This window comes from Paenibacillus sp. FSL H7-0326 (assembly GCF_001955535.1).
Classification (GTDB): Bacteria; Bacillota; Bacilli; order Paenibacillales; family Paenibacillaceae; genus Paenibacillus; species Paenibacillus shunpengii.
The window spans coordinates 1-57,671 of record NZ_MPVN01000008.1; the positions used below are offsets into that span (position 1 = coordinate 1).

Consider the following 57,671-nt stretch of genomic DNA (forward strand, 5'->3'; position numbering starts at 1 on the left):
TTTTTATGTTATCGGTACAAGTTCGTGTCCCGAGTCAAGGACAAGAACATGTACCGATTGCCGGAATGGACAAGAACATGTACCTATTACCGATTAGATAGATATCTAATAAATATCTAATAAATATTACAGCTTTCTCATTAAGCTAACGGGCAGGTTAGTGGAAACGTGTATAAGATTGTAAAAACAGAGAGCGTTAGTAGTTCGCTCGGAAGGGAAATGATCGGTGGAATTGGGCAGGGACGTAAAAAACTTTTCTATGAATTTGCTTCATTGAGAATAACGGAAACAAGTTATATTAAGAGCCGGTCACTTTTCCGCGAGAATGCGGCCAAGCTGCTCGGAAAATTCTAAAGGACAGACAGAGAGTGGCCGTATGGTTCTCACTGCATATTATAAGAAAAAGGGTGGTGAAAAATGAAAAAGGTGTGGATCGATGCAGGTCATGGTGGTAGGGATCCAGGGGCTGTTGGAAACGGGATTCAGGAAAAGGACATCGCGCTTACGGTGTCACTTGGTATCAAACAAAGGCTTGAAGCAGGATATCAGCATGTTCAGGTTTTGCTTTCCAGATCGACAGACATCTTTCTGGAGCTGCGAGATCGTACAACAATGGCGAATCGAGCAGGTGCCGACATTTTAATATCCATCCACTGTAACGCTGGCGGTGGCCAGGGGGGATTTGAGTCTTTCAGGCATACCAATGCCTCCCAGGCTAGTGTTAGGCTTCAAAATACTTTACACAAAGCGATTATGAATAAATTCGGTGGAATTGATCGGGGCCAAAAGATAGCGAATTTTCACATGGTACGCGAATCAAACATGCCAGCGGTGCTGACGGAGAACCTATTTGTAGACGTGGTTGCTGATGCAAATCGGTTAAAGCAAAAAAGTGTAATTGATGCCATTATCGACGGTCACGTTCAGGGGATTGCGAATCATTTGGGACTGACTGCGAAGGAGGTTAGACCAGTGACACCAGAAAGAGATATTAACGTTCCAAGCCCGTGGGCGGAATCATCATGGAGAGAAGCACGGGCGAATGGATACTTTGATGGTACACGTCCAGGCGCGCCGATTACGAGGGAAGAAACCGCCATCGTTATTAACCGATTGCGACGAAATTTCTTGGCCTTGTTTGCTGGCGTTAACGGCAATATTCGTGAGATAGAAGAACGGCTTCAAAAGATAGAAGCGGATCAGGAATAATGATAAAGCCCCTCCGGATCGGTAGGGGCTTTTCTTACGAATGGCCAAACGAGATTAATCCCAGGAATGTTGTCGAGGGACAAGAACATATTCCCATTGTAGTCGCCGGAATGGACAAGAACATAGTCCTATTGCCGATTAGTGGTATATCTAATCGTTATTTGCTGTTAGTTCATTAAGCTAACGGGCAGGTTAGTTTAATTATGTTGGTGTATAATTATGTTTAGAATTTTGAAGGACGGAGGTGGAAATTATTAAAATCCATATCATTGGAGGAGCAGGAAGTGGTAAGTCCTACATAGCAGAGTTGTTGTGTCAAAGACTCAATATCCCACATTATGATTTAGATGATAAATTTTAGGACAATGAAGCGGGAGTTTATGGGGTGAAAGCTTCGGAGAAACAACGAGATCAGAAACTTGAAGAATATGTAAGCCAAGAGGCATGGATTATAGAAGGTGTATACAGAGCATGGATAGAACCAAGTCTTTCTGCTGCTGATAAGATTGTTGTCTTGAAGCCTCCTTTGTCTCTCCAAGAAACGAGAATATGGAAACGTTATGAAGACCGTGCTTCAGGAACTGACAAGAGTGGAAAGCGAGAGACTTTAGAGGATATCAGAAACCTATTAGAGTGGAATACGAAATATAATCTTGAAAAACTCCCTCACTTCATAAAGAACTGTGAGTATAAGGATAAGTTTATTACTGTAACTAATAATCTGGATATTATTTAGCTATTTCGTGACTAAGCTATGGAAGCACATTTAATATAAACGAGAAATGGGTAATTCATAGGATGCTGCCACCCTATGAATTATTGTTGTATATTATTTTTTAAGTTCTGGAATCGGTGGAATTTGATCCAACTTCACAATGTTAGCTGGATCAATCTTAAATCTTTTATCATATTTTGCAGGATCAGTTATATTGTCAGGCTCCGTATTTCTCCATGAAAGTGTACATGTACCACAAATGTATATCTCCCAGGCATTATCTAGAGGAGCCTTTTTTAATAGACTAACTGTTTCAGATTCGCATCTTGGGCATTTCATGTCATTTCCTCCTAAGTAAGTATAAATCTAAAGTATGCTATGATTTGTAATATTTAGCTGCGCTGCTGTTTCGCAATTTCTCGAAGTAGTTCTGTCCATTCATCAGTTTTCACTGGAGTGGCTAACAGTTCCGTATCTCGTGCGAAATCTGGGGCAACAGGAGTGGTCGCATCGATAACTAGCTTCGTATGCATTCCAGCTGGTTCAGAGGAAGGGTCTAAAGGCATTCCTGGAGCAAATGGAATTTTAAATACGTCTTTATCGGGACGAACACGAGTTGTCAATGCCCACATCACTTGTTCTAGGTTAAACGGATCAACGAATTCATCTACGACAATTACAATTTTCGAGTACGGCATACCATGTGGTGTAGATAACAATCTCATTGCTACGGCTTTACCATATCCACCGAAACGTGATTTTGTAGAGACAATAACGCCAATTCCGTGAGTATACATGGCATTTACGGCTTGAACTTCCGGGAAATCACGTTTTAATTGCTTGTATATCGGTAAGCTTGTATTTAAAGCTACTAGATAATCCACTTCCGTCCAAGGCATACCCAAATACAAGTTCTCAAAAATAGGATTTTGACGGTGGGTTATTTTAGTGATTTTGACAACGGGTTGTTGACGAGAGCCTGAATAACTACCTGGGAATTCACCAAATGGTCCTTCAATTTCTCTCTCACGTGGAAGCACATACCCTTCTAACACGATTTCACTGCGTGCAGGAATGTCTAATCCACCTAACTCGCTTTTCGTAAGTTCTATCGGTTCGCCTTTTAAAGCACCGGCAAAATCATATTCTGATTGAGCATATTCAATTGGTGTACTTGCCATTAGATTTAAAACAGGGTCATTTCCAAGGCAAATAGCAATAGGCAGCGGCTCATTATTTTCCTCAGCATGTCTTAGGTGAACGGCCATGTCATGGAATGGAAGAGGCTGTATGCCAAGTTTGTCCTTACCTTTTACTTGAACGCGGTATGTGCCTGCGTTCTGTTCTTCATAACTATCCGGTTTATTAGGGTCCTTACTAACGATGAGTGCTTTTGACAGGTAAAAGCCAGCATCGAATTCGTTAATGCGGTATAAAGGCAACACTTCAAATAGATCAATATCATCTTCAATAATCACTTCTTTGACCGGAGCGTCTTTTCGATCAACCCAGACTGGCTTGATTGGGTATCGATCCCATGTTTTTTCCAGTTCAAAAAACTGTTCTTTAACAGGAGTATCTTTTGGCAGATTAAGCATTAAAGCGTGGTTTTGCCAAGAACCGTGCACATTAAGTACTACTGGAGTTTTATAACCTTTAACGTTCTCAACAATAACTGCCGGTGCACTTTCCAAACTAGTTGCAGAGCGGCCAATTGCGCTCAAGTCAGGTTCAGGCATCACCGGTTCTTTAATTCGGATAAGCTGATTTTCCGATTCTAGCAAACTAAGAAATTCCCTTAAATCTTTGTACGCCATAGAGCGTTCCTCCTAATACTGAATTTTCTTGATGCAAGAACAACTATACAACTGATTTTTATATATTGAAAATATCTATTAAATATTTATTACATACTTTTAAAATATTAAATTTTGATTTTGTAAATAGCAGATCAATATAAAAGCCGCTACTTCTATTGGAAAGCGGCCTAAAAATAACCATTTTCTAATTATTTCAAACTATTGTTTTTTGGTTAATCCATTCCAACGTTTGGCTGCTGGTAGATGAATACCGAATTGATCCAAGGTACGATATACAATGTGATCAACAATATCTTCAAGGGTTTCTGGATGATTATAGAAGGCAGGCATAGGAGGAAAAATGATGACGCCCATTTGAGATAAATAAAGCATGTTTTCCAGATGAATGTTATTTAAAGGAGTTTCTCGAGTCATAAGAAGCAGTTTTTTACGTTCTTTAAGAATGACATCGGCAGATCGAGTCACAAGATTATCTGCTAACCCCATGCGAATGGAGGCGAGTGATTTCATGCTGCATGGGGCTATAATCATGCCGTCGACTTGAAATGAACCACTTGAAATTTTTGCGCCCAAATCCTTGTTTGAATATACATAATCGGCTAAAGCTTCTACATCCTTCAACGTATAAGATGTTTCTGTCTGAAGGGTAGCCCCAGCCCAAGTGGAGATGACGAGGTGAGTTTCTATTCCAGCTTGCTTCAACACTTGCAGTAAGCGTATTCCATAAATGGATCCAGTTGCACCGGTCATGCCTACGATAATTTTCAAAATGATCTACTCCTTAAAGGGTCATATTTCTAATACTTCTTCTAGTAAGGGATTATACGCCCACATTTTTAATATTGAAAATATCTATAAAATATTTATATAATACTTTTATCGTATAAGGGAGGGGACATATGGATATCCGACAACTTCGCTATCTAATTGCAATTGCAGAAGAAGGAAGTATAACAAAAGCTGCTCAGGCCCTGCACATGGCACAACCTCCATTAAGCAAGCAACTACAGTTGATGGAGGAAGAGCTAGGCGTCACTTTATTTGAGCGCAACAAGAAGAGAAAAGTAACATTAACGCCCCAAGGTGAGTTGTTTCTCAAGAAAGCTAAAAATGTCGTACAAACAATGGAAGAAGCAGTTGTTGAAGTTAAAGAGTATGGGGAAGAAGTTAGCGGAACACTATCAATAGGTTTAACTATCTATGATGCAGCATTGATGATGTCTATATTGAAGCAATTCCGTAATGAATACCCTCAAGTCAGATTCAGTATCTGGGAAGGAAATGCTACATTTTTGATCGATTGTTTGGATAATCGCCAAATTGATATAGCGATAGCGTATGGTCATTTTGCAAAGGAACAATATCAAACAAGATACATTGATAGAAACGAATGTGTTTTTATTGTTCCAAAAGATTTTAAATTTAAAGCTGATACTGTAGATGTTGCGCTTATTTCCACCATACCATTGATTCTTTTTGGTCCAGTAGAAGGGAACAGCTTATATCAACAAATCATTCAAGAATTTAAGCAATTAAAGTTGCAACCCAATATACTATGCGAATGCCATGATTCCTCAATGCTACTAAGTTTAGTTAAGTCCGGATTTGGGGCTACGATCTTGCCACTATCCATGGTCCAAACTCAGTTGACAGGGGATTTTGACATTATTAAGATTGAAAACAATCCTTGGGCTACTGAACCTAGCTTAATTTGGAGGACAAACGGCTATTTGTCTGCTGCAGCTAGAAGATTTATAGACTACTTTGAAGAAACAATTCTACAATGACAATTCAAGGACAAGAACTTAGTTCGATGTCGAGGGACAAGAACATATTCCCATTGAGATCGCTAATTTTAGCGGCTTTTTTGTTTTATCGGTACAAGTTCTTGTCCCAAGCCAAGGACAAGAACATAGTCCGATTACCTATTAAATAAATATCTAACTGAATTTACAGCTATTTCATTAAGCTAACGGGCAGGTTAACGGAATAAATAGTAATTGCAGAAAAAAGGCAAAAAAGTCTTTCTGACGAATTTATACGTAGACCAGCTAGATTAAATATAGAGAAGGAGACGGAAAGAAGTATGGATAAATTAATATCGCTATTAAAGAATCAGCACGTTGATTATGAAGTCGTTGAACATAATATTCCGATTAACACAGCACAGCAAGGTGCTAATTATTTTGGTATTGATATTGGCCAAACTGCCCCGACACTAATATTCAAAACAGATAAAGGCTACTATGCTCTGATCATTTCTGGTGATTACGGACGAATCGATCTTATTGCTTTGCAGGAGAAATTTCAACTTCAAGAGATCAAATTTGCGAAGCCTAATGAAGTAGAACAAGTAACTGGAAGTAAGATTGGAAGTGTATCGTTAATAAACCCGGATATCCCAACATTCATGGATAGAGAGTTATTTCGATTTAATTATGTTTATGGAGGTACAGGGGTTCCACAAACGACATTGAAGATCAATCCGAAGGATATTGAGAAATTAAATCATATCGCTGGATACATAAGATAGGGCAAACTTCTTAACTCTTTCGTTGCGCTAAAACCAGCTAATAGCTTGTCAAGATTACCAGTAAAGTGAACTTAAGTCATGTGATATAGTAAAAATAAGCATGACAATTAACCCTCCAATTCCTTTTTGGAAGGTTATACCTATATGAAATAGTTAGACAGTGCGGAAAGATTTTTTACTTTTCAGGATGACATAAAGCCATATCTGAAAAAGAACTAGAACATGCTCTCCATCTCATTAACAACTGACCAAGAAAATGTTTAGGATGGAAGACGGCTGACGAATCTTTTGAGAATGAAGTGTCGCACTTGGATTGACAACATCTATAAAAAGCATTTATTAATGGCAATGAGTGATATTAAAGGAAGATATGGAGGCGTGCTTGAGATGGAGGCGGTGAAATCCAGTTGCAATTTTTATTTTCCTGCTGAAAAATAATGGTTACAAACTTTACTTCCGCGTTGATTATAAAAAAATGTATTCTCTCCCGAATATCAAGCTTGTGGTCTAACTGACATGCCTAAGCCATTGACGGTCGACATATCTCCACTTATGAATATTAGAAACCATTGTTTTTGTGGGACCGATTTAAGGAATAAAAAGAAACCTTAGCGATATAACCGTCGGCTAAGGTTTTGGCAGCTAATTACCTCTTACTCTTTCTGATGTTCGAGAAGTTCGATGAGCAGCTTCAGCTTGGAGAACGTATCCATATAAGCATAGATGTATTGTCCAGCGGCATCTTCCCCTTTTTGCAGAACAGGCATGTGCTCACGCTCCATCAGGAGGATCTTCTCTTGCATTCCTTCAACGAAAAAGGCGATATGATGAAAGCCTTCGCCATGACGGTCCAAGGATTCACGCCAAGTGGACGGATGATCGTCCGGCTCGATGAGCTCCAACTGAATCGATCCCATATCCAAGAACGCAAGCTTGGCACGTCCCTCGGTCGGCTTCCCTCTGAACTCCGTAAGTGTAATTCCAAACTCATCTGACCAGAACCAACCGCGATTATCGATGCCGAAGAAATCGGCATACGCTTGACTCGCTGATTCAATATCATTGACGAGCAACGCTATTTGCGCAACGGCAGTTGTGCCTAACATGCTTTTAGTCATGCTAAATGTCTCCTTCGTTACCGTCAGAACCTTTCGTTAATCACGATTTGATCCGCTGAAAAACGGTTCGTAGCGTACGCAGGTTGTTCCGCATATCCCATTGCCACCATAACGACAGGAATATAGCGTTCTGGGATATTTAGTTCTTCTCTAAGTGCATCCGCGCTGAAGCCACCCATAGGGCATGTGTCAATCCCGTGAGCTTTTGCTGCCAGCATGAGCTGCATCGCTGCAAAAGAAGCATTTCGTATGGCATCGTGTACGCCGGCGGTTGCGGCATTCTCGTAATAATTGTTGATATCATTCACCATATTGTTCACGACGTCTTCCGTCATAGCCCCCGACTGAACCATTTCGTCATATACAGCTTTCGCGTTTTTATTCGCCTCCGTGTCACCCAAGACAATAATGACGGCTGAAGCGTCTGCCACTTGCTGTTGATTGTAGGCTGCGGGCAAGATGCGGTTCTTGTTTTCCTGATTCTGAATCACGACAAATTTCCAGTGCTGAAGATTCCATGCCGATGGTGCTGAACCCGCGGCTTCTATGATGGTTTTTAAGGTAGCTGGTGGAATCTTCACACCCGGTTGATACTTTCTTACGCTCCCGCGTTCTTTCATCACTTGAATAACACTCTGCTCCACAGCGTTTACCATAACCGTTACACCTCATCATTTTATTATATTTAAATAGTTTTAATCCGACGAAACATCCCGTTAAGCTGGTTTCCGACAGTATTCCAAACCTAACCGGTAAGCTTGCTGCAGCAAACCTTGACGATACTCTGCATTCTCATTCAAGGTATCGTACAGGATTTCGACTCTGGAGTCCGGAATGCCCGAATAGCTGGCGATCCCTACATTCAGATGCTGGCTGAGCATCTTGTCGTACTGTCTTTTCTCAAAATGTTCCGGCGGAGCTCCTGCAAGACCTAGCCATAAAACTTGCCGATGATGCAACTGATTCGCTCCGTATGCAAAACCATTATTCCAAACCCGATCGATATACCCCTTGAGCATGGCCGGCATGCTGTACCACCAGATCGGAAAGAAATACGCGAGCGCATCATGCTTCCTCATTCGTTCCATTTCCGCTTCCACTTCGGGCGAATAGATTTTGCGGCTGTCCGACCAATCTGGTTCGTCGGCTTCCCCTAATACCGGATTAAACCCGTGCCGATGCAGATCCAGCACCTCCGATTCATGCCCGGCGTCCTTCAATCCTTGGACGAAGCGCTCCGCGACAGCAAAAGTCAAAGAATTTGTTCTCGGGTGGCATACAACCGATAAGATCCTCATCGTGAAATGAACCTCCTTTCTTAGGATGTGTGCAGAGAAGCTAACCCGTAACAAGCTAGTTATACTCATTACTTTACTTATGGTAAGTTATAATTTTACAAAGGTCAAGTTAAAATTACCAAATAATCAATTCAACTTGACTAATTGTTCATTTAAACCTTATGATCATGGAGATTATGACTCACACATTTATAAAAATACTGGAGGTATTGAGCGTATGGGGGAGATTCGTAATGCCGAACGTACGCGGAACAATATATTCGCTGCGGCACGTAAAGAATTTTTCGAAAAAGGATATACAGGAGCTCGTTTGGAGGCCATAGCAGCGGGCGCCGGCGTGAAAAAGCAATTGCTTTATCACTACTTCAAAGGTAAAGAAGACCTGTTCGAGGCCATGTTAGAGCAAATTCCGGATAAAGAGCCGGAGTGGGCTTCCATGAATCCTACCGATCCTGTTCATATTGCGGAACACCGGTTTAAAGTCAATGCCCAGCTTAGGATGGATTTTTTAAGATTTACCACCTGGGAAGCTCTCGAGAAACAGCCCGAACAGCCTAACCGAAAGAAAAAGAGAGAGGCCGCGCTTCATGCCTATGTGGACGATATGAAAGCCAAGAAGGCGGCCGGTCTGGTTCCCGAAGATCTGGATCCGGTTATGCTGACGCTAGCTCTTATTTCTTTATCCAACTATCCTCTGATCTTAGGCGATGTTACTAAAATGGTTACCGGGACCGAATCTACCGACCCGCAATTTCAAGAGAATTGGGCGAGCTTCCTTACGCAGCTCAGCGCGCGAATTTTTAGGGAATAGATCCGTTTTTAACGTCTCACTGACACAAATGAATGTGAACAAGCCTGATGACGACCGCTGTTCAGAATATGAGAAAGATGGCCCTACACTTGGCCAAGCAGGCTATTTGAGGGCGATCTTTACGATTTGGTCTACCAATTCAATCATTCTCCATCACTTGCAGGAGTGTCTAACTAAAAATTCTCACAAGAAGCTTTTTTCTCTTCAGTCTGGGACACAACCTCAAGGTTGTGTCTTTTATATGCTTAGCGAGTCCAGAGGCACGCATCCCAAGGTGGTGAAAGTCCGGTCGCGGGAGGGGCATGGTGTTCGTTCAGAATGAAAGGGGTATTTCATGAATATTACGAAGTATATTGAAGAAATTCTAGTTGATAGATTTGCTCAATTTGGATTTAAATATGAGAAATCGGATTTTAATTGGTCGAGAGGATATATATTCAGTTAGCTACTGTTTCGGGGAGATTACAAGACATCATCTCGGGGGAGAATGGGATGTTCATTCAGAAGATGGACCTTTTATAAAGAATATCGCAGGCTCAAAAGAAATGACTCTCAAACCATATAATCTGGTCATGAAGACAATGGTGGCTCCTAATGAGTTAAGTTTATTGTATTTTTTTGAAATTTTTAAAAATGCAGCTAATGAAATGAATTAAATCAATATAATTGGAGAAATATCTATCTGAACAATTAGAGCAAGCGTCATGTTTATCTTTATATCCCTATTACCTTTACAGTCACAGTAGTATAAACTATCATGAAATGGTGGGGGTGCTGAGATGAGCAACAATAAAATTACCTCCGACCTGCTGCGCGGACATACCGATACGATGATATTACGCTTATTATCCGAGGCTGATCGTTACGGATACGAAATCGTCAAATTAATTGCAGAACGTTCAGGCGGAGAATATGAACTAAAGGAAGCGACGATGTACTCCAGTGTTAGGCGGCTTGAGGCAGATGGCGATATTGAATGGTACTGGGGTGATGAATCGCAAGGTGGAAGACGGAAATATTTCAGAATCACCGATAAGGGCAGAGAAACGTATCATCGTAATATAGAAAACTGGGAATATGCGAAGCGAGTTCTTAAGGACTTATTATGAGGAGCTGATCGATCCTATGGATGAGAAGTTGGTCAATTATTTAAATGCCGTGTTCGCACCGTATGATGGGGTCAAGAGCGTGGAGGAACTGAAGACTGATCTGCTCCATGATCTGAATGACCGGTATCGGGAACTCCAAGAGCAGGGCAAGGACGAGCAAACGGCCTTCGAGATGACGATCGATAGTATCGGTGACATCGAACAAACGGTACAGGAGGTAGCAAGCCTGTCACGTACCCTGGAGAGGCAGGTGCTCACAAACTTCAGTGCGAGTAATTTATCCAAGAGCGACTTTGCTGACGTTAAGGTACATAAAGGAAAATTTGCGTCGAGTGCACTGCAGGGATCTGACTTCTCCAACGCGGATTTGACGGGAAGCACGTTCTCGAGCAGCGATGTACGGGATGCTAATTTTGATGGAGCGAACCTGACGGACTGCAACTTTTCATCACTTGATCTATCCAATGCGAGCTTTAATCAATCCGTTCTGGTACGGACCAATTTCAGCGCTTCCAGCTTGAATGGTGTAAGGTTTGTCGGGGCGAGATTGACGGACGTTAAGCTGAGCACAACGGATCTTAGAGAGACGACATTTGAGAATTGCATCTTCGTAGGGGTGAATTTTAAGTATTCAGACCTCACCGGACTTTGCTTTGACGGACAGAGCTTTACCGGGGTTCGATTCGAGAAGTGTGCTTTAGCGGGTGCTTCATTTAAAGAAGCGATCTTGCGAGATGTTTCCTTCCAGCCCGGATTTACGTTGACTAAAAAATATTACCGTATGATGAAGACGATATGCTTCGACAACGCGGTGATGGACAAATTGACTTATGCGGCACTCAAAGGTATGGAAGCGGACCTATCCAAAGTCATTGTAAGATAAGCTTCGGAAAAATGAAGCGGGCAAACAGCCGAATTAAGCAATAGTCGATCAGCTGTACAAAATAAATCAACAAGCCGACCTACTTCATCGTAGGCCGGCCCTTTTTAATTCCGTTCGAGCGACAAAGAGCCCTGATTAGATAAGATGCTCATTCTTGCCACTTACATTGTGCTGGTATCTATAACGAATCTGTACTTCACATCAGAAGCGAGGACCCGCTTGTATGCTTCATCAATCTGATCAGCCGATATGACCTCAATCTTCGGAGCAATATTATGCTCTGCACAGAAATCGAGCATTTCCTGTGTTTCACGGATGCCGCCAATCATGGAGCCTGCGAAGGAACGGCGATGCCCAATGAGAGACATGACATTAAGGGACAGCGGCTCTCCAGGCGCACCGACGTTCACCAATGTTCCGTCAAGGGTGAGCAGTGAGAAATAAGCATCCATATTCAAGCTAGCGCTTACCGTATTAATAATTAAATCAAAGGTTCCCGCCAGTTTCTTGAATGTCTCCGGATCACTTGTTGCATAGTAGCTGTCTGCGCCAAGCTGCAAACCATCGTCCTTCTTCTTCAGAGATTGGGACAGAACGGTGACTTCAGCACCCATCGCATGTGCAATTTGAACCGCCATATGACCAAGACCACCCATGCCAACCACAGCGACTTTCTTGCCAGGAGCGGCTTCCCAGCGGCGAAGCGGCGAATAAGTGGTAATCCCAGCACAGAGTAGTGGAGCCGCTGCGTCAAGCTCAATGTTGTCCGGAATCCGGACGACAAATCCTTCCGTAACGACAATATGGGTAGAATATCCTCCTTGTGTAGGTTCACCATACTTGTCCACACCCGCGTAGGTAGGAATATTTCCCTTAAGGCAGTATTGCTCTTCTCCTTTACGACAGTTCACACACTCCCCGCAGGAGTCAACCATACAGCCAACGCCTACCCGGTCCCCAACTTTATATTTGGTCACTTCGGAGCCTACATCGGCTACGATGCCTGCAATTTCATGTCCAGGTACAAGAGGGTAGTTCACTTCTCCCCATTCACCGTGTGCAGTATGGATATCAGAATGGCAAATGCCCGCGTATTTAATTTCAATCAGGATATCATGGGTATCGAGATCCCGTCTTTTTATCTCAGCTGCTCGGAAGGATTGGTCTGGACCATCTACAGCCCGTGCTTTAGCCGTTATCATTAATTGTAACCTCCTAAAGTTTAATTTTTATTTTCAAGAGACAAGCGGTATCCAAGGAGAAGGGTAGCTTGCTTGTTTAATGATATCTTTAATTCATTCGCTGCCTTAGAAACCTCTCTTGCATGTCCATGTTAAATGTTATAGTTAACTCTAAGTCAAGCCACAAAGATCAATTGTTCATCTAATTCGTTCCTAAGTCGCAGGATTTGCTTTGACAGTATCTCTGTTCCTTGATAGAATTTTATATACTTAGAGTTAACTCGAAGTCTATGTTTAAGAGAATGGGAGAGTAGAGGATTCGCATGAAGACATATACGATTAGTGAAGTTGCCAAAGAATTGAACCTTACCCCCTACACGTTACGTTATTACGACAAGGAGGGGCTTTTGCCTTTTGTAGAACGTACAGCCGGTGGAAAAAGATTGTTTAAGGAATCAGACATGGAATCATTAAAAATTATTGAATGTCTCAAATCTACCGGGATGCCGATTAAAGAAATTAAAAGCTTTATTGATTGGTGCTTGGATGGAGATGCCACATTACAGCAGAGACACGATATGTTCATCGAACGGAAAGCCACGGTAGAAGCACAGATGGAAGAATTGAAGAGGACAATGGAAGTGATTGAACATAAATGCATGTATTACAAGACCGCACTCGCTGCCGGGACAGAAGACATTCATAAGAACAAGAAAATGGTGATTACACAGTAACCCAAGAAACCACCTGAGATGAATTGTGCCCTCAATGTCAGCATTGTCTAACTTTGGGGGACACTTCGATCCAGGTGGTTTTCGTCTTTAAACTCGGAAATAGACAGGAACTAGCGGGGGATGCATAGAAATAAAGCAAGAAACAAGATAACTCCAATAGTGTTCTAGTTCAATGGAATGGATGTGTTCGGATGCAGAAGCGAATCCTGCTGGTAGAGGATGACGTGGAAATCAATCAATTAATCGCAAGTGCGCTTGAGCAGGAGAACTATAAAGTAGACACCGCCTTCGATGGAGAAGAGGCGCTGGCACTTTTTCATTCTACTGAACCGGATTTGCTCCTGCTTGATTTAATGCTGCCTAAGCTGAATGGAATGGAGCTGCTTCGAGCGGTAAGAGAGACCAGTACCATCCCTGTGCTGATCATCTCGGCCAAAGGAAGTGATCTGGACAAGGCGCTGGGTCTCGGATTCGGTGCAGATGATTACATCAGCAAGCCATTTTCGATGATCGAATTAACCGCCAGAGTCAATGCCGCAATTCGCAGATCAACGCAGTATCTTCCAACAGACATGAGTTCCCTTCCATCCATGCTCCATTACAAGGAGCTCTCTCTCGATCTTCATTCTTTTACTGTACAGCTGCAGAATAGCACCGTCCAGCTGACCTCCAAGGAATTTCAAATATTGAAGCTGCTGATGAAGAATCAGAGCCGAGTGTTTACGAAGGAGCAGATGTACAATCTGATCTGGGAAGACGAGTATTATGGCAATGAGAATGTCATTAACGTTCATATTAGAAGACTTCGCGAGAAGATTGAAGAGAATCCTTCCGAGCCTAAGTATATTCGTACCATATGGGGCATCGGTTATAAGCTGGGGGAGTAACCATGGTGAACTTCCTGTATGTCATTATTATCCTATTAATTGTTGTCATCGTGATTCAATATATGTCCCGAAGGAGATCGAAGGCAGCTGTGACCGACATCAGCACAAAAATGGATGAAATTATCCGGCTGGAGACGGCGGAAAAGGTACTGCTTCCTACCGGAGAACAGGAGCTGCAGCAGCTGCTGGTCCAGGTCAATCGTCTGCTCGATCATAACCAGAAGTTAAGCGCAGATTATATCAAGGCCAAAGACAGCTTACGCAAGCTGATTGCCAATATGTCCCATGATCTGAAGACACCGCTCACCGTGATATTGGGATATGTAGAGAAATTAAGATATGCGGATCACCTAACAGACGAAGACAGGCACGTCCTGATGGGACGGCTTCATGATAAGGTGTGGAGTCTGACAGGGCTTCTTAATCAATTTTTCGATCTGGTTAAGCTGGAATCCGACGATTACGTGGTTCCTCTGAGCAAAATTTCACTCAATGAAATATGTAAGAAGAACATTCTGGATTTTTACGAGCTGCTCTTGGAGAAGAAGCTTCAAGTTGAGGTAGCCATCCCGGAACGTCCATTATATATTTTGGGCAATGAGGATGCTTTGAACCGGGTCATCAGCAATTTAATCTCGAATTCAATCCGGTATGGAAGTGATGGAGGGGTCTTTGGCTTAACACTGCAAGAGCAGGATGGCATAGTGATCCTGGAGGTGTGGGATAAGGGCAAGGGAATCGACGAGCACGATCAGGCCAAGGTGTTTGAACGGCTGTATACGCTCGATGATGCTAGAAATCCACAGTTTCAAGGAAGCGGGCTCGGACTTAGTATATCCAAACGTTTGACCGAAGCGATGAAGGGGACCATTCATTTGAACAGTAGGCCGTATGAGAGAACAAGCTTTACTTGCCATTTTAAACAAATTGCATATTGATCTGGATCAAAGGAGAGGTGTTCAACGAGGAGCAGCTCTTTTTTATTGAGTACGAGAGAGATCATTTTACTCCATTGAACGACTCCTTTTTATGAAAATTAAGAAACAAGTAAGAAATGGGAAAGAAAAAAGCAAATGTGACTGATTATGATAGAAGTAAGAAGAGGGACGCAGAAATAGAGGAGGAAAGAGAAGATGGATGATGTGGTGATGACGGAACAGTTAACGAAGAAATCTCGTGACCGGCTGCTTGTATCAGGTGTGAACCTTCACATCCGAAGAGGTGAGATATACGGCTTTCTCGGACAAAACGGAGCAGGTAAAACAACGATCATGAAGATGCTGACCGGCATTATGCGACCTACCTCAGGTGAGATTATGTTATTTGGCAAAAAACTGACTTCGTCAGAGAAATCTGGACTGAAGCGGGTAGGAAGCATTATCGAGTACCCGATCTTCTTCGAGCACTTGACGGCGATGGACAATTTGCAGCTTCACTGTGAATACTTGGGCTTTTACGACAAAAAAGCAATACTGCAGGCGATCGATATGGTGCATCTAAATGGGCAGGAAGGAAAAATGGTCAGTGAATATTCGCTGGGGATGAAGCAGCGCCTGGGCATTGCAAGAGCAATGATCACCAAGCCGGAGCTCATTATTCTCGATGAGCCTACGAACGGACTTGACCCCATTGGGATTAAGGATATGAGGGATTTGATCCGCATGCTGAATAAGGAATATGGAATATCCTTTCTCCTGTCCAGTCATATTCTAGGGGAGATTGAACAGGTAGCAGATCGGATTGGCGTTATTAAAGGCGGCAGATTAGTTAACGAGGTGAATCTTGAAGACATTCGAAAGATGCAAACCAATTATATTGAAATTACGACGAAGGATGTGGACACGGCTGCCTTTTTGCTGGAGCATAAGCTCCAAATTAACAACATGAAGATAATGAATGATCGTCAGATACGGATCTATGATCAGCAGATCGCCCAAAGTGAGATTTCCAAAATGCTGATTCTGCATGACGTGGACATTGAGGCGATTCAGAAGCATCGTCATTCCCTGGAAGACTACTTTTATGGGCAAATTCATGGAGGTGGCAAAGTTGGTTAAGCTCATGGCACTGGAATGGAAGAAGCTGAAGCGCAAGATGGTGATCAGTGAGGTAGTCATCTATACGTTAGTGATCATGTTTATGCCGATGATATTTATAAGAACGCTGCCTGAATTTGGGCAGAGCTATGAAACCGTAATTACACTCATGATGTCGATTCAAATGGGGTTTATTCTGTTCGGAGCTTCACTCATTAATCAGGTAGTCATTGAGGAATACAAATATAAGACGATGTCTCTATCCTTTGGTTACCCCATAAGCCGGAGAAAGCTAATGCTGGCTAAGGTTCTGTTTATCGCGGCTTTCGTGTTTGTCTGCACGTTCGTGTCCTGTATCTTGTCTGGAGCAGCGACCTTCCTGCTCAATCAGAGCTTCCACTTTATTGACGGACAGCTCAGCTTATCGGATATTGCAGCCTATTTCAGTCGAAGTCTGATCCAATCGATTATTATCACCTTGGCTAGTCTCATTCCATTTTTTATCTTCGGTGTTTGGCTGAGAGCCACCATTCCCGCGGTTCTATGCGCCATATTTCTGATGCAATTTCAAAATTTCGGATTCCTGCTGGATATGGATCTTCATACAGATCTAGTGAACATCGTGTTATGTCTGCTCGGCTTGGGAAGTGTATATTTGGCGATTGCAACCGTAGATACCCGTATAGGGGAGATCTAACCGGCATTATAGATCAATAGCGATGATCTTCCAAATTGAAGATGATCGCTATTTTTCATCACAGGTAACATAATATGGATTTTTCAATCCAATAGGAGAACACCGTTTCTGGGCTATGCTGCTCATAACTCTTCATCCGCAAGTAGAGCTCCGCTCCATCGGACACATCATGCCATAAATCCGTAAAGACATAATCATATGCACCGGAGGACAGCTCGCGCTCCGCATACTCGAATGCATCCGCTTGAATGATGTGAATCTTATGTCCTTGAGCAAACTGAGGCAGAATATGCTTCTTGAACAGTCTAATGACATGCTCATTCGCTTCGACGATGGTGACGCTGCTCACGTTATCTTTTATGGATACCATATAAGCGTAATAGCCGAGACCAAGACCGAAGGTCAGCACATGGCCAAAGGCCGCTTCAACCGGCTCCTTCATCGTTTCGATCTCATTCGGCGTAATGGTCATCCAGATCCGGTCATTTTCGAGAACGGCAGGGAACCTGAATTCCTCATCGAAAAAGCCGATCTGCGGCAGCTGCCTTCCCTCCTCCGTACGAATGATGTCATTGCATACAAAGCCTTCATAAGGCTTGTATCGCTCATATTTTAACCGGCTGTTCCCGATCTGGACGTTAGGGATCTCAATATTCTTATAGTAGGGATTATTGTCGTATTCGCTCACATCCAGCTTATGCGTCATGCGCGTAAAATACTGGTCAAACAGCTCTTTATGATAAGCATGCTCGTTAATATCAAGTCCGAACGCTCCTGCCAAAATCACGTTAAAGGCATATACTTCAGTAACACCATACGCCGTAATTTCCTGAATCTCCTCTGTAGTGATAAGATCCGGTGCTTGATTCAGATAATGGCTGAGCAAGGCAAAGACGGTTCGGTTATCCTCTTCAATTTGAGCCCTCGTTTCTTTATCTCGTTTCATATGCGCTCCTCTTCAAATGGAATTCATTAATTTATTTATCGAATGAGTATTTCGTCTTCTAAGTCATTCATCTACAGAATAGTTAAAGCGGTGAATCAACGATTTGGTTACGGTACTCTACAGGGGATAGGCCGAAATGGGCGCGGAATACCCGGTGAAAATAAGAATAGCTGGCAAAGCCGCATATTTCGGCAATATGCTCCAGCGTCATCTCGTTGCTGTATTTAATTTGTTCCACGGCTGCCTTCAGCCGGATCTCAATAGCGTATTGAATCATGGTTTTTCCATAATGCGCTTTGAATAAACGAACGGCACTCGATAGACTGAGACCCGCGTAGCTTGCTGCTTCCTCCAGCTTGAAGGTGGTTGTCGCATGCTCCTCGATGAATCGCCTTAGCTTTAGCGTAGAGGTTCCTTTGAGTCCAGTCTGTACATTCTCAGAGATCGCTCTGTCGATGTATAGGCATAAGCCGCGAAGCAGGACATCCTCCAGCTCCGTGTTCTCCTCTAATGAACCCCGTCGTCTTTCTAGGAGCAGATTGCGCCATAGTCCGATAAGCTTCTCATCCAGGCCAACCTGGCTGACCGCAGGACGGGATCTTCTTCTGTGCCACCAGTCATCAATCCAGGGTCCCTGGCAGAACAGATAATAGTCTCCGCTGGATAAACGACCTTCGTTTGCCGGCTCTTCTACGACAAGATGATAGTCATCTCCCGGCTTCAGCAGCAGAAGGTCACCAGTGGTGAGCGTGTGCTCTTGACCCAGTGAATACACTTTGCAGCTTCCTTCCGTTTGCAGCCGAAAGAGATAGTGGGGCAATCCGCTTTTTGTATTTTGAATGAATGGCTTGTAATGGTAGGAATAATCACATAGGAGCAGGGTCGTATCCACTGGAATTCTATGCCTCCTGTCAAAATAATGAGCAAATAGTTCATGTTATGATCATATTGGATATGTTCATTTTAGCCCAATTCGACTTACAATGTAACTAGTTCGATTCAAACGGATGACGGTGACCCGGATTTACGAAAGGGTTTTAGTAAACATCCTTGGTTGGATGCGAACCATTCTAAAACTTAGCGATTTAGTGCATATGCAGATGTTTAAGTTAGTTATCCTACTACAGAAAGAGGTAATAGATCATGAGAAAGATCAATATCGGGCTACAGCTGTACACACTTCGTGATGAAACCGCAGCAGATTTCAAAGGAACACTTAAGAAAGTAGCTGACCTTGGATACGAAGGTGTTGAATTTGCCGGTTATGGTGACATTCCTGCAGAAGAAATGAAAGCGCTTTTGGACGATCTCGGTCTTAAGGGCTTCAGCAGTCATGTGTCCCTTCATGCGATGCGTGCTGACCTGCAGAAGGAGATTGATTATCTCAAAACCATCGGTGCTGAGTATATGATATGCCCATTCCTCATGCCGGAGGACCGCCCGGAAACGGCGGAAGGCTGGACAGCATTGTTCACTGAGCTTGAGCAGATTGGTAAAGAGGCTCGTAAGCAAGGCTTGATCTTCGGATATCATAATCATGATTTCGAATTCCATGGCACGGTTGGAGACAGCAATGCCTTTGATGCCATGTTCGCCGAGACTTCCCCTGAGGCGGTTCAAGTTGAGATGGACGTATGCTGGGTACAATTCGCAGGTCAAGATCCAATCGAGTACATTGGTAAATATACAGACCGCCTGCCATTGCTGCATCTGAAGGATTTCTCCAAGGACGAGCAGGGTCAAATGAAGACTCTTGAGCTGGGACAAGGCTCTGTTAATCTGCCAGCTGTTATTGAAGCAGCGGATCAAGCAGGAGTAGAGTGGTTGATTGTAGAACAGGATGTATGTCAGAACCCACCGCTTCAGAGCATTGAGAACAGCTACAATTGGGTAAAAGAGAACTATCTTAGTAAATTGAGCTAATTGCTCAATTCTGTCTTTTCAATCAACTACTAAACTTACTAAATTCACTAAAGGAGATCCAACATGACAAAAATCAAAGTTGCCGTATTCGGCTGTGGTGCTATTGCTGAGCGTAGACATATTCCAGAGTATGCGGCGAATGAACAAGTAGAGCTCGTTGCATTTGCAGATCCGATTATTGAGCGTGCAGAGAAAATGGCAGAGACTTACGGCGGTAAAGGCTATGCGAGCTATGAAGAGCTGCTTGCAAATGAAGAAGTGGATGCGGTAAGCGTCTGCACACCGAACTATCTGCATGCTTCTATGGCGATTGCAGCAGCTAATGCTGGCAAACATGTGCTTGTCGAGAAACCGATGGCTTGCACAGCTGAAGAAGGCGAGCAAATGATTGAAGCGGCGAAGAAGAATGGTGTGTTCCTGATGGTAGGACACAACCAGCGTCTCATGCCGCCTCACGTGAAGGCCAAGGAACTGCTTGAGTCCGGTAAGCTTGGTAAAGTCCTTACTTTCCGTACTTCTTTTGGTCATCCAGGTCCGGAAGCATGGAGTGTAGACGGTGCTGGCAGCTGGTTCTTCCGTAAGGAAGAAGCAATTATGGGCGCGATGGGCGACCTGGGCGTACACAAATCAGACTTTATTCGTTACCTGTTGAACGATGAGGTATCCGAAGTTGCCGGCTTTATCAGCACATTGCATAAGGAAGGCACGGAAGTGGACGACAACGCTACCTGTATCCTGCGTATGAAGAGCGGAGCGGTTGGCACATTGGTAGCCAGCTGGACCCAGTACAAGGGCGGGGACAACAGTACCGTATTGTGGTGCGAGAACGGCGTGATGAAGATCGGAACAGTTAACGGTGATGAGGTTATTGTTGAACTGACCAATGGGACGGTTGAGACGTACAAAGTTGGTGCCATGGCTACGAATGAAAAACAAGTACCAAGTGGTGTTATCGATGCCTTTGTTGAATCCATCGTTACCAATACGCCGCCTTCTATCTCTGGAGAAGAAGGACTGAAATCTCTGAATGTTATTCTGGCAGCGTTTGAATCGCAGAAGACAGGTCAGATTATCAAGCTGTAACTGAATTAATGTAGTAATCTAAGACTCCTGCAGTTAAACCTGCAGGAGTTTTTTGTTGTCCCATCTTAGCTAGGTAACTTCACCATAAAGGCGGCAAGAGCTTTTTCACAACAGATCTTCGTGCTATAGACTCAGTCCAGTCCACTGCCAATACGTAAAGTAAAACAGCATCATGATCAGAATATAGATCGGCATGAGGAACAGACTGATTCTCAAGAGCTGACGAGCATCGTAGGAAGCTTCATTTTCCTCGTAAAATAAGAGGAGTGCCTTCGAGCTTACAGGAAAGGTAACGCAGTAGTTCAGACCAACGAGACTTAGAAAAACCGTCGCTGCCGGATTCAGCCCCATACTCTCACTAAATAGCAGCAGGCTGGGAATGAAGACGATCGCACGTGTCGTATGAGATGTAATGTACAAGTGACTTGTGACAGTGATCAGGAGGATCATAAGAACGATGAGCCACTCTGGAGCTTCTGCAAACAGATGGAGAGAGTTCATCATCCGGTGCTCAAGCCAGGTAATAACTCCGGTATCCATTAGGACCTGTCCGAGTGCAGTGGCGCAAGCAACAAACAATATCAAGCTTAAGGAGACGGATTTCATTCCTTCCTTCCAGCCTATAACTCCGTATTTTGGCATCATAACGAACAGTGCGCCAGCCATCGTAACAAAGGTGATATCGAAGCCGTGAATGCTCTCCGTTATCCAGCCGATGATTAAGAGGGGAATGAGGATCAGCATCTTTTTTTCTTTATCATTTAAAGGCAGTACCGTCTTGTCATAATCCTCTTGAGTCTGCTGACTTGGATTCTCTTCTTGAATGATATGCTTCGGCCACAGAACCCACTCAATAATACACACCGTACAGGCTGTAATGACAAGGGTAAATGGAACTCCCCAGACAAACCACTGAGTGTAGGATATCGACTGACCTGTGGTGCTCTCCAGCAAACCGATTCCAATGAGATGAGAGCCTGCTCCAATCAGCGTAGCGGAGGTGCTCATTAATATAACAACAGGTGCCAGGATAGTGAGTACTTTTTGTTCAATCTTAGAAAAGGGGCCTCCCAGCTGCTGAAGAATCGGCAGGGATAGCGCTGCTCTTCCTGACGTCGAAGGTATGAAGAACGCAGTGGCTGCAAGGAGGGAGCTTAATCCGTACAGAACAGCGGACTTATTTCTGGATCGTTTCAATAAAACGTTAGTCCATCTTGCCGTAATACCTGAGTCCTTCGCTGCTGCGCCAATAATAAAGGAGCCGACCATGAGCCACACGACTTCTTCTGCAAGTGAATGGTACAGTAGTTCGGGTTCAGCTGCATTTAATAAAATGATAAACATGGTATGAGACAGGGCGATAAATCCAGCAGGTATCTTGGTCGTGATCCATAGGATCATGGCAGACAAGAAGGTGAATAGAGCAGCCTTTCCTTCGTAACCCAGGTCGTTCATATACAGGAGGAGAATCAGCATAATCAGGTGTGTAATACAGACGACAAATGACTTAGGTGATGCTTGGATCAAGGCGATCGTGCTCGTGAGCTTACGCTCTATAATAGAAATCATCACCTGCCTCGTTCACGATATTTTTTGTGGGCAATCCCTAAGCCAATCGTAACCTGTCTTAGTACACATTCTGTGCTGTCCTCGATCCATTTTGGTGCTTTTCTCATGGCCTCTTCCATCGATACAGGTCTTGGAATAATGCTGCTGTAGGCGTCTATTCCCGCCTGATAATTAAGGGCTGCTCCCTTGCCGATCGTCCCAGTGAGGGCGATGACGGGAATGTTATTCTTCTTGGCGATTCGGGCTACTTCTGAAGGGATCTTACCATTTGGCGTTTGGAAATCAAGACTGCCTTCTGCCGTCAGCACGACATCTGCATGTGCAATTTTTTCTTCGATCTGGATATAGTCCTTGATAATACTGAATCGGGGGTGAAGTCGTGCACCCGTAAATGCAAGCAGTCCTGCCCCTAATCCTCCTGAGGCGCCTCCACCGGGAATTTGACGAACATCCGTCTCTACAGCTTCTTGAATGAGACAAGCATAATGCTCAAGAGCAGCGGATAGGATATCGATCTGTTCAGGAGTCGCGCCTTTCTGAGGTCCGAACACCCGGGCAACGCCCTGATCTCCGCACAGGATATTATTCCAATTACAGGCGACATCGATTGATACGTCATGAATTCTAGCATCCAGGGCAGAGGTGGATATCGAGCTTACCTTTAACAAGTCTTCTCCGCCATGAACATGGATCACTTCACCCGCTTTATCCAAGAACTGTACACCGAGTGCCTCGGCCATACCCGCTCCTCCATCTGAGGTACCCGAGTCTCCGCAGCCTATGAGGATATGGTCCACGTTCAGATCGAGTGCGCCACGGATTAGCTCACCTACACCATACGTCGTCGTCTTCAAGGGATTGCGCTGTGTACGTGGAACCAGCCGTAACCCGCAGACTGCAGCCATCTCTATGACAGCTGTCCGTTTACCGTTTTGCTCATATACCCCAAAATAGCTGTCGATCCGCTCACCTACAGGACCGGTTACATTTTGCGTTATTAGTTCCCCTCCTTTCAGATTGACAATTGTTTTTGCAAAACCTTCACCTCCATCAATCATAGGGATTACGTCCATTTGAATCGAAGGGTCGAATCGCTTAACTCCGCGCTTCATGGCGCTCGCGACCTCTTCGGCATCAAGACACTCCTTAAAGCCCGACGGTACAATGACAATTTTCATTTGTAATTCCTCCAATGAAGAACATTTTTGTACTTCAGGATTTATGTAAAATCCTTGTTAAATAATGTACATTTCGTAAATGAGAGAACCATGAGAGGAGCATTAGAAATGAGATAGAAAAGGGAAGTAAGATGAGAAGAGGGTCATTACAACTGCTGATTACCATCATTTTATTTTGCCGAAGATCGGGTTAGAGTTTGGTATACTAAGTATTTGGGAACAAAAAAAAGAACCGAAGAAAATCTCTTCGGTCCTCTGTACATGAAGATTAACGGGAGGTATACCCTGCATCCGCGTGAATGGTTGTACCCGTAATATAGGAAGCAGCATCAGATGCCAGCCATAGACTCGCCTGAGCAATTTCACCTGGTTGTCCAAAACGGTTAAGCAAGCTCAGCTGAGGCGCATATTCTTCTTCAGTGAACCCGAATTGTTCTAATGCACCGCGAAGCATAGGAGTATCGATTGCACCGGGGGCTACCGAGTTTACACGGATATTTTGAGCGCCATATTCCAGTGCAGCGACTTTGGTCATGCCGACAACTCCGTGCTTGGCTGCAACGTAAGCAATGTTGTTCGGTTGAGGACGGTAACCGCTTACGGATGAAATGTTGATGATGGAACCGCCATTCCCTTGTTTGACAAGCTGCTGCAGTTCATACTTCATGCATAGAGCAGCGCCTTTAAGGTCGACGGCCATTAACCGATCCCAATAAGCTTCATCAAATTCAGCCGCCGGCTTGTCGTCAGGTGTTAGTGCTGCGTTGTTGACTGCAACATCTAGCTTGCCATAAGTATCAACTGTAAACTTGACCATGGCTTGTACTTGCTCCGAATTGGAAACGTCAACTTTGACGAAGGCTGCTTCGCCGCCGTCTGCTATGATGGACTCGGCTACTGCACGTCCTTTTTCTTCGTTAAAATCTGCAATGACGACCTTTGCTTTGGCTTCAGCAAATAGTCTGGCCGTGGCTTCGCCCATGCCCATAGCGGCGCCTGTGACGATGGCTACTTTACCTTCTAATACAGGGAATGTCATATATATGCCTCCTAGTAATCGCTTTATCTTCTCTTCGTCTTCACTATATATGGAGAAATTGTGACTATCAATGAACAGTCATTCCTAGTGTGTTTGTTACTGTACAAATCCATACCATTTGTATAGTGTGATTTTCAAATCATGTATTTATAAGAACCGAGGTGCCATACCATGACGGGAATAGATAAGCGTGTCCAGCGCTCGAAGGATGCGATCAAACAAACTTGTCTGGACCTATTGTTCCACAAACCGTTTGACCAGATTACAATTTCTGAAATTGTGCGTATTGCAAATTATAATCGAGGAACCTTTTACGCTAATTTCGAAACGAAGGAAGATCTGCTTGAGGAAATCATTCAGGATGTCCTTGATGAGATGGTTCATCAGATAAGGCACCCTTACAAATCCGATATAAAAGTGAATCTCAATGAAATGCAAACCGAGGATATTACCTTGTTCTCGTACTTCAAAAACAATGCAAAGCTATATAAAATGCTGCTGAGTGACCATATCCGGGTGGATTTTCGTTATCGTATGGCGAAGGCCATCGAGGAGCTGTTTATTATGGAGTATAGTTATGAGCTGGAAGAAGGTGCTCACGTGGATCTGAAGTGGTTATACATTTTCCGGGCACACGGTATAGCTGGTTTAATTATTCGCTGGATCGAAGAGGGGTTCAAGGAATCTCCGGAGTATATGTCTGAGCAGATTGTGGAGCTGATGCTTGTATCGACCAAGACCTTTTATGTAAAAAAGTAAATGAATGTTATCTGACATCGTGCAGATGGGAGAAGGCATAAAAAAGACATCGAGCTTTGCATGATCATTGCAAAGTCTATCGATGTCTTTCTGCTTGGTAGAGAAGCGGTTCTACAATTTATTATTCCGGTTTCTCGGTATTCGTGGTGTAGTACAGGCGGAAGATGATGTCTTGATTATGATTACCGAAGCCGGAGCCAAACAGTGTCACACCGCCAATATGCTCAGCATCTTCTTTGACAGCAATGCGGAAGGACCAATAGCTGTTGCGAATGCCAATATCATCAATCGTGACATCCGACAACTTGATGCCATCCATGAATGTGCCTTCTTTTTTAATAATGAGATGCTTCAGTAAACCGTACTGATTGACACTCTCAAACCACCAAGGCGGGTTCAACTTGCCTTTGCCCCCGAAATCTCCAGGGCTTGTCCACATCCCTACCTCAACACCATTTACAATGAACGTAATATCCGATGGCCAGTGATTATTGGTAAGCGGAGCTTCAGAAGAAATCTCCATTGAGATTTCCAGTTCTTCCGGAACCTCATCACCCATCAGATAGTTTGGAATTTTATACTCGACATAACCTTGTCCGAACCACAATATTTTGGCATTGAGACGATCCGGATCGAGAAAATAGCGTGGATCATCAAAGATTCCGATGACGGAGTCCCGGGTGCAAATTCCACAGGTAGGCTGGATCTGTACATCAGTAAAGTGACCAATGGATACTTCGGTTTTGCGAATCTCTCTTGGAATGACATCCTTGATCGGGAATGCGATTTCAAGATTGTCCATGCTGAGGGAGCATACCTTCTGGGCAGCGCCGCCTTTACCAGGAGCCATCGTTGATTCAATGATTCCGGCCTTCTCCAATTTCTTTACATGCATAGTCATGATGGCACTGCTAAGCCCTAGCGCTTCTGCCAATTCCTTAATGTTCATTGATTTCTGTGACAGGAGATGAACGATTTGAATTCGTACATTACTAGAGATCGCCTCAAATATATGCAAATTCTGTTCAGCTAATTCAATTCTCAATGTTATTCCTCCGAACGGCGATGATTTATTAATGTATATGTAAATCATACATGTAGAACTTTATAATATATGATTCTCCGCACGTTCACAAGGTATTATTCAACTAATGGAGAGAAGATAACCTGCTGTCAATGCGATGAAAGTAAGGATTACTTGCGCTAAAGCAGCTGTTTGTCCAGCAGTTAAATGGAATAAAAAGAATGAGACTGCTGAATGCACGGAGATATACAAACTGTTTTCTAAGTAGAAATCAAGAAAAGATTAAGTTATATGTAAATGAATAATGAAAATGTAATTGACAGAAGGAAAAATTCATTCTAATATTTAGGTGAATTAATGAATGTATTTATGAATTAATAAACAATTGTGTAAATCAATTCGATGAGACAGGAGATTGACATCCATGGGAAATGAAATTCAATTTGTTAACCCTATTATACCTCAACGGGCTGATCCTTGGGTATACAAACATTCAGATGGCTATTATTATTTTACAGGCTCCGTTCCCGAATATGACAGAATCGAAGTTCGCAGAGCGAAGACGATTCAGGAGCTGGGAGAGGCCGAGCCGGTTGTAGTATGGCGCAAATATGATGAGGGCATGATGAGCGCAAATATATGGGCTCCCGAAATTCACTTCATAGATAATAAGTGGTATATCTACTTTGCTGCAGCCAGAACAACAGAGACAGTAGAAGGTCTGTTCGATCATCGGATGTTTGTCTTGGAGAACGCTTCAGAGAATCCTTTAGAAGGCGAATGGACAGAGAAGGGCCAGATCAAGACCAAGTGGGAATCCTTTGCACTGGATGCTACGTCTTTTGAGCACAAAGGTAAGCGCTATCTCGTGTGGGCTCAGAAGGACCCTGATATTGTCGGCAACTCCAATCTTTATATTGCTCAGATGGAGAATCCATGGACTCTTAAAGGAGAACAGGTTATGATTGCCGAGCCGACTCATGATTGGGAGAAGATCGGATTCCTAGTAAATGAAGGAGCTGCGGTGATACATAGAAATGGCAGAATTATCATCTCCTTCTCAGCGAGTGCTACAGACCATAATTATGCTATGGGATTGATCTATGCAGATGAAGACAGCGATCTTCTGTCTCCAGACAGCTGGACTAAGCTGCCTGATCCTGTGTTTGTTACGAATGAAGAGACAGGACAATACGGACCGGGGCATAACAGCTTCACTGTTTCTCCGGATGGGTCTCAGGATATCATTATTTATCATGCAAGAAACTATAAAGAGGTTGAAGGGGATCCTTTGTACGATCCGAACCGTCATGCACGCGCCCAAGTATTCGGCTGGAACGAAGACGGGCTTCCGGACTTTGGTGTTCCTGTTCCCGATGGTGGAGTAGTAAGCCGCTAAACCAGCGGCTTACAAATAAATTTGCGCGGTTTGGATAAAAGTGGTTGACAATGAAAGCGCTATGAATTATGATATGTTTACAAAAACATTAATGATTAATGTAAATATTATTAATGTTTTTCATGCCTGTACGGGAGCACTCCTAGGCAAGCTCCTCCACAGCAGATCAGCAAGTCTGAAAGTTAAAGTAAAAGGCAGCCCATGATTTAAATCTTTGAATACGGTTTCATGAAAACATTGATTTTGAAAAGCACTGGGGGGTTCTTAAATGAATCGTAAAAAAGGTCTTTTGACAATTGTTTCTATGCTCCTGTTGGTTATCGTACTTGCTGGCTGCAGCAGTGACGATAAGAACACCATTACTTTTTGGACACCGCTGACTGGTGAAGACGGGGCTTATATGGATCAGCTCGTGAAAGAATATAATGCGACTGAGCCAGAAATGAAAGTGAAGCATGTAATTACCTCTGACATGTATACGAAATTATCCACAGTAATTAACTCCGGTAAAGGGATTCCAGATTTGGCGATTATCCATGCTGACCGCGTACCTGGATATGTGAAGCAGAATGTACTTGAGCCGATGACAGGCATCCTGTCCGCGCAGCCTGAAATTAACGAAAGCAACTACCTGCCTCAAGCATGGTCAACAGGTACGATCGATGGAACACAATACACAGTACCTCTGGATATCCACGCTAACGTAATGTACTACAATAAGGATTTGCTTGCGAAGTACGGTGCAGAATCCTTCCTTGATGATAACAATGTAACAGTAGAAGAAATCCTGTCTCTTCAAGGGAAAATGGAAGAAGGAGATTATGTCGTCAATGATGCACTTCTGGGATGGGCTATGCTTGGACAACTGCAGAACTTAGGCGGCGATGTACAACAAGATGGTCAGCCAGCAATAAATACACCTGAGATGAAGCAAGCGTATGAATCCGTTAAGCAAATTGCAGATGCAGGTCTGATGACTCCATTTGGTGAAGATGGTTACCTAATGTTCCAGTCCGGCAACGTTCTCTTCTCCACAGATGGAACATGGAGCTCGACTGCTCACGCAGGTGTGGAAGGCTTGAACTTCGGTGTAACGAACGTATACTCTGTAAGCCCTGATAAATTTACAAATCGTTCTTCTTCCCACTTGTTCGCGATGCTGACTAACGAAGCTAGAACAGATGAGAAGGAAGCAGGAATCGGCAGCTTCCTGGAGTTCATTCGCCAGAACTCCATTGAGTGGGCCAAAGCAGGACAGATCGTAGCAAGTAAGCAAGTATTTGAAAGTCCTGAATACCAAGATTATATGCAATCCTTCTTTACAACAGATGAGAAGCAAATTGAATCTCTGTACATCTACACCTATGAATATTATCCGTATGTAGCTGAAGTCGTTGATAAGTATTCTAATGATATCATTCGAGGCGCTGCAGATATGGATGAAACCCTACAGACGATGCAAAAAGAAGTTGAAGATAAAATTGCTCAAGGCAGCACCGGGGCTCAGTAATACAGAATCAAAAGAAGAATATATAGATGAACTGAAGATGACTCAGGGTTCAACATTCATCTTTAGTACATCGATTTAGTACAAAGTAATGTGCCATTTATGGCACATTACTTTTCCAAAAGGAGAATTGAAAGGCTATGAAGAAGAGATCCTTTGCCCCTGTTTTCTTTGTTGGGCCCCATCTTATACTATTTCTAATATTTATTCTGATACCGACGATCTACGGTATTTATGCTTCATTTACTCAGTGGAATTTAATCAATGACCCGGTTTGGGTTGGTCTTGATAACTATAAAACGATTCTTTTTGATAGTGAATCTACATTTAATTATCAGTTTTATAATGGTTTGAAGAATACACTGCTGTTTGTTCTTTTAAGTGTTCCAATCTTGATCGTAATCCCTCTGATGATTGCTGTGGCACTGGAGCATAAAAAAGTGAAATTGAAGGGAACTATTCAATCGATCATTTATATTCCAGGCCTCATTTCTATTTCTGCAGCTGCGCTGATCTGGTCTCTAATATTCAATAAGCAGTTAGGGGTTACAGGTAATGTATTCGGATCGGAGACGGTCTGGGCCACAACTCAGCCATACGCTTGGATTATTATCATCGTCATTACGGTTTGGGGCGGAGTTGGAGGTAACATGATTATCTACCGTGCCTCTATTAATGGTGTTTCCAAGGATTTGTACGAAGCTGCTGAGATGGACGGGGCAGGTTCTATTCGTAGATTTTTCAGCATAACGTTGCCGTCTATTCGTTTCCCGCTCATTTATACCTTTGTTATGACAACTGCCGGCTCCTTTAACGTATTTGGTCAGCCGCTCATGATGACTGACGGCGGACCGCAGCAGAGCACACACGTACTTATGATGTACATCAGACAACTCGCATTCGGTTCAGGTGAATCCTTGGCTGGTATGGCATCTGCTATGGCAGTGCTGCTGGGTCTCGTTATTTTGGTTATTTCGGCATTGCAATATTATGTAATGAACCGAAATGCGAACTAGGAAGTGGATACGGAAGGGGCAGATGGTTCAAAATGAAAAAGAAAATCAATATTTCGAAATATATATCGTACCTATTTCTTATAGCGATTTGTGTCATTTGGGCGATTCCTGTTCTATTTGGGATTACGACATCGTTTCGTTCCCAGACGGAAGTGGTTTCGACCGGCTTCAGATTGCTGCCGGTTGACTGGGACTTCAATAACTATGTGACCATATTGGAGAATACGTCTACTGCTCCGATCTTGCGCTGGTTAATGAACTCTTTATTTATTGCGATTTCGCACACAGCACTCGTTATTGTCATTATCTCGATCACAGGTTATGGCTATACACGCATGAACTTTAAGGGAAGGGACGCCTTGTTCTTTACCTTGCTCGGGATTTCGTTCTTCCCAGCGGTCGTAAACCTGATTCCTTCTTACAAGATCATTGAAACGCTTGGCTGGGTAAATACCGCATGGGCCATGATTATTCCCGGTCTTGCGGGGATGGGAAATATATTCCTGGTAAGACAATTTATGAAGGGTATTCCAAATGACCTGGATGAATCCGCACGCGTGGATGGAGCAGGTGATTTTAGAATCTACTTCTCCGTCATTCTGCCATTAGTTAAACCGGTATTGGTCGTTTGCGGCTTGTTCTCATTCATTGGTTCCTGGAATGACTTCCTATGGCCAGTTATCGTATATACGGATGTTGAGAAAATGCCGATTACTGCGGGCTTGCTCTTGCTTCAAGATATTTATGGTAACTATCGCTTGATTGGACAACTCATGGGATCTGCAATGCTTGCGATCATTCCTACACTCATCTTGTTTATCTTTGCACAGAAATACTTTATGCAGTCCATTAACCTGAACTCAGGTATTAAAGGTTGATCGAGAAGACTGCTGTATAGGACACTGTTCAAGTCCGATTCAAAGTCCAAGCGAAAAGAAGCTTTCTCCATAACGGAGAAGGCTTCTTTTCGCTTGATCTATTATTATCCCAGATAGATATCTCTTGGAGCACATTCTTTTATCGTCTTCTGGTTAACCCGGAGCTCCTCGATGTAGGAGTCAATAATATGCCCTAATTTCTTTACAATTTCTTTCTTGGTTTGATGTATGTAATCCTCAGAACAGAACGCCGAGCAGACGATGGTTCCATTCGCATAAGATTTAGTATCCATGGTGATCGTATTTAGTTTCTCCTTATATAATCTTTTGACAGGTCCGTTCTCTTCCCGGATTTCGTAATAACGGTTTGTCTCAATAAGCAGCTTCCAGGGAATCACAAGCAGTTTGAATTGATCTTTTTTTAACTCAGCAGATATTTTATAGATTTGAATAGGTGTGCTCATCGTGGATTAAAACCTCCTTATATCGAAACAAGACCCTTTTTATTTCATTTGCATATTAAGATCTATTAATATGGAAATTATATCATCTTGAAGGATCATATCCCAATGTAATATATGGTAATCTACGGTTTTCTATATGAGCTGTTGAAACGTCGAAAGCAGCCCAATCCGAAAACTAAGAGCTGCTCTCTTATTCATCAAATAGAGGGAATCAGTGAAGTGAAGGTGCCAGCACAATAGCCTCATACGGCTTAAGAACACCACTCTTGAGATCAATCATTTCATTAGGTTCTTTGTAATTCCCTATAAGTAGGCGGGGATCCGCGAGTCGTTCTATATCATTCGAATCAAGGGAGTAAGCTGCTTCTTCCTCTGAGAAGTTAAGCAGAACGAGCCAAGTCTGATCCTCAAATAAACGCAGATACGCAAAAACTTGAGGATGATCGGTTAGAATTGCCTTATACTCTCCGTAGGTGAGTGCAGCATGGTTTTTACGAATATTAATAAGCTGTCGATAATAATTTAATACGGAATAGGGATCTGAGTCCTGTTCCTTGACATTAACCTCCTTGTAATTCGGGTTTACTGGAAGCCAAGGCTCTCCCGTAGTAAATCCAGCATGAATGCTCTCGTCCCACTGCATAGGGGTCCGTGCGTGATCTCTTGCTTTTCTTCGAATTCGCTGCATAATCTTCTCTTCATCTTCTCCTCGTTCATTGACCATGACATCGTAATAGGCAATTGCCTGCTGTTCTTTGATATCATCAATCGAATGAAGCTTAGGATTGTTAGTCATCCCGAGCTCATCACCTTGCAGCATAAAAGGGGTTCCTTTTAACGTATGCAGCATGGTACCGATCAATTTGGCGGATTGAATCCTGTATTTACCGGGATGACCAAAGGAATTAACCAGCCGGGGCTGATCGTGATTGCTGAAGTAAAGACCAAACCATCCGCCTGGGTCGCCCACGTTATTTTGCCATTTCTGCATGACCTCCCGCAGCTCATCAAGCGTCCATTCCTTTTGTTGAAATTCATCCTCCGGAAGATTACCGAGCGTAGTGGCTTCAGGAGAGATCACCATGGACAATTCTCTGCGATCCGGGTGTGTGTAGTCGAGTACATCCTGCTCACTGATATAGGACATTTCACCTGCAGTGAAGATATCGTAATGAGAGAACACTTTTTCATGCATTTCCTGCAAATAATCGTGAATATTTGGTCCATTCTTAATGAAGGGCTCACCGTTCGATTGCAGTCTGGTCAGATCCGAATCAGGGAAAGTCTGATCCTTCGAGATCGCATTCACTGCATCGATACGAAATCCGTCAATGCCTTTATCCAGCCAGAACCGCATCATCTTATACATGCTTTCGCGCAGATCAGGATTGTCCCAATTCAGATCCGGCTGAGTCGAGTTATAGAGGTGCATGTAATATTCCTCATTCTCCTCATCAAAGGTCCAGGCAGACTTGCCAAGATAAGAGGTCCAGTTGTTAGGAGGGCCGCCGTCTGCTCCGGCAGGTCTCCAAATGTAGTAATTCCGGTAACGACTATGCTTGTCAGAGCGTGATTCTCTGAACCAGGGATGCTGATCGGAAGTATGGTTTAAGACCAGATCCATGAGAAGTCCCATCTCTCTGTTGTGAACCTCCTCCAGCAGCAGATCAAAATCACTCATCGTTCCGTATTCAGGCTGGATCGCATAATAGTCGGTAATGTCATAGCCATGATCAATGTCCGGCGATTTGTAAATGGGATTCAGCCAAAGGGCGGTTACTCCTAAACTCTGCAAATAATCCAGCTTGGAAATAATTCCAGGCAGATCTCCGATCCCATCCCCGTTACTATCTTTAAAGCTGCGCGGATAAATTTCATATATGATGTTTTGCTTCCAGGCTTTTTTGTACTTGATATGCATGAAATACCCCTTTCCAATTCAATTGAGTATTGCATAGAGTTAATACCCGAAAATGAACAGGGAAAATCGTCAATGGTACGCCGGCAGATTTGTAAGCAATGGCTGGTCTTTTGGATGGATGTCTAGAGTGAGCGTCATCTTCCAATTAAAGAATGATTATGAGGGTTTGGGGTTAAAATACAATCGATCCTATACAATCCATCACAGCAGGGAGTTTTTTAAATTGTGGGAAACCCTATTGTCCTATTTCCCAGACGGGGGAATATGGATTCAGGCGGCTGTCGTATTCGTCCTTCCCGTTGTAATGATGAAGGCTGCTGCTGACCTTAACCGTAAAGTGAAAGCAACGAACCGGAGCAAGAAGGCGAACAACTCCTCCGGGCAAGTAAGCAGCTCTCCCGAACAAGACAACAGTTCTGGTCAGGGCAAAGAAGCTGATCAGACGCAGGAATCCAGTCAGCAGCTTACAGGGGACTACAATTCGGATATTCAGCTTATACAAAAGAGCATCGGTAACAATGCTGACGTGCATATCAGGGAATTTGTCATTAAGGGCTTGAACAATCGTGCTGCCATTATCTATGTAGACGGTCTGACGGATCCTGATCTGATCAACACTCATGTCCTTTCCCCGCTGATGAGGGATGGGATACCCCAAACGGAAGCAGAGAGACTTCATTCGAGTGAGGATTTGGAAAAATATTTGCAGCAAAAGCAGCTTCCGGTCATAGGAATGATGGAATCCAAACAGCTCGGTGTAACCATAGAAAAGATGCTGTCAGGTTATGCGGGATTGCTTGTTGACGGAGCCTGCGGCGTAATGATTGTGGGTTCACCCAAAGGCAAGCAGCGAAGCGCTGAGGAGCCTTTGTCAGAGGCACTGCTTCGAGGTCCGAGAGTCGGCTTTACAGAGAAATTGAATGAGAATACAGCACTCTTGCGGCTGCATGGCCGAAACAGCAGTCTCCAAATTACCCAGCTCGAAGTAGGAAATCGTGTGAAGAAGGATATAGTCATCGCTTATATGAACGATATTGCTGATTCCCAGCTGGTAGAAGAAGTTCAGAAACGAATCGAACAAATCAGCATTGATGACCCGCTCGAATCGGGGTATATTGAGCAGCTGATTGAAGACAACTGGCTCAGCCCCTTTCAACAGACCCAAAATACGGAAAGGCCGGACAGAGTCATTGGTGCCCTATTGGAGGGACGTGTCGCTATTCTTCTGGATGGAACTCCATTTGCCTTAATCGTTCCAGTATCCTTCAGTATGCTGCTGCAGTCGCCGGAGGATTATTATGAACGCTGGGTTTGGGGAACTTTTATCAGGCTCGTTCGCTATTTGGCTGCTCTTATCGCTTTGCTTGGACCTGCGATGTATATCTCTTTTATATCGTTTCATCCGGGGCTTATTCCTACCAAGCTGGCACTCACCATTATTAATACCAGGGCTGGTGTTCCCTTTCCTTCGATCATTGAAGCGCTGATCATGGAGGTCGCTATTGAGATTCTAAGAGAAGCAGGAATACGACTGCCCAAACCGGTCGGACCCGCGATGGGTATCGTAGGCGGTCTTATTATCGGGGAAGCAGCCGTTCAGGCCGGCATTGTCAGTCCGTTTCTGGTCATTGTCGTAGCAGTAACAGCGATATCCTCCTTCTCTATTCCGATGTATAGCGCCGGCATTATCATCCGAGTGCTCCGGTTTGGAGCCATGTTCAGCGCAGCTTTGTTTGGACTATTTGGGGTGATCATGTTCTTTTTGCTGCTGTGCAGTCATCTTGTAAAACTCAAGAGCTTTGGTGTTCCATATACCGCCCCGGTAATCTCCTACAAGCCATCTGACTGGAAGGACTTTATCGTTCGAGCTCCCATGTTCATGATGAGCAAGAGGCCCAGCACGACGAGGGGCAAGGACCGGGATCGCATGAAATCATAAACTTTGGCAAATAGAAAAGAGTGATGGCCTACAATGAGCAGCAATCTGAATAAGGCACAAGATCAAATAACAACGACCCAGGCATCGGTTATTGTAATCAACTACATGCTTGGGGCCGGCATCCTGACGATGCCAAGGACGATGGCCAAGGCGGTCGGAACACCGGATGTCTGGATTTCAGTTCTCTTGTCAAGCGTAATCACCTTTGCTGCAGGCATCATTATAGCGCGTTTATGCATGAGATTTCCCGGGAAGACCGTGTTTCAGTTCACGCGCGAGATCACGGGGAAATGGATTGCCTATATCATCTGTTTTTGCATTATCAGCTACTTTATCACTATTTCTGCCTTTGAAATTCGGGTGATGGCGGAGGTAACACGTCTATATCTGCTGGAAGCAACCCCTGTATGGGCCTATGTAATGATATTTATGTGGGTAGGATTCTACCTGGTGATTGGCGGTATTAATCCGATTGCTCGGCTGTATGAGATCATCCTGCCCATTACACTGGTCATATTTGTCGTCATCATCCTGCTTAGTGTCCACTTGTTCGATATCAACAACCTAAGACCTGTACTTGGAATGGGAATCATGCCGGTCATTAAGGGGATCAAGCCCTCATTGCTTTCATTTACCGGATTTGAAGCCATGTTAGTCGTCGCGGCCTATATGAAGCATCCAAATAAGGGAGTAAAAGCAGTCGTTTATGGCATATCAGTACCGCTGGTCGTATACTTGATTACCGTCATTATGGTCATTGGCGGCTTGTCGCTGGATGGCACTTTAACCAAAACCTGGCCCACGCTTGATCTGCTGCGCAGTTTTGAAACCGAAGGTCTTATCTTTGAGAGGTTCGAATCACTACTGCTCGTTATTTGGATCATGCAGATTTTCTCTACGTTTACCATTACACATTATGCTGCCTCCCTTGGCGGTGCCCAGCTGTTTAAAGGTCGTAAAATTACACCTTTTCTACTGCTGCTTTTGCCCGTCAACTATATCATCGCGATGCTGCCGAAGGACATTAATGAAACGTTCATCCTTGGTGATATTCTGGGCAATTTCTCACTGGTGCTGTTCTGCGGACTTCCGTTAATGCTTCTCATCATAAGTCTCATACGAAAGAAAGGAGGGAAGCGAAGTGAACAACCTGCGTAAAACATTCAAGCTGATGGCCATATTTATCCTGACCGTCTGCTTGTCGGGCTGCTGGAGCAGCCGGGAGATCGAGGATTTGAGAGTATACGTTGGGGTCGGACTGGATGTGGCGGATGAAACGAAATTTGAAGAAGAGGTCAACAAGCGCGGAGGACATTATCCTAAGAAGAATGTGATAACAGCTACGGTGCAAATTGTGCCGGGAACGAAATCTCAGACATCTCAGGGACAGAGCGGCCAGGCAGGTGAATCCTACCTTAACGAAAGACTCACGGGAGATTCCCTGCTGCAAATATTCAGGCAATTCTCGCTAAGAAGAGATCGCCCTCTCATCGGCCATCATTTGAAAGTTATCGTCATCTCTAGTGAATTGGCAACGAAATATAGCTTGGAGCAGCTGCTAGATTTTATATTGCGTGATAATGATATCCGGCCCAGTGCCCTAGTCTTGATCAGCCAGCAGAAAGCCATCGATGTGCTGAGTGCCAGTCAGCCAGGTGAAGTTCCAGCCTTTAATTTGAGAGGCCTGGTCCGCAATCGGCAGCGTACGAACCGGATTCTGCCTGCTGTTTCACTTGGGAAGCTGGAAGGATTAATGCAGTCCAGACAAAGCTTTGTATTGCAGAATGTCATCATGGCAGAGAATGAATTGAAATTTGTCGGCGGTGCGCTTTTTGAAGGGGATACGAATAAATATATTGGCAGACTGAATCAAGTAGATATTGAAGCCATTTCCTGGATAGAAGGGAGCCCGGGCGGGTTGCTGAAGACTTATTCGAACAAAGGCGATACGATCGTATATGAGATTGCTTCAATTAGCAGCAAGATTACGCCTAAGCTGGAAGGAGACGAGCTCTCTATTCATCTTGATGTGAGATCAAAGGGAAGATTGATTGAGGATTGGAGTTATCCCGAGGAGCCCACTGATTCAGAATACATTGCAGAGCAGGAAAAGAAATTCAATGAAACTGTAAAAAATGAAATCAAAGTACTGCTGGACAAGCTGCAGCATACATATCATGCCGATGTAGTCGGTTTTGGTAAGGAAGTCCGTATTAAATACCCGGGATATTACAACAAGGTAAAGGAACGATGGGATGAAGTCTTTAGCGAAATTCCTGTCACTTACGATGTGGATTTGGAGATTGTGGATTACGGATCGACACTGGAATGACGAGAAGGAGTGAAGAGGATGAATCTGCTGAAGAAGCTGGTACGAAGGGTCATTTTAGGGAAGGGGTCTCAACACCAACAGCAAACAGGTGCTTCAGATAATACACAAGGGGATAGTTCATCTTATACTCATCAAAAGCTGGAGAGGGAGCTGTTCACGAACGAACAACAGCTTCGCCAGTCCTTCTCCCAATGCTCTGATGTAGTGTTTCGGAAGATTCCTCTTCCGAATATGAGTGAGATCCTAATTGTATTTATTGATGGATTGGTTGATACGAAGATGATCGATGAGAGTGTCTTAAATCCAATCATCCTTGGCGGCTCGAAGGAAGGGGGGGAGGCATCGAACCCGGAACAGCTGATCCTCACCCAGCGAATTCCTGCGTCAAATATGAAGAAGGCAGTCAGCTTTACGGAAGTGGAGAAAGGACTGCTGAGCGGGAATGCCGCCATTTTGGTGGACAAGGTACCTTCAGCACTCATGATTGATATGAAGGGAGGAGCAAGCCGAAGCATTGAAGAGCCGACCTCGGAAGGGGGCATTCGGGGCCCGAGAGAAGGGTTTACGGAAATGCTGAGACAAAATACGGCCATGGTACGGCGCAAGATAAAGAGCCCTAAGCTCAAAATGGAGTCCTTGGTCATCGGTGAATATACACAGACGGATATCGTGATCTCCTACATAGAAGGCATTGCGGAGGAGGCCGTGCTGCAGGAAGTCAGAAGCAGGCTAAAGGATATCCAGATCGACGCCATTCTTGAATCAGGTTATGTAGAGGAGTTTATTCAGGATGCGCCATATTCGCCTTTCTCTACGGTTCAGAATACAGAGAGACCGGACACCGTGGCGGCAAGTCTTCTGGAAGGAAGAGTCGCTATCTTTATAGATGGCACACCGTTTGTGCTAATCGTTCCGTTTACCTTTTGGGCCGGCGTGCAGGCAGCAGAGGACTTCTACAATCCTTATCTGTACGCCACGGCTACCCGGCTTATCCGAATTATCTTCTTGATGGCTTCTCTGTTTCTCCCTTCCGTCTTTATTGCGATTGTCAATTTCCATCCGCAGATGCTGCCGACGAGCCTTGCACTCAGCTTTACCCAGGCGAGAGAGGCTTCTCCATTTCCCATGGTGATCGAGGCCTTCATTATGGAAGGCGTATTTGAGGGGCTTAGGGAAGCAGGGATTCGTCTGCCGAAGGCGATCGGATCAGCGGTCAGCATCGTCGGTGCGCTCGTTATCGGTCAAGCTGCCGTTCAGGCGGGCATCATATCTGCCCCTATTGTTATCGTCGTGGCCGGTACAGGAATTGCCTCCTTTACCGCGCCTCGCTACAATGTCGGGTATGCCTTTCGGATGCTGCGCTTCCCACTTCTTCTCTGTGCGGGGGTGTTCGGATTGTTCGGCATAACCATCGGCACGTTGGCAATTCTGCTTCATATGGTTAGTCTTCGCTCCTTTGGTGTCCCTTATATGAGCCCATTGGCACCGGTTGCTTCGGTGAATATGCAGGATATGATATGGCGCAATCCACACTGGGCGATGAATAAAAGACCGAATCTTATTGGATCTCGGAACCCGACACGTACTCCAAAGGGTCAGAAGCCCAAACCATAAGCTAGGAGGCAAATTGATATGAGATTAGCATTTAGATGGTCCGCGGTCCTTACGATGCTCATATTGTTAACAGGATGCTGGGACAGCAGAGAGCTGAATGACCAGGCATTTGCTTTGGGTGGAGGCGTAGACTATATCCCGGAGAAGGGGTATAAGGTTACCAACCAGTTCGCGCTGATCTCAGGGGGAGGTGCGGAAGGGGGAGACAAGCAGCAGGACTATACAGAAGAAGGAGAACCCAAGAGCACCATTTACGAAGCTTCCAGCTTTGTCCAGAATAAAGTGTCCCGCATTATTAACAGAGGACATCGAAGGACACTGGTAATGGGTGAAGAGCTTGCCAAGATTGGTGTGAAGGATGTTATTGATATTTATAGCCGATATCCGGAAACGCCACTTCGGTCAGATATATTTGTTGTAAAGGGAGGTCTTGCGTCTGATTTTCTGAAGAGCAAAACTCCGTATGGAAATCAGGCCGTTAGAGAGTATTACAAGCTGCATCAATCGCATCGCGAAGTGGCAGATATTACGTTTCTTAATTTGCTCCGATCCGTAAATTCCGACTCCATGGGGGGAGCTGTTCTTCCTGCGGTCGAAAAAGTTGCGGATGCCGAAGGGAAAAAGGAAAAGACAGTGATGCCCTATCAATACATCGGCAATGCGGTGTTTGATAATCAAATGAAGCTAAGAGGATATTTGGACAACAAAGAGGTTGGGTACTTAATGTGGTTTCTCATGAGAGAACGAAGCGTTTCGGTTACGGATTTGACCAGTGACATCGGCGGTGAGGGAGCGATAAGTACAGAGATTAGAAATTTGAAGAGTAAATATCGTCCCAGCTTCGAAAATGACCATGTAGCGATGCATTTCATATTGACAGGGGATGCTCATTTAAATGAGAATAATTCTGGACTTGATCTGTATAATGCCGAAGTCATCCGGCGGATGGAGCGTGAAATTGCGGATGAGATCGTCAAGGATGAACAGCGGGTCATTCGCAAAATACAGAAGGAGTTCAGAGCCGATGTTTTAAATGTTGGAGATTATTTATTTCGCAACCATCCCGGAGAGTGGCGGAAGCTGCAGCCGCGCTGGGAAGAGATTTTTCCTGAGATGAAGATTGATGTAGAAGCACATGTTACCATTAAGAGCTTTGGCGTTACCGGTGCTTCTCCCCAGTTAAAAGAAGAGGAAGTGAAGCAGAAGGGAATCGGAAGCGAGAATGCTTCATAAATAAACATGAAATCGGCCCTTAGCGGGCCGATTTTATTTTATGTCGGATCAGGCTGACGATGAAGAGCAGAAGTGGAAGTCCAATATATAGAGGGATCCAAACATAAGGCGTAACAACCTGAAAACTGACTACACTTATATGCTCCGTCACATTGTTATCCAGTGACATGCCGAGAATAATGATCACAAGTATCGCCGGCAGAATAAGCCTGCGGCCCTTCTTGAGACGCAGCAGGAATTGAATTCCTGTCAGCGCAGCATACATTTTGATGACCAGTTTAAAATACGCTGTGCTGATCATAGTCACAACTGCAAAAGGATTTAGATTCGTAATAAAGCCCTGAATGTTGACCATGCCTGACAGGGAGTAAAAAGGGTAGACCAGACGTTGAAACAACACATCACCAAACACCGTAATTGAGTAAATATCCAGCAGCAGGATCAGAAAGAAGACAAATGCAGTAGAAAATAAAGTCGCCTTCCATACCTTGCTTTTCTTATCCGTCATCACCCATATCATGGCGAGGGCAATACTTTCTCCATAAGTTTGCGTAATGCCTTGAAGAATCGTTGTCTTAAAAACAGGGTCCCATCCCTTCCACAAGACAGGCTTCAGCAATTCCCAGTTGATAATGTCGGAGAACAGAAGGAAGATCAGTTCAAGGAAAAACAGACCCAGTAAGATGGGAAGCAGAATCTGTCCGAGCCTGGAGATGTTTTCTATGCCAAGGATCAACCCATATAGGGCGAGTGCGCTGAACACAAGGATAAGTACGATAGGAGGTGTGTTCGGCAGGATTGTAGCCGGCACCAGATCTCTCAAATCACCGATAATACGAGCGGCATCCAGTAGAAATACACAGGGATACAGCAGAGCGATCGGAATCCCGATCCATTTGCCGAATTGGCAGGGGAACCATTCAACCAGTGTCAGTCCGGGGTTAAGCTGCATAATCCCCAGATACATGGCAATAAGTATGATCCCGATCAGAAAAGAGAGTACGGTAACAATCCAGGCATCTCTCCCAACTGTCGCTTCAAAGGCATAGATGATGGTTGTGCCGAACTGAAACAGAAATGTAATGGAGAACAACTGGTATCCTGAGATTTTAGTCTTCATGTGGTAAGCTCCAGACTTCAAATATATATTTCTATTATGTACATTAGAAGCTGGCTGTAATCTTGTTCTATGAAAAAGAACCCCTTGCCATTTGGCAAGGAGCTACTACGCCTTCATTTGCGTTTAAGGCTACCACTTTAGAGAGCTTCCGAATACGAGACCATTACTAATCTGTCTGCCGGGTGTAGTGATCGTCCTACCATTGGCATACATACCTGAGGAAGCGCCGCCGTCCATATTCATGGCTTGATAAGCTCCCAGCTTCAGCATAATATTGCCCCACTGTTTGATCGTGGCACCAGGCACGGTTGCCAGCACAATCGTTCCGTCCTTCTGGATGGCAATTCCGCTTCTCGCACCGCCATCCGTTAGAATTTTGGAGCTGCTGAATCCTTCCGCTGCCGGATTTACGGCAAGCCTTCCGTCTTTTACAAGTCTCGGACCCGCACCGATAGCCGTATGGACATTGGACCAGTTGATATCTTTGTTATCTTCATTATAATAACTGATGCTGTAGTCTACATAGCTTCCTTTTTTGAAGCGTGCAGCAAGCATGTCCTCCTCCTTGCCTGTAAATACAAGCACATATCCGTCACTTGGAATGGCTGCATTTGTATTTGGAGCGACTTTGGTGACGATTCCCTTGCGAACGGTAATCGCAGTTCCGTAGGAGAAGCCAACATTTGCACCACGCGTTGGTGTAAACATGACAGCGGACGTTTTCCCTTTGGTCGGTGTGCGGTTAACAAAATAAACATACCAGCTCTGTGCTCGCTCCTCGGTAGTCTTGACGGTGCCGCGAACTCGAACACGAAGTGTATCCATAACAGCAGAGCCATCCCACTTGAAACCGATGGTTGTACCTGTATTGCCAATATGCTCAATAATCCCATCCTTGATGATCATGCCATAAGGATCGGGAACACCACCGTAAGCTTCAAAATAAGTTCCATTTATAGCAGCAGATGCGTTATATGCTCCGGCAATGGAAGACAGCGATTTGACCGCGCCTACTCTATGATTGGCAAGACCGGCAGTGACGGGTGTTCCTTTTGGCAAGGTGACGGTCTTCACGCTGAAGGTTCTGCCCGACACACTGACTTTTTTCGTCGCATAGACGGCCTTGGCCTTGGAGGCTCCTTTTGTGATGGTCACAGGCAGCTTGAGCTGACCTTTGTAACCTGGAGTGATGACCTGGATCAGAATATTCGTAGACCCCTGCTTTACAGGGATAACAACACCTTCCTGATTGACAAGGGCAATGGCTTTGTTACCTGAAGCATATACGACCTGCACTTTTTTCGACATGTTAAGCTTAGTTTGAATCGGCTCACGCTTATCCAAGGATAGAGTAATGGATTTGGATGGATAAGTTAGGGTCACAGCTGTTGTCTGACTGCTTACGGCTTGTGCTATTCCCGAATAAGAGATGCCCGAGGAGACGGGCAAAGCCAGAGCAAATGCAGCCGTAAGCAGAATAGCAGTTAATTTTTTGATGTGTGCTTTGGTAAAACGATTCATAATGCAGATGTTTCCCCCTTATGTATGAAAAAATAGGTATGCCACTACGTTGTTATCGGTAAAGACCCCCAAAAAACTTACATATCCTTCAAAATGGCAGAAGAGTTGTGCATAGCTCCATCTGTATGCTATGATTTGGTTACCAATAGTAAGTAACAGAATATTAGGAGGTTCAACAGCATGAAAGTAGAAATTTGGTCGGACTTTATGTGTCCTTTTTGTTATATAGGTAAACGTCGATTTGAGGAAGCGCTTGAGTCTCTTCCGTTTCGTGAATCCGTAGAAGTGGTGTACCGCAGCTTCGAATTGAATCCGAATGAAGCAGTGGATACTAATCAGACAACGTATGAATCGCTCGCAAGCAAATATGGAACAACAGTTGAGCAAGCCAAAGCGATGACAGCGAATGTGGTAGAGCAGGCGCAAAGTGTAGGGTTGAATTATAATTTTGATCGAATTAAACCGACGAATTCATTTGATGCCCATCGTCTGGCTCATTATGCAGCGAGCAAGGGCAAAGACAAGGAAATGGTGGAGCGGCTCCTGGCTGCTTATTTTGTAGAAGCACAGCATGTCGGCAGTAAAGAAGTGCTGGTGAAGCTGGCTGTAGAGCTCGGACTGGATGGCGAGGAAGTCAGAGCTGTGCTTGAAGGAGATCAATACAGTGAGGAAGTCCGCAGTGACGAGAGACAAGGGGCGCAGCTTGGCATTCAAGGGGTTCCATTCTTCGTTATTGACCGCAAGTATGGCATCTCCGGGGCACAGCCGCTCTCTGTGTTTAGTCAGGCACTCACTCAGGCTTGGTCCGAAGGCCAGCCGCTGCAGGTGATCGGGAATACCGAGGATGCTGCTGTATGCACCGATGATTCCTGTGTGATTCCTGGAGATGAGAACAAATAACAACATATCAATAATTCAGCGATTCGGGCTCTTTCTAGAGCTCGGATCGTTTTTTTATTAGGTAGATTAAAATGAAATCCGAAATTTACAGGCATAAATCCTGATAACGCTTACTATATATAATGGTGTAAGAGGTTATGCTACACTCCGGTAGCTGTCAGGAACACTTGTTACTCGGAGGAACCGCATCAATCCTCACCTTACAATCAAGGAGGTACTTGTAGTGGAGAACAATAAGGGCTCAATTCCGCTGGGTGTTATTTTATGCCGGGACTGCCACAATGAGCTTGGCGTACAGGAAACAAATCGTGTACAGGTTTTTTATTCAAACTGCGGATCAGTCCACTGTAAGGAGAAGCGATTGAATTCGGAATATGAGCAGTATCTTGACGGTGATAATCCATAACTCATCATTCTTAGTGATCTCACTATAAAATACGCGGGTTATAAAAGAGCAGAGGACGCATAAAATGCGAACCCTCTGCTCTTTTATATTTTTAAACGGAAGAAACTTCTTTTTTGCTCTCTCGTTTCTCTGAGAACATGATTTTAAGCAGCGGCGGAGTTACCAGGGTTGTCACGATCACCATGATAATAACCGAGGTGTAATACTCGGCAGCAAGCAGACCCGAGCTGAGACCTGTTCCTGCGATGATGAGAGCAACTTCTCCCCTGGAGATCATGCCTGTTCCTACAGCAAAGGAAGAATGTCGGTTGAACCCGGTCAGACCAGCACCCAGCGCGCCGCCTAGCAGCTTGGTTATAATCGCAATCACACTGATGACGATAATAAATCCAATCTGAGATCCGACGCCTTCAAAGTTGACATTAAGCCCGATATTTACAAAAAACACAGGGACGAACAAGCTGTAGGCGATGGGCTCCAGTTTGTTCTCCACCGTATGCTTGTAGTCGGTTTGCGAGATGGCGATACCTGCAGCGAAGGCTCCAATAATCCCCGCAACGCCCATCCACTCAGCGAAATAGGAGAAGGCAAGTGCGATAATGACACCGGCAGAGATGACCGTTTCAGCCACCTTCAGCTTCGACAGCCATTTCATAAGAAGTGGAACAGCCCAGATGGATGCTGCAATAATAACGACAAAGAACAGAACCTTCTTGCCGATCAGTGTCCCGATGCTGACGGATTCTCCGGCTCCAAGTACACTCATCATGACAGCTAAGAGGACAACGACGAGAATATCGTCTACAACGGCAGCACCAAGAATCGTCGTACCTTCTCTGGAGTTAAGCTTGTTCATCTCCTTAAGCGTTTGTACAGAAATGCTGACGGAGGTTGCACAGAAGAGCAATCCGAAGAACAGCGCATGATGCTGATCCATGCCGAAGGCGACAGCTGATCCATAGCCGCCAAAGAAGGGGATGATAACCCCGCCGACCGCAACGGCAAACGCCGCCTTCCAGTTTTTTCGCAGCTGATCAAGATCCGTTTCCAGACCTGCGATGAACATGAGGATGAGTACTCCAATCTCCGCAAATTCTTGTATGAATGAAGTCTGATGCACCCATCCAAGTACTGCGGGTCCGAGGATAACCCCGGCGATCAATTCCCCCAGTACAGATGGCTGTCCCAGCTTCACGGACAGATGCCCTGCCAGTTTGGTGAAGATAAGAATGAGTACAAGATGCAGAATAAACTCCATAGTGATCTCCTTTCTAAGTTCAATTGTAGAGTCTGCGAGCGAATCACAACGAAGTTATCATAAAGATATATTGTCCGGACAGCACGGGTTGTAATCCAATCCAGGACAAGAAAAAAGACATATCTGGCGTAAGGAGCCGTTGATATGCCTCAAAAAAGACAGAGAGATACCTGGTGTGCCAGACTCCCCCTATAAATAAAACTACGTATGTGATTGTGAGCAATAACTCAGCTTATTATACTGCTTGCAATCGAGATTGAAAAGACATGTTTTTTCGGAAGGACGATTATATAGTATAAATCTATGCTATGAAACAGAAGCTAGAACCCGTATAGAGTGATTGTTCGAAGTGTTGTCACTTAACACCTAGAGTATGGCAGTATATAATTAGAAATAGCATTTACTCACAGAGGAGGATACACGTAAGTATGGGCAAAAATCTCGGGGAAGGCGGATACGTCCCGACGAGCAAAAAGAATTTCGCGGGAATTATTTTAACCGTTTCCCTTATCGCAAATATTATTATTTTGGTACTATTCTTCGGTCCCGTCGGCTACAGTGGTGAAATCAGCTTTGATTATACGATTCTTCCAAGAATCAATGCTGTGCTGAACAGCTTTACTTTTATTTTTCTGGTTGCAGCCCTGATTGCCATCATGAAGAAGAACATTAGAATTCACAAGGGGTTTATTCTTGCTGCATTCACTTCCACACTATTGTTTTTGGTAACCTATTTAACGTTTCACTATATATCGCCTGAGTCTGCCAAGTTCGGGGGAGAAGGGATCATTCGCCCTATATACTTTACGATTCTGATTACCCACAGCTTCCTGGCGGCTGTAATCGTCCCTCTAGCCTTGTTCTCCCTGGTATGGGGCTGGACGATGCAGGTGGAGAAGCATAAGAAGATTGCACGCTGGACGATGCCGATCTGGCTCTATGTAAGTATTACTGGGGTTATCGTTTATCTGTTTATGGCACCTTACTATTAATAAAGAATATGAAGAGGCCGGAATTTCCTTCTGTCTGGAAGGAGACTCCGGTCCATTTTTTGTTTAATGATAAGGACATGCTACAATAGAATCTCATATTGATATTTCGTCATAGAGGAGGGAAATGCATCGTGAAGAAGAATAGGCTCGGTTCATCAGATCTCTTAGTGAGTGAGATTGGACTAGGCTGCATGTCGCTCGGGACAGATGAGAATCAAGCGGTATCGCTTATTCATGAAGCACTCGATCGCGGCGTTAATTTTCTGGATACAGCGGATATTTATGATGATGGACGAAATGAAGAAATCGTAGGCAGTGCACTGAAAGGCCGCAGACAGGATATTATTCTGGCTACCAAGGCAGGGAACGTTCGTGTCCCCGGACAGTCCGGTTTAACCTGGGATCCAAGTAAACAGCATATCCTCTCTGCGGTCAAAGAGAGTCTGCGAAGATTAAAGACGGATTATATCGATTTGTACCAGCTGCACGGAGGTACGTTAGAAGATAACATGGGAGAAACGATTGAAGCGTTCGAACAATTGAAGCGGGAAGGCGTTATCCGTTATTACGGAATATCCTCGATTCGGCCTAACGTAATCAGAGAGTATGTTCAGCGTGCTCAGATCGTCAGTGTCATGAGCCAATACAGCCTGCTGGATCGCCGTGGTGAAGAGGAGGTATATCCTCTGCTGGATGAGCATGGAATCAGCGTAATTGCGAGAGGGCCGGTTGCGAGTGGTGCGCTTGCCGATGGCAGAGATGACAAAGCAGCGAAGGGTTTCCTGGATTATTCAGGGGCTCAGATTACCGATATTCGTCATCAGCTTCGTCCTTTAGTGAGTGAACAGCGAAGCATGTCTCAAACGGCTATTCGTTATGCACTTCATCATCCAGCGGTGGCGACTGTCATTCCTGGTGCAAGCTCGCGGACGCAGCTGCTTGAGAATATCGGTGCAGCAGAGGCCCCTTCGCTCACAGAGGCGGAATACGAACTGCTTCGAGAAATGACCAAAGCTAACCTATATACGCAGCACCGTTAAGGGTCAGCTGATATATTATATAACTAGAACCATAAGAGAGGAATTTGCAAAATGGAGAGAATACAAACAGAAGAACAATACAGAGAGCTTATTCAAGGGGATAAGCTGACCGTTATCAAATTTGATACCACATGGTGCCCGGATTGCAAAAATATGGACCGATTCATTGGCGATGTCATCGACCAGCATCAAGATAAAGAGTTCTACGCTATAGATGCAGAGAAGCTTATGCCGGTGGCTGACGAGAACCAGGTCCGGGGTATTCCAAGCCTGCTCGTATTCAAGAACGGAGAGAAGATTGCTCATCTGCATAGTAAATGGGCAAAGACCCCTGCCCAGGTGTCGGAATATCTTGAAACACTAGAATCCAAGCTGTAAAATAGCTGATTTTTATGCCCTGACGAGGTGCCCTCCCTGCTGTCCGATTGAACAGCAGGGAGGGCTTTTTTACAATACAAAAACAAAGATGACCAGAGCAAGTCCAAAACGATAATAGGCAAAGGTAGACAGCTTGAGTCTTTTTAATAAATGAAGAAAGGTTCTTATGGCGAGCATACCTACAGCAAAAGAGGTGATCAGTCCGGCTGCAAAATAAGGAATATCGCTGACAGCTAAGTAGGATGCGCTCTTCATGAGATCGAGCAGTGTTGCAGCAAACATGATCGGTACAGATACGAGAAAGGTGAACTCAGCGGCCGCCGTATGGCTGACTCTGGCTAGCAGCCCGCCGGATATCGTTGAACCAGATCTTGAGAAACCAGGCCATAATGCGAGAATCTGGAATAATCCGATCGTAAATGCCTGCTTGTAGGTAATATCGTCGATCGTAACCGCAGTGGGCTTTTTGTGCCATTTCTCAGCAGCGATCATCAGCAGTCCCCCGGCAACCAAGCTGTATACGACCGTTTCGGGTCCGAACAAGTACGCTTTGATGACATCGCGCAGGAGCACGGCGGCAACACCAGCAGGCACCATCGCAAGAAAAATATGGAGCAGGTTCAGTCGCGGAACCGTGCGGTCTAACGGTTTGATTTTGAATAAATCAATAAAGGTGTGCCAATATAATACGACAACAGCAAGCACTGCACCAAGCTGGACAACAACCTCGAAGGTTTTTACACTTTCCTCATCGGTAGATAAGCCAAGCAAGTGAGCAGTCAGGATCATATGTCCGGTTGAAGACACAGGTAAGAATTCAGTCAGGCCTTCAATAATCCCCATAATAATGGAAGATAAAATATCCACGGCATGTCCTCCTTAAGTCACTTGGGATGTGTGATTCCGTGCTCCCAGCAGGAATTGATCTTTTATATACTACTCGTCTTACCGGGAAGACAGAACCAGTAGTAATTGTTGAATTATGTCGAAACTAGTCACTTTGCAGGTCGTCTTTTTGTGATATGATAGGTGAAGCAAGCTCTCTTTTGTGTAAGCGCTTAGAATTAGATATAGGGGTGAATCCTTTGCTGTCATGGCTTGTACGGCTTAATAATAATACGAAGCTTAAGCACAAGCTTCTGATGAGTTACGTTCTTGTCGTCATGATTCCTGTGCTGATCATCGGTATAGGGGTGACTTATTATTTTCGGCAGCAGGCGATGGACCAAGCGATAGAGCAAGCTCGAAACAACGTTGACCGGATTAAAAATCAGGCTTCCACATTTCTCAGAGTGCCGACAGATATATCAAATCTCCTGCTGTTCAACAAGGAGCTGGAAACTGTTGTGAATACGGAATACTCCAGCATCCTCGAACTGACAAAGACCTATCATGCCTTCGATCTGTTCAATGAGTATCTTCAGCAATACCGGGAGCTGTCTGCGATCCGATTCTTCACCTATAATCCCACTCTCGTGAACAATCTGGAGTTTATCCCGGTGACGGATCAGATTGAGGAAACCCAGTGGTTTGATCAAGCGATTCATGCAAGAAGCATCGGTTGGTTCTATGTTCCGTCGACACCTGATAATCCGGCGGATGCCCTGGCGTTGGTCAGAAGGGTGCACTTTCCTGAATATCAAAGTCAGGGTGTGCTGATGGTGCTCATTAATCGTTATGAGATCAACAACATATTAAGCCAGGAACCCTTTGACACAATGATTGTAGACAGTCAGGGATACATTGTCGCAGCCAAAGATATAAGCCTGGTGGGACGAACCTTTGACTCTCTGGATATTGGAGTGAATCTTAGCAGCCAAGTGACGGGGATTATTGATACGGATGTAAAGAACGAGCCTTCCAAAATTATAGTCGATGAGCTGCTTCCCGCTTCCAGCATGAACGGATTTCAAATTGTCTCAGTCTTCTCCAACAAGAGCATCGTTAATGATGCGAACAAGATCAGCCTGATTGGTATGCTCTTTATCGGTTTGGTGCTGCTGGTGGCGCTGGCATTTGTCTACGTTATTTCGTTCTTAACGACAAAGCGCATGCTTGGATTAAGCCGACAGATCAACCGGGTCGCCCTTGGGGATTTGAAAGTCGTATCCAACATTGACGGAAATGATGAGATAGGTCAGTTGTCACGACAATTTAATTCCATGGTATCGAGCATTGATCAATTGATGACTCAAGTCGTGGAGACCAGCGAGCAGAACAACCGGCTCGAGATCGCTCAGAAGGAAATCAAGCTCAAAATGATGGCAAGCCAGATCAATCCGCATTTTCTCTTTAATGCGCTGGAGTCCATACGGATGAAAGCCCATATTAAAGGTGAGGTCGAAATCGCGAATATCGTTCGGCTGCTCGGAAAGCTGATGCGCAAAAACTTGGAGATCGGCAGTGGACTTACAACGGTCAAAGCCGAGATGGAGATTGTTCAATCCTATCTGCAGATTCAGAAATTCCGTTATGAAGATCGCCTGGATTTCGAATTGCGGCTGGACAAGTCTGCTGATAAAATATACATCCCTCCGCTGATCATCCAGCCTCTCGTTGAGAATGCGATTGTACATGGACTCGAGAATCAGGAAGAGGGCGTTAAAGTGGAGGTCGAGATTCAAAATTTGGACGAGAAGCTGCTTAGAATATGCGTAAAAGATAATGGCGTCGGCATAACCGAGGAACGGCTTGCGGAAGTACTTACTTCCATTGCAGGTCCTGATGAGGAAGAAAAAAGCCGTATTGGCCTAAGAAATGTTCATCAGCGATTAACATTGTCTTATGGCGAAGAGCACGGATTAAATATTTATAGCGAATATGGAGTAGGTACAGAAATTTATTTTACTGTTCCCAAAGGAGGCAGCCTGAATGTATAGCGTAATACTTGTAGATGACGAACCGATGATCAGGGAAGGGCTGAAGACGATCATTGATTGGGAAGCACAGGGTTATGAAGTCATTGATACGGCTTCTAATGGAAGAGAAGCTGTAGAGAAATATCATGAGCTACAGCCGGATCTGATGATACTTGATATTCGAATGCCTGGAATGACAGGTCTTGAAGTGATAGAACAGCTGTTTGAAGAAGGAAAAAAAGGCCATTTTCTAATCTTAAGCGGTCATGCCGATTTTGATTATGCCAAGAAGGCAATCAGCTTCGGCGTAGATGGCTATTTGCTTAAGCCGGTGGACGAAGAAGAAATGATAGAAGAACTGGAACGAATCAAGAAAATGCTGGACAAAGAGGAGAAGATCAAGCAGCGGACCTCAAACGAAGAGCTGTTCTACAGAGAGCATCTCATTGAGTCTATTATCTTTGATGGACAAGTCTGGGAAGATGAGCAGCTGAAGGAATGGGGGCTTCATTCTCCAAGCTATCAAGTACTTCTCCTTGAACTGTATGACGATTCTACTTTATTCCTAACTGAAGTGAAACGGGAAGTCGCAGAGATGCTGAATGCCTCACAGCGCGGAGTCGTATTTAATGCAGGCAAATATGTCGGGATCTTGCTCCGGGAGCCGGTGCTGTCCAAAGAGGAAGCCCGCCGTTTATATGAAGGGATCGTAACGGTGCTCAAACGCTACGCTGCTATGATATATATTGCTGCGGGCCGCCCTGTCGATCGTGTCCGGGAGCTTGAACAGTCTTACCGTGAGGCATTAATTACGATTGAGCGGCGATTCTTCGCAAAAGAAAGAAGTATAATGCTTCTGTCCGACGTGCATGAGCCGGGTGAGGAATTTGAACAGGCAAGTACGATGAATGAACATGAACTGGCTGATAAGCTGTATTATGCGCTGGACATTAGAAGCATGGATCTTCTTACCCGGGTATTGTCAGAGATAGAAGAGATCGTAACCAAGAGCCGTTTTACCGAAGGTGACATCAAAAAAATTACGGCTCAAATAGCCGCAATAGCTCTGAATAAGCTGTCTTTGAATCATGAAGATGCCAAGAGCATCGCGACAGAGCATACGGCTATGCTGGCGGCTTTATACCGGCAGCCAACGCTATACGATCTGTTAGAGACTTTGAATATTCAGTTTGTAAAAGTCATTTCTCAACTGGGCGGGAACAGCAAAGATACGGTAATTAAGCAAATGATCGATTTCATTAAACGAAATCCAGGAGATCACCTCAAGCTCGAAGTGCTTGCCGAAGTCTTCAATTACAATAGCAGCTATTTAGGCAAGCTGTTCAAAAATTACACAGGAGAATCCTTTAACGTATTTGTCGACAAAGTTCGCATGGAGCGGGCGAAGGAGCTGCTGTCTGAGGGTCTTAAGGTCCATCAAGTGTCTGCTACCATTGGATATGCAAATGTGGATTATTTTCATAGTAAATTCAAAAAGTATGTTGGTGTGTCACCGTCTGCTTACCGGGAGCAATCCAGGGATCAAGGCTAGGCGGCCTTTTCATGAAAACAAAAACGTTTTTGCATGAAATACGGTCGTTCAAGCAGCTTATTTGAATACCCTCATTTTTAGACATTTTATATAACGATTCGACGACACACCTCTAATTTTTATATGAAATTATATTAAATCCATTGGGTATTTCTCTTCAAAATGTTGGAGTATCATTAAGTTATCAAACAGAGGAGGGGTCATTTCATGGAAACGCTAACACAGCCCGCTTCCACGGATTCCAAGGAGTCACCCGCTACGAAAGCGAAGCGGAAAGGGCCTAATAACTTTTGGAAGACAGTGAAAGACCAAAAGTATTTGCTGCTGATGTCCATGCCTTTCGTTGCATGGGTGTTCGTATTCAACTACCTGCCGCTATGGGGATGGACCATGGCATTTCAAGACTTTAAGCCAGCAAAAGGCTTTTTCGAGCAGGATTGGGTAGGGTTCAAACATTTCGTCGAGTTGTTCAGTGACGATCGGTTCTACCTTGTACTAAGAAATACATTAGCCATGAGTTTGATGGGACTAGTTGTCGGTTTCGTATTCCCGATATTCTTCGCTATCCTGCTTAATGAGCTTCGCGGCAAATTTTTCAAGAGAACCGTGCAAACGGTATCATACTTGCCTCACTTTGTATCCTGGGTCGTTGTAGCCGGGATTGTAACGAAAATGCTGTCCACGGACGGCGGTATTATCAATGATATCTTAGTCGCACTTAATATTGTTGATGAGCCGATTCAGTTTATGGCACAGGGGAACCTATTTTGGTACATTGTAACCGCTTCCGACTTGTGGAAGGAAATGGGATGGAACGCAATTATTTATCTGGCAGCGATTACAGGTATCGATCAGGAGCTGTATGAAGCTTCCCGCGTCGATGGTGCAAGCCGCTGGAGACAAATGTGGCATATCACTTTGCCTGGTATCCGTTCTACTATCTCTGTACTATTCATCATGTCGATCGGTCACTTGATCAGTATTGGTTACGAGAAACAATTCTTGCTAGGAAACAGCTTGGTAACGGACTACTCGGAAGTACTCGATCTCTATGCTCTGAATTACGGTTTGCAGATGGGCAGGTACTCATACGGTACAGCAATAGGTATATTCAACTCTGTGGTCAGCGTAATCCTGTTGTTCACTGCAAACGGACTCTTCAAGAAATTCACTAAAGAGAGCATCATGTAGAAAGGGGGAAGGAAGTGTGTCAAAAGCTAACAAAGCATTTAACGCTACAACTTCGGAGAAGGTTTTTGATGTAGCTAACTATGTTGTTATGGCCTTAATTCTTATCGTGACGCTGTATCCGTTCTTGAACGTACTGGCAATCTCACTTAATGAATCGACGGATACCGTTCGTGGCGGGATCTACTTGTGGCCTCGTGAATTTACACTTGAGAATTACACAACGATTTTCCAATATGACGGCTTGATCCAAGGTGCTCAGGTATCCCTGGCTAGAACGATTGTCGGAACCCTGCTTGGGCTCTTGAGTTCATCCATGGTAGCATACACACTCGCTCGTCCTGACTTTAGAGCGAAGAAATTCGTGTCTACGTTCCTGGCACTTACGATGTATTTCTCTGGTGGTTTGATTCCAGGGTACATCTTGATGAGAGATCTTAACCTGATCGGTACGTTCTGGATTTACATTTTCCCAGCTCTGATCAGTGCATTTAACGTATTCGTTATTCGGTCCTTTATTGATGGTCTTCCATACGCGCTTCAAGAATCGGCCAAGCTCGATGGGGCCAATGACTTCAAAATTTATTACAAAATCATTCTTCCGCTCTGTAAGCCGGTACTTGCGACAATTGCATTGTTCCTGGCCGTTGGACAGTGGAACTCCTGGTTTGATACTTACTTGTACAATGGTTCAAAGCCGGAGCTCACGACCCTTCAATACGAGCTTATGAAGGTCCTTCAAAGTACACAGCAAGGCAGTGGCTCTACAGTTAATGCGAATGATATGGCACAGCAAATGGCCAATATTTCACCGGAATCCATCCGGATGGCAATCACTATTGTCGTTACTGTTCCGATCCTTGTGGTCTATCCGTTCCTTCAGAAGTACTTCGTTGGCGGTATGACACTGGGTGCAGTTAAAGCCTAATCCCTCCATTTGGATAGATTGAGGTCAAGAAACGTAAAATTAGAAAAGATACAGATAGAGAGATAAATATAACATGTTGGATTGGATAAAAAAGATAGTGCGTAATTTGGGGAGGAACTTTAGAAATGCCTAGCAAAACAACGAAATTTGCAATTGTACCTTTACTTGGAATGTCTCTTCTGGCCGCAGGATGCGGCGGGGGAAGCAATGGCAGTGGTGAATATGAAGATACAAGTAATGATACTTCACCAATAACGTTTGATTTCTTCAGTGCTGATGCTTCACCAAACTGGAATCAAATGCAAGATGCAGTTGGTAAAAAAATCACCGAAGCTACAGGCGTTACTCTGAATGGTGAGTTTGCTGTAACGGGCGGAGGACAAGACCGGGTTGCACTTATGGCAGCGAGCGGTGAGTATCCAGATATCATTTCTGCCAAAGGTGAAGTGAATAAGCTTGTCGATGCAGGTGCCTTGATCGACCTGACAGACCTTATTGAGGAATACGCACCTAACATTAAAGCTCTATATGGAGAGTACTGGGATCGCTTGAAGTACAGCACTGAAGATGAATCCATCTATGTGCTCCCAACCTATGCAGGTGTAGGTCAACAGTATTTTGATGCGACAGGTGGATTCAAGCTGCAGCACCGTGTGCTTGAAGAACTGGGATATCCTGAAATTCGTACAACAGAAGATTTCGAGAAAGCCTTGAAGGATTATATGAAGCTTCATCCGACAACAGATGGACAGCCTACTATTCCATTGACGCTGGATGCAGACGACTGGAGAATTCAAATTACAGTAACGAACCCGGCATTCTGGGCAACAGGAGCGCATGATGACGGTGAATACTTCATCAATCCAGATACTTTTGAAGCAATGCTGCATGTTAAACGTCCTGAGGAAAGAGAATACTTCCGCTGGTTAAACAAGCTGTATAACGAGGGTCTGATTGATAAAGAAAGCTTTGTACAAAAATCGGATCAGTATAAATCCAAAATTGCCAGTGGTCGTGTACTTGGTCTGATCGACCAAGAGTGGGGTTATGCGGATGCTGAGAACTCACTGAAAACTCAAGGGAAACATGACCAAACTTATGCGACATTCCCTGTAACGATGTCTGAGGACATCTTGGATCATACGTTCCAAGACACAGGTTTCCAATCTGGATGGGGCGTAGGTATCTCTACATCAAATCCGGATCCAGTACGTACAATCAAGTTCTTTGACTATCTGGCTTCTGAAGAAGGTCAAATTCTGATTAACTGGGGTATCGAAGGCGAGCACTACAACGTAGATGAGAATGGACAACGTGTCATTCCTGAAGAAGTGCTGAGTGAGAAGAACAACAATGCAGGACCGTTTACGAAAGAAACGGGGATTGGCTTGTATGGAAATATTGCACCGCACTATGGTGACGGCGTGAAGGATTCTACAGGCAATTATTACACAGCCAACTATCCAGAGCAGATTGTTGCTTCCTATTCAGAAGCAGACAAGAAAACGCTGAAGCAATACGGAGCTGAGACTTATAAGGACCTGTTCCCGAAAGAAGACGAATTCCCTGTAAAACCATGGGGTGCTGCTTATAATATGGCTGTACCATCTGGATCAAGCTACAGTGTTGCATTCCAGAAATCACAAGATATTATCAGAAAACGTATCCCTGAAGCAATCTTGACTTCACCAGACAAGTTTGATTCTGTGTACGATACCATGCTGACTGAGCTGGACAAAGCTGGCGTAACTGAAATGGAAGCAGAGTATACTGAGCTGATTAAGCAAAGAGTAGAGCTGTGGAACGGAAGTAACGCAGCCGCAGAATAATTAGGTCAAAATAAACTGAGCTCATAATGCGCAATTGTTAAGAACAAAGAGACTTTTATATTTCTATATAAGTCTCTTTGTTCTATTTTTATTAATAATTTACATTAAAGTCGATAATCTAAATATATTTACATATATAGTAATCGAATATTAATAAAATGAAGAACTATTTAACCGAAAACGTTTAAACATGATGCTCCGGACAGAAATATGTAAAATTCCTGGGTCAAGTGCTTATGCTTCCTAGTTGGATTGACTGAAATATGACCTTTAAAAGCAGCTCTTTGATGTGGATCAACGGACCCAAATGTCTACAAATATCATTCGAAAAAAGTTATTAATAATATGAAAAAATAGATTGACTTATTGAAGGGAATTTCATACAATGAATATATTGAAAGCACTTACATTACCTTGTTTCGAAAACGTTCTCCTCAACTTAGATTAAACTCAATTATTAAACTTTTTTCCTCAAAAGTAACACAATTATTAGCTTATCAACCCATTTTCTACTTTATTTAAGCGCTTTATATGTAATATTTAATAATTCATGTTATTTCTTTTTTCATTATCGGTATATACAGGGAAACCTGTTATGCATATAAAAGATTTTTTTAAGGGGGATTACAGCAAATGAAGCACAAAGCGCCAAAGACAATCGCTATGTTGCTGCTTGCAAGCACAATGTTGTTTACTGCTGCCTGCGGAAATACAAATGAGGGTTCAGGCACAGGAACAGAAGGTACATCTGACTCTACTGAGCCAATCACATTAACATTCTTCGGTGCGGATGCAAGTCCAAACTGGAATAAGATGCAGGATGCAGTTGGACAGAAAATTATCGAA

55 protein-coding genes and 1 pseudogene (1 of these 56 running past the window's edge) are annotated in these 57,671 nt (G+C 44.2%); 37 read left to right on the forward strand and 19 right to left on the reverse strand.

The features are described 5' to 3' along the window. The first annotated feature begins 417 nt into the window (after nucleotides 1-417). Together BK126_RS25445 and BK126_RS25455 are read left to right on the forward strand one after the other, a co-directional pair. Entirely contained in the window at nucleotides 418-1,209 is a 792-nt protein-coding gene (locus tag BK126_RS25445; RefSeq protein WP_076315304.1) for an N-acetylmuramoyl-L-alanine amidase, read from the forward strand. A gap of 385 nt (nucleotides 1,210-1,594) precedes the next feature. Then, complete coding sequence (locus BK126_RS25455) at nucleotides 1,595-1,945, forward strand: P-loop NTPase family protein (RefSeq protein WP_083656215.1); 351 nt, start codon at nucleotides 1,595-1,597, stop codon at nucleotides 1,943-1,945. A 93-nt stretch (nucleotides 1,946-2,038) separates the two neighbouring features. Here the strand turns inward: BK126_RS25455 and BK126_RS25460 are convergent, their stop codons facing one another. From BK126_RS25460 to BK126_RS25470, 3 genes are all read right to left on the reverse strand, one after another. Next, nucleotides 2,039-2,263: a non-oxidative hydroxyarylic acid decarboxylases subunit D gene (locus tag BK126_RS25460; RefSeq protein WP_076315306.1), complete on the reverse strand. Its 225-nt coding sequence runs from the start codon at nucleotides 2,261-2,263 to the stop codon at nucleotides 2,039-2,041. A gap of 53 nt (nucleotides 2,264-2,316) precedes the next feature. Further along, nucleotides 2,317-3,741 (reverse strand): non-oxidative hydroxyarylic acid decarboxylases subunit C, encoded by a 1,425-nt coding sequence (locus BK126_RS25465; protein ID WP_076315307.1) that lies wholly within the window; start codon nucleotides 3,739-3,741, stop codon nucleotides 2,317-2,319. 201 nt (nucleotides 3,742-3,942) lie between these two features. Beyond that, nucleotides 3,943-4,512, reverse strand: coding sequence for a non-oxidative hydroxyarylic acid decarboxylases subunit B (locus tag BK126_RS25470; RefSeq protein WP_090727490.1), 570 nt, complete (start codon nucleotides 4,510-4,512; stop codon nucleotides 3,943-3,945). 131 nt (nucleotides 4,513-4,643) lie between these two features. On the opposite strand from BK126_RS25470, the gene BK126_RS25475 reads away from it, so the two are divergent. The 3 genes and pseudogenes from BK126_RS25475 to BK126_RS30055 all read left to right on the forward strand — a co-directional run. Further along, complete coding sequence (locus BK126_RS25475) at nucleotides 4,644-5,531, forward strand: LysR family transcriptional regulator (RefSeq protein WP_076315308.1); 888 nt, start codon at nucleotides 4,644-4,646, stop codon at nucleotides 5,529-5,531. Between the two features lie 299 nt (nucleotides 5,532-5,830). Then, nucleotides 5,831-6,277 (forward strand): aminoacyl-tRNA deacylase, encoded by a 447-nt coding sequence (locus tag BK126_RS25480; RefSeq protein WP_076315309.1) that lies wholly within the window; start codon nucleotides 5,831-5,833, stop codon nucleotides 6,275-6,277. A 200-nt stretch (nucleotides 6,278-6,477) separates the two neighbouring features. Beyond that, nucleotides 6,478-6,594 (forward strand): annotated as a pseudogene (locus tag BK126_RS30055) (IS30 family transposase); the annotation flags it as partial. A 336-nt stretch (nucleotides 6,595-6,930) separates the two neighbouring features. On the opposite strand, the gene BK126_RS25485 reads toward BK126_RS30055, so the two are convergent. Genes BK126_RS25485 through BK126_RS25495 form a run of 3 tightly spaced genes read right to left on the reverse strand, consistent with a single transcriptional unit; the run spans nucleotide 6,931 to nucleotide 8,693 of the window. After that, nucleotides 6,931-7,395 (reverse strand): VOC family protein, encoded by a 465-nt coding sequence (locus tag BK126_RS25485; protein WP_076315310.1) that lies wholly within the window; start codon nucleotides 7,393-7,395, stop codon nucleotides 6,931-6,933. Nucleotides 7,396-7,418: 23 nt separating this feature from the next. Next, complete coding sequence (locus BK126_RS25490) at nucleotides 7,419-8,051, reverse strand: nitroreductase family protein (RefSeq protein WP_076315311.1); 633 nt, start codon at nucleotides 8,049-8,051, stop codon at nucleotides 7,419-7,421. A 60-nt stretch (nucleotides 8,052-8,111) separates the two neighbouring features. After that, nucleotides 8,112-8,693 (reverse strand): NAD(P)H oxidoreductase, encoded by a 582-nt coding sequence (locus BK126_RS25495; RefSeq protein ID WP_076315312.1) that lies wholly within the window; start codon nucleotides 8,691-8,693, stop codon nucleotides 8,112-8,114. Between the two features lie 217 nt (nucleotides 8,694-8,910). Between BK126_RS25495 and BK126_RS25500 the strand changes: the two genes are divergently transcribed. From BK126_RS25500 to BK126_RS25515, 4 genes are all read left to right on the forward strand, one after another. Continuing rightward, nucleotides 8,911-9,504, forward strand: coding sequence for a TetR/AcrR family transcriptional regulator (locus tag BK126_RS25500; protein ID WP_076315313.1), 594 nt, complete (start codon nucleotides 8,911-8,913; stop codon nucleotides 9,502-9,504). Between the two features lie 368 nt (nucleotides 9,505-9,872). Further along, the gene (locus tag BK126_RS25505) at nucleotides 9,873-10,160 is read left to right on the forward strand and encodes a hypothetical protein (RefSeq protein ID WP_076315314.1); all 288 of its coding nucleotides are present in this window, start codon (nucleotides 9,873-9,875) and stop codon (nucleotides 10,158-10,160) included. A 123-nt stretch (nucleotides 10,161-10,283) separates the two neighbouring features. Then, nucleotides 10,284-10,613 carry a PadR family transcriptional regulator gene (locus BK126_RS25510; RefSeq protein WP_047913666.1) on the forward strand — a complete coding sequence of 110 codons (330 nt, stop codon included), beginning with the start codon at nucleotides 10,284-10,286 and terminating at the stop codon, nucleotides 10,611-10,613. A gap of 16 nt (nucleotides 10,614-10,629) precedes the next feature. Continuing rightward, nucleotides 10,630-11,496 carry a pentapeptide repeat-containing protein gene (locus BK126_RS25515; RefSeq protein ID WP_076315315.1) on the forward strand — a complete coding sequence of 289 codons (867 nt, stop codon included), beginning with the start codon at nucleotides 10,630-10,632 and terminating at the stop codon, nucleotides 11,494-11,496. 161 nt (nucleotides 11,497-11,657) lie between these two features. Here BK126_RS25515 and BK126_RS25520 read toward each other — a convergent pair whose 3' ends face one another. Continuing rightward, nucleotides 11,658-12,698, reverse strand: a complete 1,041-nt coding sequence (locus tag BK126_RS25520; RefSeq protein ID WP_076315316.1) for an NAD(P)-dependent alcohol dehydrogenase — start codon at nucleotides 12,696-12,698, stop codon at nucleotides 11,658-11,660. A 302-nt stretch (nucleotides 12,699-13,000) separates the two neighbouring features. On the opposite strand from BK126_RS25520, the gene BK126_RS25525 reads away from it, so the two are divergent. The 5 genes from BK126_RS25525 (at nucleotide 13,001) to BK126_RS25545 (ending at nucleotide 17,031) form a co-directional block, all read left to right on the forward strand. After that, the gene (locus BK126_RS25525; protein ID WP_076315317.1) at nucleotides 13,001-13,411 is read left to right on the forward strand and encodes a MerR family transcriptional regulator; all 411 of its coding nucleotides are present in this window, start codon (nucleotides 13,001-13,003) and stop codon (nucleotides 13,409-13,411) included. 191 nt (nucleotides 13,412-13,602) lie between these two features. After that, nucleotides 13,603-14,298, forward strand: coding sequence for a response regulator transcription factor (locus BK126_RS25530; protein ID WP_076315318.1), 696 nt, complete (start codon nucleotides 13,603-13,605; stop codon nucleotides 14,296-14,298). 2 nt (nucleotides 14,299-14,300) lie between these two features. After that, nucleotides 14,301-15,236, forward strand: a complete 936-nt coding sequence (locus BK126_RS25535; RefSeq protein WP_076315319.1) for a sensor histidine kinase — start codon at nucleotides 14,301-14,303, stop codon at nucleotides 15,234-15,236. A 195-nt stretch (nucleotides 15,237-15,431) separates the two neighbouring features. Then, entirely contained in the window at nucleotides 15,432-16,355 is a 924-nt protein-coding gene (locus BK126_RS25540; protein ID WP_076315320.1) for an ATP-binding cassette domain-containing protein, read from the forward strand. After that, entirely contained in the window at nucleotides 16,339-17,031 is a 693-nt protein-coding gene (locus BK126_RS25545) for an ABC transporter permease (RefSeq protein WP_256703049.1), read from the forward strand. Before BK126_RS25540 ends, BK126_RS25545 begins: the two co-directional genes overlap by 17 nt. Nucleotides 17,032-17,089: 58 nt before the next feature. Here BK126_RS25545 and BK126_RS25550 read toward each other — a convergent pair whose 3' ends face one another. Then, nucleotides 17,090-17,977 carry a spermine/spermidine synthase domain-containing protein gene (locus tag BK126_RS25550; RefSeq protein WP_076315322.1) on the reverse strand — a complete coding sequence of 296 codons (888 nt, stop codon included), beginning with the start codon at nucleotides 17,975-17,977 and terminating at the stop codon, nucleotides 17,090-17,092. An 82-nt stretch (nucleotides 17,978-18,059) separates the two neighbouring features. Next, nucleotides 18,060-18,869 (reverse strand): helix-turn-helix domain-containing protein, encoded by an 810-nt coding sequence (locus BK126_RS25555; RefSeq protein ID WP_076315323.1) that lies wholly within the window; start codon nucleotides 18,867-18,869, stop codon nucleotides 18,060-18,062. A gap of 251 nt (nucleotides 18,870-19,120) precedes the next feature. On the opposite strand from BK126_RS25555, the gene BK126_RS25560 reads away from it, so the two are divergent. Then, on the forward strand, nucleotides 19,121-19,900 hold the full coding sequence (locus BK126_RS25560; protein ID WP_076315324.1) for a sugar phosphate isomerase/epimerase family protein: 780 nt from the start codon (nucleotides 19,121-19,123) through the stop codon (nucleotides 19,898-19,900). A 63-nt stretch (nucleotides 19,901-19,963) separates the two neighbouring features. Next, nucleotides 19,964-20,983, forward strand: coding sequence for a Gfo/Idh/MocA family protein (locus BK126_RS25565; protein ID WP_076315325.1), 1,020 nt, complete (start codon nucleotides 19,964-19,966; stop codon nucleotides 20,981-20,983). A gap of 123 nt (nucleotides 20,984-21,106) precedes the next feature. On the opposite strand, the gene BK126_RS25570 is transcribed toward BK126_RS25565, so the two are convergent. The 3 genes from BK126_RS25570 to BK126_RS25580 all read right to left on the reverse strand — a co-directional run bounded on the left by BK126_RS25570 (nucleotide 21,107) and on the right by BK126_RS25580 (nucleotide 24,769). Continuing rightward, a complete protein-coding gene (locus tag BK126_RS25570) occupies nucleotides 21,107-22,552 on the reverse strand; it encodes an SLC13 family permease (protein WP_076315326.1) in 1,446 nt (481 codons plus the stop codon). Beyond that, the gene (locus BK126_RS25575) at nucleotides 22,552-23,730 is read right to left on the reverse strand and encodes a glycerate kinase family protein (RefSeq protein WP_076315327.1); all 1,179 of its coding nucleotides are present in this window, start codon (nucleotides 23,728-23,730) and stop codon (nucleotides 22,552-22,554) included. Before BK126_RS25575 ends, BK126_RS25570 begins: the two co-directional genes overlap by 1 nt. Nucleotides 23,731-23,998: 268 nt before the next feature. After that, entirely contained in the window at nucleotides 23,999-24,769 is a 771-nt protein-coding gene (locus BK126_RS25580) for an SDR family NAD(P)-dependent oxidoreductase (protein ID WP_076315328.1), read from the reverse strand. Nucleotides 24,770-24,940: 171 nt separating this feature from the next. On the opposite strand from BK126_RS25580, the gene BK126_RS25585 reads away from it, so the two are divergent. Beyond that, nucleotides 24,941-25,528: a TetR/AcrR family transcriptional regulator gene (locus BK126_RS25585; RefSeq protein WP_076315329.1), complete on the forward strand. Its 588-nt coding sequence runs from the start codon at nucleotides 24,941-24,943 to the stop codon at nucleotides 25,526-25,528. Nucleotides 25,529-25,649: 121 nt separating this feature from the next. On the opposite strand, the gene BK126_RS25590 is transcribed toward BK126_RS25585, so the two are convergent. Further along, entirely contained in the window at nucleotides 25,650-26,573 is a 924-nt protein-coding gene (locus BK126_RS25590) for an ArsR/SmtB family transcription factor (protein ID WP_076315330.1), read from the reverse strand. Between the two features lie 403 nt (nucleotides 26,574-26,976). On the opposite strand from BK126_RS25590, the gene BK126_RS25595 reads away from it, so the two are divergent. From BK126_RS25595 to BK126_RS25610, 4 genes are all read left to right on the forward strand, one after another. Beyond that, nucleotides 26,977-27,951, forward strand: a complete 975-nt coding sequence (locus BK126_RS25595) for a glycoside hydrolase family 43 protein (protein ID WP_076315331.1) — start codon at nucleotides 26,977-26,979, stop codon at nucleotides 27,949-27,951. 268 nt (nucleotides 27,952-28,219) lie between these two features. After that, entirely contained in the window at nucleotides 28,220-29,461 is a 1,242-nt protein-coding gene (locus BK126_RS25600) for an extracellular solute-binding protein (protein WP_076315332.1), read from the forward strand. 137 nt (nucleotides 29,462-29,598) lie between these two features. Beyond that, nucleotides 29,599-30,474, forward strand: coding sequence for a carbohydrate ABC transporter permease (locus BK126_RS25605; RefSeq protein ID WP_076315333.1), 876 nt, complete (start codon nucleotides 29,599-29,601; stop codon nucleotides 30,472-30,474). 32 nt (nucleotides 30,475-30,506) lie between these two features. Further along, complete coding sequence (locus BK126_RS25610; protein ID WP_076315334.1) at nucleotides 30,507-31,352, forward strand: carbohydrate ABC transporter permease; 846 nt, start codon at nucleotides 30,507-30,509, stop codon at nucleotides 31,350-31,352. Nucleotides 31,353-31,456: 104 nt separating this feature from the next. On the opposite strand, the gene BK126_RS25615 is transcribed toward BK126_RS25610, so the two are convergent. Both BK126_RS25615 and BK126_RS25620 read right to left on the reverse strand, forming a co-directional pair. After that, nucleotides 31,457-31,816 carry a hypothetical protein gene (locus tag BK126_RS25615; RefSeq protein WP_076315335.1) on the reverse strand — a complete coding sequence of 120 codons (360 nt, stop codon included), beginning with the start codon at nucleotides 31,814-31,816 and terminating at the stop codon, nucleotides 31,457-31,459. A gap of 211 nt (nucleotides 31,817-32,027) precedes the next feature. Next, entirely contained in the window at nucleotides 32,028-33,737 is a 1,710-nt protein-coding gene (locus tag BK126_RS25620; protein ID WP_076315336.1) for a glycoside hydrolase family 13 protein, read from the reverse strand. A 223-nt stretch (nucleotides 33,738-33,960) separates the two neighbouring features. Between BK126_RS25620 and BK126_RS25625 the strand changes: the two genes are divergently transcribed. The 5 genes from BK126_RS25625 to BK126_RS25645 are packed head-to-tail and all read left to right on the forward strand — an operon-like array spanning nucleotide 33,961 to nucleotide 40,855. After that, the gene (locus BK126_RS25625) at nucleotides 33,961-35,676 is read left to right on the forward strand and encodes a spore germination protein (protein ID WP_076315337.1); all 1,716 of its coding nucleotides are present in this window, start codon (nucleotides 33,961-33,963) and stop codon (nucleotides 35,674-35,676) included. Nucleotides 35,677-35,709: 33 nt separating this feature from the next. Next, nucleotides 35,710-36,834: a GerAB/ArcD/ProY family transporter gene (locus tag BK126_RS25630; RefSeq protein ID WP_076315338.1), complete on the forward strand. Its 1,125-nt coding sequence runs from the start codon at nucleotides 35,710-35,712 to the stop codon at nucleotides 36,832-36,834. Then, nucleotides 36,818-38,008 carry a Ger(x)C family spore germination protein gene (locus BK126_RS25635; RefSeq protein WP_083656217.1) on the forward strand — a complete coding sequence of 397 codons (1,191 nt, stop codon included), beginning with the start codon at nucleotides 36,818-36,820 and terminating at the stop codon, nucleotides 38,006-38,008. The genes BK126_RS25630 and BK126_RS25635 overlap by 17 nt, the downstream gene beginning before the upstream one ends. Before the next feature lie 24 nt (nucleotides 38,009-38,032). Continuing rightward, entirely contained in the window at nucleotides 38,033-39,622 is a 1,590-nt protein-coding gene (locus tag BK126_RS25640; RefSeq protein WP_445321906.1) for a spore germination protein, read from the forward strand. Between the two features lie 18 nt (nucleotides 39,623-39,640). Beyond that, nucleotides 39,641-40,855 carry a Ger(x)C family spore germination protein gene (locus BK126_RS25645; protein ID WP_076315339.1) on the forward strand — a complete coding sequence of 405 codons (1,215 nt, stop codon included), beginning with the start codon at nucleotides 39,641-39,643 and terminating at the stop codon, nucleotides 40,853-40,855. Nucleotides 40,856-40,874: 19 nt separating this feature from the next. Here BK126_RS25645 and BK126_RS25650 read toward each other — a convergent pair whose 3' ends face one another. Further along, entirely contained in the window at nucleotides 40,875-41,975 is a 1,101-nt protein-coding gene (locus tag BK126_RS25650; protein ID WP_076315340.1) for a GerAB/ArcD/ProY family transporter, read from the reverse strand. Between the two features lie 129 nt (nucleotides 41,976-42,104). Further along, complete coding sequence (locus BK126_RS25655) at nucleotides 42,105-43,496, reverse strand: phosphodiester glycosidase family protein (protein WP_076315341.1); 1,392 nt, start codon at nucleotides 43,494-43,496, stop codon at nucleotides 42,105-42,107. A gap of 180 nt (nucleotides 43,497-43,676) precedes the next feature. Here BK126_RS25655 and BK126_RS25660 point away from each other — a divergent pair, with 180 nt between their 5' ends. Next, entirely contained in the window at nucleotides 43,677-44,396 is a 720-nt protein-coding gene (locus BK126_RS25660) for a DsbA family oxidoreductase (protein WP_047913692.1), read from the forward strand. Nucleotides 44,397-44,619: 223 nt separating this feature from the next. Next, nucleotides 44,620-44,802, forward strand: coding sequence for a GapA-binding peptide SR1P (locus tag BK126_RS25665; protein ID WP_047913693.1), 183 nt, complete (start codon nucleotides 44,620-44,622; stop codon nucleotides 44,800-44,802). A gap of 91 nt (nucleotides 44,803-44,893) precedes the next feature. On the opposite strand, the gene BK126_RS25670 is transcribed toward BK126_RS25665, so the two are convergent. Next, nucleotides 44,894-46,060 (reverse strand): cation:proton antiporter, encoded by a 1,167-nt coding sequence (locus tag BK126_RS25670; RefSeq protein WP_076315342.1) that lies wholly within the window; start codon nucleotides 46,058-46,060, stop codon nucleotides 44,894-44,896. Between the two features lie 428 nt (nucleotides 46,061-46,488). Here BK126_RS25670 and BK126_RS25675 point away from each other — a divergent pair, with 428 nt between their 5' ends. The 3 genes from BK126_RS25675 to BK126_RS25685 all read left to right on the forward strand — a co-directional run bounded on the left by BK126_RS25675 (nucleotide 46,489) and on the right by BK126_RS25685 (nucleotide 48,470). After that, nucleotides 46,489-47,052: a DUF420 domain-containing protein gene (locus BK126_RS25675; protein WP_076315343.1), complete on the forward strand. Its 564-nt coding sequence runs from the start codon at nucleotides 46,489-46,491 to the stop codon at nucleotides 47,050-47,052. Nucleotides 47,053-47,183: 131 nt separating this feature from the next. Further along, on the forward strand, nucleotides 47,184-48,092 hold the full coding sequence (locus tag BK126_RS25680) for an aldo/keto reductase (protein ID WP_076315344.1): 909 nt from the start codon (nucleotides 47,184-47,186) through the stop codon (nucleotides 48,090-48,092). A gap of 51 nt (nucleotides 48,093-48,143) precedes the next feature. Then, a complete protein-coding gene (locus tag BK126_RS25685) occupies nucleotides 48,144-48,470 on the forward strand; it encodes a thioredoxin family protein (protein ID WP_076315345.1) in 327 nt (108 codons plus the stop codon). A gap of 69 nt (nucleotides 48,471-48,539) precedes the next feature. Here the strand turns inward: BK126_RS25685 and BK126_RS25690 are convergent, their stop codons facing one another. Beyond that, on the reverse strand, nucleotides 48,540-49,313 hold the full coding sequence (locus BK126_RS25690) for an undecaprenyl-diphosphate phosphatase (protein WP_256703051.1): 774 nt from the start codon (nucleotides 49,311-49,313) through the stop codon (nucleotides 48,540-48,542). Nucleotides 49,314-49,555: 242 nt separating this feature from the next. On the opposite strand from BK126_RS25690, the gene BK126_RS25695 reads away from it, so the two are divergent. The 6 genes from BK126_RS25695 to BK126_RS25720 form a co-directional block, all read left to right on the forward strand. Next, a complete protein-coding gene (locus BK126_RS25695) occupies nucleotides 49,556-51,349 on the forward strand; it encodes a sensor histidine kinase (protein ID WP_483310680.1) in 1,794 nt (597 codons plus the stop codon). Beyond that, complete coding sequence (locus BK126_RS25700) at nucleotides 51,342-52,880, forward strand: response regulator transcription factor (protein WP_076315347.1); 1,539 nt, start codon at nucleotides 51,342-51,344, stop codon at nucleotides 52,878-52,880. The genes BK126_RS25695 and BK126_RS25700 overlap by 8 nt, the downstream gene beginning before the upstream one ends. A 207-nt stretch (nucleotides 52,881-53,087) precedes the next feature. Further along, complete coding sequence (locus BK126_RS25705; protein ID WP_076315348.1) at nucleotides 53,088-54,071, forward strand: ABC transporter permease; 984 nt, start codon at nucleotides 53,088-53,090, stop codon at nucleotides 54,069-54,071. 16 nt (nucleotides 54,072-54,087) lie between these two features. Further along, complete coding sequence (locus BK126_RS25710; RefSeq protein ID WP_076315349.1) at nucleotides 54,088-54,996, forward strand: carbohydrate ABC transporter permease; 909 nt, start codon at nucleotides 54,088-54,090, stop codon at nucleotides 54,994-54,996. Between the two features lie 125 nt (nucleotides 54,997-55,121). Then, a complete protein-coding gene (locus BK126_RS25715; protein WP_076315350.1) occupies nucleotides 55,122-56,825 on the forward strand; it encodes an ABC transporter substrate-binding protein in 1,704 nt (567 codons plus the stop codon). Between the two features lie 633 nt (nucleotides 56,826-57,458). Beyond that, nucleotides 57,459-57,671: the start of an ABC transporter substrate-binding protein gene (locus BK126_RS25720; protein ID WP_076315351.1), read on the forward strand. Its footprint extends 1,488 nt past the window's final position; the window shows 213 of its 1,701 coding nt (coding positions 1-213); the start codon lies at nucleotides 57,459-57,461; the stop codon falls past the right edge of the window.

Bases quoted from the DNA above. Each gene is read 5' to 3' on its own strand.
- BK126_RS25580 (WP_076315328.1), bottom strand. From the start codon at position 24,769: ATGACATTCCCTGTATTAGAAGGTAAAGTAGCCATCGTCACAGGCGCC.
- BK126_RS25475 (WP_076315308.1), top strand. From the start codon at position 4,644: ATGGATATCCGACAACTTCGCTATCTAATTGCAATTGCAGAAGAAGGA.
- BK126_RS25495 (WP_076315312.1), bottom strand. From the start codon at position 8,693: ATGAGGATCTTATCGGTTGTATGCCACCCGAGAACAAATTCTTTGACT.
- BK126_RS25525 (WP_076315317.1), top strand. From the start codon at position 13,001: ATGAAGACATATACGATTAGTGAAGTTGCCAAAGAATTGAACCTTACC.
- BK126_RS25480 (WP_076315309.1), top strand. From the start codon at position 5,831: ATGGATAAATTAATATCGCTATTAAAGAATCAGCACGTTGATTATGAA.
- BK126_RS25575 (WP_076315327.1), bottom strand. From the start codon at position 23,730: ATGAAAATTGTCATTGTACCGTCGGGCTTTAAGGAGTGTCTTGATGCC.
- BK126_RS25650 (WP_076315340.1), bottom strand. From the start codon at position 41,975: ATGAAGACTAAAATCTCAGGATACCAGTTGTTCTCCATTACATTTCTG.
- BK126_RS25690 (WP_256703051.1), bottom strand. From the start codon at position 49,313: ATGGGGATTATTGAAGGCCTGACTGAATTCTTACCTGTGTCTTCAACC.
- BK126_RS25520 (WP_076315316.1), bottom strand. From the start codon at position 12,698: ATGATAACGGCTAAAGCACGGGCTGTAGATGGTCCAGACCAATCCTTC.
- BK126_RS25560 (WP_076315324.1), top strand. From the start codon at position 19,121: ATGAGAAAGATCAATATCGGGCTACAGCTGTACACACTTCGTGATGAA.
- BK126_RS25535 (WP_076315319.1), top strand. From the start codon at position 14,301: ATGGTGAACTTCCTGTATGTCATTATTATCCTATTAATTGTTGTCATC.
- BK126_RS25550 (WP_076315322.1), bottom strand. From the start codon at position 17,977: ATGAAACGAGATAAAGAAACGAGGGCTCAAATTGAAGAGGATAACCGA.
- BK126_RS25645 (WP_076315339.1), top strand. From the start codon at position 39,641: ATGAGATTAGCATTTAGATGGTCCGCGGTCCTTACGATGCTCATATTG.
- BK126_RS25460 (WP_076315306.1), bottom strand. From the start codon at position 2,263: ATGAAATGCCCAAGATGCGAATCTGAAACAGTTAGTCTATTAAAAAAG.
- BK126_RS25655 (WP_076315341.1), bottom strand. From the start codon at position 43,496: ATGAATCGTTTTACCAAAGCACACATCAAAAAATTAACTGCTATTCTG.
- BK126_RS25605 (WP_076315333.1), top strand. From the start codon at position 29,599: ATGAAGAAGAGATCCTTTGCCCCTGTTTTCTTTGTTGGGCCCCATCTT.
- BK126_RS25490 (WP_076315311.1), bottom strand. From the start codon at position 8,051: ATGGTAAACGCTGTGGAGCAGAGTGTTATTCAAGTGATGAAAGAACGC.
- BK126_RS25585 (WP_076315329.1), top strand. From the start codon at position 24,941: ATGACGGGAATAGATAAGCGTGTCCAGCGCTCGAAGGATGCGATCAAA.
- BK126_RS25600 (WP_076315332.1), top strand. From the start codon at position 28,220: ATGAATCGTAAAAAAGGTCTTTTGACAATTGTTTCTATGCTCCTGTTG.
- BK126_RS25670 (WP_076315342.1), bottom strand. From the start codon at position 46,060: ATGGAGTTTATTCTGCATCTTGTACTCATTCTTATCTTCACCAAACTG.
- BK126_RS25465 (WP_076315307.1), bottom strand. From the start codon at position 3,741: ATGGCGTACAAAGATTTAAGGGAATTTCTTAGTTTGCTAGAATCGGAA.
- BK126_RS25540 (WP_076315320.1), top strand. From the start codon at position 15,432: ATGGATGATGTGGTGATGACGGAACAGTTAACGAAGAAATCTCGTGAC.
- BK126_RS25685 (WP_076315345.1), top strand. From the start codon at position 48,144: ATGGAGAGAATACAAACAGAAGAACAATACAGAGAGCTTATTCAAGGG.
- BK126_RS25660 (WP_047913692.1), top strand. From the start codon at position 43,677: ATGAAAGTAGAAATTTGGTCGGACTTTATGTGTCCTTTTTGTTATATA.
- BK126_RS25595 (WP_076315331.1), top strand. From the start codon at position 26,977: ATGGGAAATGAAATTCAATTTGTTAACCCTATTATACCTCAACGGGCT.
- BK126_RS25620 (WP_076315336.1), bottom strand. From the start codon at position 33,737: ATGCATATCAAGTACAAAAAAGCCTGGAAGCAAAACATCATATATGAA.
- BK126_RS25675 (WP_076315343.1), top strand. From the start codon at position 46,489: ATGGGCAAAAATCTCGGGGAAGGCGGATACGTCCCGACGAGCAAAAAG.
- BK126_RS25570 (WP_076315326.1), bottom strand. From the start codon at position 22,552: ATGATTTCTATTATAGAGCGTAAGCTCACGAGCACGATCGCCTTGATC.
- BK126_RS25485 (WP_076315310.1), bottom strand. From the start codon at position 7,395: ATGACTAAAAGCATGTTAGGCACAACTGCCGTTGCGCAAATAGCGTTG.
- BK126_RS25445 (WP_076315304.1), top strand. From the start codon at position 418: ATGAAAAAGGTGTGGATCGATGCAGGTCATGGTGGTAGGGATCCAGGG.
- BK126_RS25510 (WP_047913666.1), top strand. From the start codon at position 10,284: ATGAGCAACAATAAAATTACCTCCGACCTGCTGCGCGGACATACCGAT.
- BK126_RS25565 (WP_076315325.1), top strand. From the start codon at position 19,964: ATGACAAAAATCAAAGTTGCCGTATTCGGCTGTGGTGCTATTGCTGAG.
- BK126_RS25530 (WP_076315318.1), top strand. From the start codon at position 13,603: ATGCAGAAGCGAATCCTGCTGGTAGAGGATGACGTGGAAATCAATCAA.
- BK126_RS25610 (WP_076315334.1), top strand. From the start codon at position 30,507: ATGAAAAAGAAAATCAATATTTCGAAATATATATCGTACCTATTTCTT.
- BK126_RS25715 (WP_076315350.1), top strand. From the start codon at position 55,122: ATGCCTAGCAAAACAACGAAATTTGCAATTGTACCTTTACTTGGAATG.
- BK126_RS25615 (WP_076315335.1), bottom strand. From the start codon at position 31,816: ATGAGCACACCTATTCAAATCTATAAAATATCTGCTGAGTTAAAAAAA.
- BK126_RS25515 (WP_076315315.1), top strand. From the start codon at position 10,630: ATGGATGAGAAGTTGGTCAATTATTTAAATGCCGTGTTCGCACCGTAT.
- BK126_RS25630 (WP_076315338.1), top strand. From the start codon at position 35,710: ATGAGCAGCAATCTGAATAAGGCACAAGATCAAATAACAACGACCCAG.
- BK126_RS25500 (WP_076315313.1), top strand. From the start codon at position 8,911: ATGGGGGAGATTCGTAATGCCGAACGTACGCGGAACAATATATTCGCT.
- BK126_RS25705 (WP_076315348.1), top strand. From the start codon at position 53,088: ATGGAAACGCTAACACAGCCCGCTTCCACGGATTCCAAGGAGTCACCC.
- BK126_RS25700 (WP_076315347.1), top strand. From the start codon at position 51,342: ATGTATAGCGTAATACTTGTAGATGACGAACCGATGATCAGGGAAGGG.